Origin of the sequence: Streptomyces sp. NPDC046727 (assembly GCF_040645635.1) — a bacterium.
Taxonomy (GTDB): domain Bacteria; phylum Actinomycetota; class Actinomycetes; order Streptomycetales; family Streptomycetaceae; genus Streptomyces.
This window is the reverse complement of the sequence record NZ_JBEYYR010000032.1, coordinates 1-55,081: the sequence shown is the minus strand read 5'-3', so window position 1 is coordinate 55,081 and position 55,081 is coordinate 1. Positions and strand designations below refer to the sequence as shown.

Genomic DNA, 55,081 nt, shown 5'->3' with positions numbered 1-55,081 from the left:
GGGCCGCACGGGGCAGCGAACAGTCCCGCCGGGCCGCGCGGCCCGGCAGGACTCGTCGATCACACCGTCTGCGGCTAGCCGCGGCGCCCGGCGGGATCGTGGGCGGTGCTGTCGCGGTCCTCGTCGCCCAGGGCGGGGCCGGAGTTGCGCGTCGCTGCGCCGCCGGCCGGCGCCTTGGCCTGGTCGCCGTGGCCCGGCCACCAGGCAGCGTGGCCGATCAGGGCCGTGAGGCTCGGGGTGAAGAACATCGCCATGACGAACGCGGCCACCGCGATGCCGAAGGAGACCGCGAAGCCCATCTCCATGAGCAGCGAGTTGCCCGCCAGCATCATCGTGGCGAAGGTCGCCGCCAGGATGAAGCCCGCCGCGGCCACGGTCGGCCCGGCGTGCCGGAGCGCCATGCCGGCGGCCTCGCGCGGTTCCCGGCCCTCGCGGGCCTCCTCACGCAGCCGGGCGATCATGAGGATGTTGTAGTCGGTGCCGATCGCGACCACGAAGAGATACATGATCACCGGCAGCATGAACATCAGACCCGAGTGGCCCTGACCCTCCTGGAAGATCCACACGGTGGCACCGAGGGTGGCACCGAAACCGAGACCCACGGAGGCCATCAGGTACCAGGGCGCGACCACACTGCGCAGCAGCAGACCCAGGATGACCATGATCAGGATGGCGGCGACGGGGAACACGGTCCGGTAGTCGTGGTTGACCGCCGCGTTGATGTCCTTGTAGATCGAGGACATGCCGCCGACCACGGCTTCGGTGCCGCCCGGCGCCGCGGAGTGCGCGACGTCGCGGACCCGGCCCACGGCGTCGATCGCCTTGTCCGTCGACGCCTCGTACTTGAGCGTGACGGTGAAGTCCGCGGTGGTGCCTTCCTTGTTCACCTGGGTCATCCGGGCGCTCGCCACGCCGTCCACGGCGCCCAGCTTCCGCGCGTACGCGTCGAAGGCGGACTTGTCGAGCGGCTTGCCGTCGGCGGTGGACAGGTAGACGTCGGTGGGTGCCGCGGCGCCCGCCGAGTACGCCTTCTGCATCTCGTCCTGGACGACCATGGACTCCTTGGTCTTGGGCATGGAGCCGGACGCCAGGTCGAAGGTCGCCTTGTAGCCGAGGGTGCCGACCGACAGGACGAGCAGGACGAGGCCCGAGACGACCGCCGTGAGCGCCGGGCGGCGCTGGACACTCCGGCCGAGGGCGGCGAACCGGGCGTTCTCCGGCTCGTTCTGCCAGGACTTCGAGGGCCAGAAGACCTTCGGTCCGATGAGCGAGACCACGGCGGGGATCAGGGTCAGGCCCGCGATCAGGGTGGCGGCGACCGCGATGGCGAGCGCCGGGCCCATCTGCTTCAGGAAGCCCAGCGTGGACAGCACCAGGGCGAGGAACGCGATGATGACCGCGCCGGCCGCGGAGGCGATGGCCTCGCCCACCCGGTCGACGGCGTTGATCATGGCCTGCTTGGGTTCGTCGCCGGCCCGCAGGGCTTCTCGATAACGGAATATCAGGAACAGGAAGTAGTCCGTGCCCACGCCGAAGAGCACGACGATCAAGATGGACGAGATCGAGCTGTTGGCCTGGAGGTCGAACAGCTTGGTGGCGTAGGAGATCAGCCCGTTGGCGACGGCGGACACCAGGCCGATCAGCAACAGGGGCAGTACGGCGAGGATCGGCGCCCGGAAGATGATCAGCAGCGTCACCAAGATGATTACAAAGGTGCCGATGCCGATCAACGCCTGGCCGCGCTTGGACGAGTCCTCTTGGTCGAGCGCCTGCGCGGCGGAACCGCCGAGCTTGACGTCGAGATCCGTGCCCTTGGCCAGCTTCTTGGCCTCGTCACGCAACACCTTGGCGGCGTCGGCCTGTTTGGGCTGGCCCGCGTTCTTGCTGTCCATCTGCACCAGGGTCAGGGCGTATTTGCCGTCCTTGGACGGCTGGCCGGGGACGACCTTCTGCACCTGGTCGATGTGCTTCTTGCCCAGCTCCGTGCTGATCCGGGCGACATCCTTCTGGTCGGCGGCGGTGAGCTTGCCGCCGTCGGTGCGCTGGTAGAGCGCGATCGCGGACGGGGTGAAGGCGCTGGGGAACGCCTTCTCCTGCAACTCCGCCGCTTTGATGGACTCATAACTCTTGGGTAGAAAACTGCTCTCGTCACTGTTCGAGGGCAGGCTCGGGGCGGTGGCGACAATCGCCACCGCGGCGATCAGCCACGCCACAATCGTCCAAACGGGATGACGGACGACGGTGGCGCCTATTCGTCGGAACATGCGGAGGGTCCTCCTGAGAAGGAAGATCACCGCAGCCCGGGGAGCGGTCCCTGGCATCGGCGACCCCGACCGGCACGCATGGAACATGCCAGTCGCATGGTTGTCTTGACCTCACATCCTAGTGACAGGGCCCGCACTTCTTCGCATCAGTTATGCGTGCCCCGGACCGGACGGGCAAACCCCGCCATTTTTCCGGACAATTCCGATGTCGGACGGTGAACGACACGCAAACGGCCGGCACTTCACGGGCGGGCGACTGAAACATACGTGTAACCGGAATCCTCCGGGTGGGCGGGATGAACATGCCGTATGCGGTCGTTGGAAGAAATGCGGAACCCAACCGGCAGCGCGGCATCGAGGGAGCGGACATGACCGTCCAGAACATCGCCCGGGTCGACTTCGTCAAGGAGTGGGAGGAGTGGCACCGGGTCAAGGAGGAGACGCTGGCCGGGCCGCACGGCTTTCTCGCGATCACCGGCCTGCACTGGCTGAGCCCCGACCCCGCCCGCTTCGAGGACGCACCCGGCGCCTGGTCCGCCACCGCAGAAGGCGTCGTGGTCGAACTGGCCGAGGGCGAGGAACTGATCGTGGACGGCACGGTGGTACGCGGCCGGTACACGTTCGGGTCCATCCCCGAGCGGGACAGCCGGTACGCCGACTGGGGCGACGCCCGCCTCGAAGTCGCCCGGCGCGGCGGCCACGACATCCTGCGGCCCCGCCACCCCGGCAACGCGCTGCGCACCTCGTTCCGGTACACGCCCGCCTACGCCCCGGACCCGCGCTGGGTCGTCACCGGCCGTTTCCTGCCCTTCGAGGAGCCGCGGCCGGTCACGGTCGGCGCCGCCGTGGAGGGGCTGGAGCACGTCTACGACTCCCCCGGCCAGGTCGAGTTCGAGCTGGCCGGGGCCCGGCACCGCCTGACCGCGTTCAACGGCAAGGCACCCGGCGGGCTCATGGTGCTGTTCACCGACAGCACCTCGGGTGTGACGACGTACGCCGCGAACCGTTCCCTGCAGGTCGCCGCGCCCGGTCCCGACGGGACGGTCACGCTCGACTTCAACCGTGCCGTCAACCTGCCGTGCGCCTACACCGACCTGGCGACCTGCCCGCTGCCGCCCGTCGAGAACCGGCTGCCGGTCCCGATCGAGGCGGGCGAGCGGATCCCGCTGGAGCGCGGCGGGCAACCCTGACCCCGGGCCGACACTGGCTGCCCGGCCCGCTTGCCCCGTCCTTGTCCGGCTGGTCTGTCGTGACCGGGGCGGGCGGCCGTCGTCGAGCAGTTGGGGCTGCACCGGCCCGTCCTGGCCGGCCAGTCGCCGGGCGGCCATACGGCGATGCTCACGGCCGCCGCCCACCCCGGGCTGGTCCGCGCGCCCGTCCTCGTCGAGGCCGCGCCCGGCGATCCTGATCCTCGAACAGCCCGATGTGCTTCACGGTCTGCTGGAGGCGTTCCTCACGGATCTCGCCTGGCCCCGCCCCAGGCGCCGGTCGTGGCTAGGCCCTGCCCGCGAAGAGGGTCTCGTCCCGCTCCCGGTCGGTCATCGTGGGCTGCGTCTTTCCGGTGGGAGGGGTCGTACGGACGACGGTGATGATGCCTCGCTCAGCAAGGTGCATGACCGCCTCGGCGGTCGCGTCGTAAACCGTCCCAGCGGTTTGATACGGGCCGACACGTGTGCCTGTCGTGCCGCGTGGGAAGCGGCTGTGCGGGGGAATCGGACGCGGCGGTCGGTGTCAGCCGGCGACGCCGGCGAGGGCCGCCGAGTTCTGCTGGACCTCGGCGATCACGCGCGCGCCGCGGTCCGGAGCGGTGTCGAGCCGGACCAGGACGGCCGGGGCCGCGATCGCGGGGAGGAGGTGGTCGTACAGCTCCGCCATGCGGTCGTCCAGGTCGGCCCAGCCGGCCACGGCCTGGGAGACGAACTGCACGCCGATCCAGGCGCCGAGGAAGACCTGGGCGGTCTCCTCGGGCACGACGTGCGGGAGCACCTCGCCGCGTGCCTTGGCCTCCGTCAGGACGCACGAGGTCAGCCGGGCCCAGGCCGGCCAGGCGCTGCCGAGGACGTCGTGGCCCTGGAGGTCGGCCGAGAGGCGGACACCGGCGAGGAGTATGGGTTCCTGGGGCAGCCGCTTGGCCAGGGTCATGCCCGCGTCCACCCATTCCTGCAGCTTCAGTTCCCGGGGCAGGTGGTACTCGGTCCGCATCTGTTCCTGGAGCACGCCGCGGGCGAGGGCTTCCTTCGAGTCGAAGTGGAAGTACAGGGCGCCCTTGGTCACCCCGGCCCGCTTGAGGATCTCGGCGATGGTGGCGGCGGCGTATCCGCGCTCCGCGAAGACGGCGGCGGCGGCTTCCAGAACAGCGCGTCGGGTCCGGACAGCTCGCTCCTGCTGAGCCACGGACCCTCCCCCAGCTGAAAATTAAACCAAACAGCTCGTACCATACCGCACGGAAGGTCAGCGAGACGGGGAGGAAGCCGCCGGGGCGGTGTTCCGGTCGCCCGACGCGGCGGTTCGGCCGTGGTGAGGTAGCCGTGGAGGGCCCGGCGGGAGCGCTGGGGGGTGTCGATGCGCTCGTCCAGGCCGCCGAGGCGGGTGCGCAGCAGGTCGAGGAGTTCCGGGCAGGGTTCGAGATCGGGTCCCGTGCCGGTCGCGCAGGGCAGGGCGTAGGCGATCTCCTCGGTGGAGAGCCCGGCGTGCAGCAGCTTCCTGATCTGGGTCACGACGAGCACGGCGTCCTCGGCGTACTCGCGGTAGCCGCTGCGGCCACGCGCCGGTTGCAGCAGTCCCTGGGACTCGTAGTAGCGCAGCAGATGCGCGGCGACCCCGGTCCGTCGGCTCAACTCCCCGATCAGCACGTCCGGTCCTCCTTGACCTTCATACCGGTGTGAATGTTGATGATGCTGCCATGACCGTTGCACCGTTCGATCCCCGTGCCCTGCTCGCCGAGAGCCGTCTCGGTGTCCTCGCCACCCTCAAGGCGGACGGGCGCCCGCAGCTCTCCCCCGTCATGCCGTACTACGACCGCGACGCGAACGTCATCTACGTCTCGACCAACGACGGCACGGCCAAGACGGCCAACCTGCACCGGGACCCGCGCGCCACGCTGGAGGTGACCGGCCCGGACGGCATGACCTGGGCCACCGCCGAGGGCATCGCCAGGCTCACCGGTCCGGGCACCGACCCGTACGGCCCCGAGGCCGAGGCGCTGGTGGAGTACTACCGGATCGCCGCCGGGGAGCACCCCGACTGGGACGAGTACCGGTCGGTCATGGTCTCGGACCGCCGGGTCCTCATCACGATGTCGGTCGACCACGTGTACGGCGCCGACATCCGCTGACCGGTCTCCCGCCCTCGGCAAACCCCCGTCCCGGGGGCGGGACACCGCCGTTCGGGGACGGCTCAGCCGTGCAGGAGCGTCTCGCCGTCGTGGTCGGCCAGGACGGTGATGAGCGCGCGCAGGGCCTTCTCCGTGCGGTCGATCTCGGTGTCGGTGAGCCGGACTGGTCGTGGAACTCCAGGCCCGCCATCAGACCCCGGCCGCGGACGTCCTTGACGACCGTGCCGTACTCCTTGCGCAGGCCCTCCAGCATGGCGAGCAGCCGGTTGCCGCGCTCCTCGGCGAGCCGGTACGCCCGGCCGCCGTCCGCCTCCAGCAGCGCCACGGTACGGCCGGCGATCAGCGTGGAGAAGCTGTCCTTGGCGTAGGTGGAGCTGTGCACCAGCTCGAACTCCTTGCGGTACCGCGAGGTGCGCACCAGCGTCATCGCGGCCTTGGCGACCCCGCCGCCCAGGCTCTTGGCCAGGGTGAAGTAGTCGCCCTGGAGGCCGGGATGAGAGGCGGCGAAGAACGCGCCGGACCGGCCCATGCCGCTCTGCACCTCGTCCACGACGATGGGGCAGTCCGCCCGGGCGCACTCCTCCTGTACCCGGCGCACGGCCTCCCGGTCGAGGACCCTGATGCCGGCCTCGCCCTGGATGGGCTCCAGCACGAAGGCCGAAGACCGGCATGGTGCGCTCGACGATCCGGAGGCGGCCGTTCTCGACGGCGAGGTCGAGCAGGGTCCGCCGCTCCCGCTCGAACACCTCGCGCAGTTCCTCCGGCCGGTCCAGCGGGACGAACCGGCACTGGGCGGCCGGCGCGCTGAACGGCGTGCGGTAGCCGACGTTGTGGGTGAACTGCACGCTGCCCATCAGCTTGCCGTGGAACGAGCCCTCGGGCGCCAGGAACACCGGGGGCGTGGCCCTGCGTTCGTCGTTGGCGTGGCGCAGGGCCGCCACCAGCCGCTCGAAGCCGGCCTCGTCCAGGGCGCCGGCGCCCGCCTCGAAGCCCGGCACGGCCGAGGTGCCGTCGACGGCGGCGGCGCCGGCAGCCCGCCGACCCGCCAGTCGGGCCCGGAGCCGGCGCGGTGGTAGGTGATGGCCGGCTCGGTGATACGGCGCGTGCTGTCGCAGACCCGGATCTCGCCGGCCGGAGTCAGGGAGAGCAGTGTGTGGCAGTCGTCCACCAAGGTGCCGTTGACCGACGGGGGTATGCCGCCGGGGCCGGGCTGGTAGCGCACCAGCGCCTCGCCGGTGACGACCGCGACCTGCACGTCCGCCCCGCGCCCCGGCAGGCAGGGGTCGGCCGGGCCGGGCACCATGCTCAGCCGGTCGCGGATGGACAGGGCGGCGTGCACCGCCCGTTCGGCGTCGTCCTCGGCGGCCCGGGGTACGCCGAACAGCGCCAGCCACACCGACCCGATCGAGGCGGCCACGGTGCCGCCGAGGCATTTGACGTCCTCGCGGATCGTCGCGGCCATGCTCTCGACCGCCTCGTCGATCGTCTCGGGGTCGATGTCCGCGCGGTCGGGGCTGAGTTGGGCCCGGACGATGAGCACGCTGACGTTCTTGCGCTCGGCGACCATGGTGCGCAGGCCGGCACCCGGCGGGACGGCCGGCGCCGCCTCGGGCCGACGGGTTTCGACGCCGGGGCCTTCAGGAGACCCGGTACGGCGGTCGGGCCGCTCCTCGGGAACGGCGACCGGCTCGGCCGGACGCGTCCTGGCGTCAGGGGCGGGACGCCCGGCCCGGTCGGCGCTGTCCCGGGGGGAGTTGTCGCCGGGTGTCGCGGTGGTGTTCCTGGTGCTGATGGGCGGCGCGCTCGGGCCGGTGTTCATGGCCGCCCAGCACGCGATGCTGCACTGCGCCCCGGGCCGCACGGACATCGCCCTCGCGGCCGACTCCGGTTCCTACAACGCCGGTATCGCGGCGGGCGCCGCGCTCGGCGGGCTGCTCCTGCCGCTCTCCGGAGCGCGGGGCGTGTTCCTCGCCGGCGGACTGCTGACCGTCGGGGCGTGTGCGGTGCTGCTGCTCGGCGGGCGCCTGCCGCGTCCTCGGCCGGTGTCCGCGGATTCCGTCACCGGCCCCGCCGCCGCAGCCGTCCGCCGGAGTCCGCCCGGTACGAGGGCCGCCGTACCGCTCCCCGCACCCGGTCACCGCCCGGATCGCTCCGAGCGGTGACCAGGTGCGGGTGGTGTGCCTCAGGCCGCCAGCTCCGCGCTCGGCCGCTCCGCCGCGTCGAGCAGGCCGATCAGGGTCGCCCGGGCGCGGGCCACGCGGGAGCGGACCGTGCCGATGGGGCAGTCGCTGACCTCGGCCGCCTCGGCGTACGGCAGGCCGAGCAGTTGGGTGAGGACGAACGCCTCCCGGCGCTCGTCCGGCAGAACGGCCAGCAGGTCCAGCAGGGCGATGCCGTCGTCGAATCCGGGCAGGCCCTGCGGCTGGGCCGACTCGACCGCCAGCTGCCAGTCCGCGGTGTCGGACAGCCGGGGGCGGGCGGCCGCGTGCCGGTAGCTGTCGATCACCGCGCGGCGGGCGATGGACAGCAGCCAGGCGCGCGCCGAGGAGCGGCCCTCGAAGCGGTGCAGGCTGCCGAGGGCGCGCAGGAAGGTGTCCTGGGCGAGGTCGTCGACGGCCTGGGGGTCGGTGCAGAGGTGGGCGACATAGCGCTGGACGTCGCGGTGCAGGGCACGGACGAAGTGCTCGACCGCGTCCGCGTCGCCGCCCCGGGCGGCCAGCGCCCACGCGGTTATCGACTCGTCGGCGGTGACCGCCTGGTCGGATGCGGTCCGTGCTGCGGGCAGGACAGGAGTGATCACCTGGTGTCCTTCTCGGGTCAACCGTGACCGGACCGGGGCGCGCCTGGGCGCGGACGGTCCGGTGAGAGTGAGGAGACGGCCCTACGACGCACGGACGGGCAGCGCGACGGCACACCGGTAGAGGGGTGAGACGGCGCCCTGGCATGGGGGTGCCACGCCATGACGACGCCTCGGTACAGGAGTGCTATGGCATGGCTGCGCTGCGGCACGTGCGTGGACGTACGGCCGTGGACCGAGGCGCACAGGGGCGGCCTCGGTGTACCGGCTGTCTTCAGACGACAGCGGTCCCCACGGGCGGCCCGCGCGAGGTGATCGCGTGGATGAGGAGGGCGAGCCCCGGCGCCCGGTCCGAGCGGGGCCGGGGCGGGCGGAGGTCCGGGCGGTCGGCGGCGACGGGCAGGGCCAGCAGCAGCCGCAGCGGCGCGGCCAGCCATCCGGCCACGGCCCGCAGGATGCGGAAGGCGGCGCGCTCGCCGTACGCCAGCCACAGCCCGGTGAGGAGCGCGGCCAGCAGGTGGGCGGCGAGCATCCCGGACGACGACCAGCCGCCGCCGTCCATGGAGTGCCCCATGTGCCCCATGTCCATGGCGTCCATGGGCATCGATCCCCTGCCCATGCCGCCCATGTCCATCCCGCTCATGTCCATCGACATGCCCGTGTGCCGTGTCGGCGGGGGCGCGGGGTGGGCGGAGGCGGACTGGGCGAGGGAGAACGCCGAGTGCAGTGCGGCCTGGGTGGCGACCACGAGCGGGACGATCAGTGCCGGCCCCCGCTCCCGGGCGGTCAGGCACCAGCCGACGCCGCCGGTCGCGGCCAGTCCGGTGACCAGCGCCCACGCGGGGACGTCGCTGCCGGACATCAGGACGTGGCCCAGGGCGGCGAGTACGACACAGACGGCCGCGAACACCGCGGCCCGTACTGTGCGCACACCCCACCCTGCTGTCATGGCGTCCCATCCTCGCATCCCGGCCCCGGCCGCCGTGAGGAGGTACGGAAGTCACCCTCGCGGCACTCAACGGTCCCGCAGCCGTGACGTTCTGGCGAGCAGGCTCCGCTCCCACCCGCTCGCGGGCCGGGTCCGGGCCGGGGCGCTGGACGGTGCCGACGCCGTCGTGCACCTGGCCGGTGCCGGCGTCGGGGACAGACGCTGGACCGCGGCCTACCGGCGGGAGATCCGCGAGAGCCGGGTGCGGGGCACCGAGGACCTCACGCGGGCCTGCGCCGAGTCCTCCGGCGGGCCGCGCGACCTGGTGTCCGCCTCCGCGACCGGCTACTACGGCGAACGGACGAGAGCGCGGCGCCCGGGGACGGCTTCCTCGCCTCGGTCTGCGCCGACTGGAGGCCGCGGCCGAGCCGGCGCGGCAGGCGGGCGTCCGGGTGGTGCATCCGCGCACGGGTCTGGTGGTGTCGGCCGCAGGCGGTGCCTTCGGGCGCCTGCTCCCGCTGTTCCGCCTCGGCCTGGGCGGCCGTCGGCTCGGGCACCAGTTACTGGCCCTGACCTCTACAGCCCGTCGACCCGGGCCGGCTCACTCGTCGGAGTCGGGCTTGCTCCGTGCCGCCGCGTACGCCTGGGCCGGTGTCATGGAGACGCCGTCGAGCATGACCGTCTCGTAGGGGCTCACCTTGGCGCAGGTCTTGGCCTCGTCGGCGGTGGTGGCGTGGGCACCTCCGACGGCGGCCTTGGTGTCGGCGGGCGCGGGCGAGGCCGTGGGGGTGCGATAGCTGCTGCCGCTGGGCCAATCGCCGCCGATCACCAGGGTCAGGCCGCTGCCGGTGCCCCGCTTCAGGCGTGAGGCGGGCAGGCCGAGCGCCTTGGCGACCGTCCGGGCCGCGGCCTTCCGTCCGGTGCCGTAGGTGAGGGTCGTGGTGCCGGCGAGGCTCGGGGCGTTGGCCGTGGTCGTGGCGGAGCTGAAGCCCTGGCCGGTGAGGGCGGTCGCGACGGCGGAGGCGCGGCCGGTGATGCCGGTGCCGTTCTCCACCGTCACGGCGATCTCGGAGGCGGGCACGGCGGGGGCGGTGGCCGTGGCCTTGGCGGTCGCGGAGGCCGCCGCGGACTTCTTGCCGGAACCGGTGGTCAGCGGCTGGTCGTCGGCGATGGTGGAGAACAGGGCCTTCGCGCCCGTACCCACCACCACACGGTCCTTGTCGGCCGGGTCGGGGGCGGTCTGCATCGTCGTGAAGGTGATCCGCTTGGTGGGCACCTTGTTCACGTCGTCCGCGAGCGAGATGAGCTTGTTGACGCTGCCGAGGCCGTCGTCCACGGTGAGTGCCTTGGTGGCGGCGTCGGCGAGCTTGTAGACCGCGGTGGGGTCGGTGAGCGTGCCCGCGCTCTTGAACTTGCGGATCATCGCGCTGAGGAAGATGTGCTGCGAGATCGTACGGCCGAGGTCGCTGCCGTCGCCGAAGCCGTGCCGGGACCGCACGAACTCCAGGGCGGCGACTCCCTTGAGGGTGTGGGTGCCCTTGGAGAGTTTCAGATGCGAGTAGGTGTCGTAGACGTCGTCGCTGACGCACACGGAGACGCCGCCGACCGCGTCGGACATCTTCACCACGCCGGAGAAGTCGAGCTTGACGAAGTGGTCGATGGGTATGCCGGTGAGCTGGTGGACGGTGGCCACCTGGCATGCGGGGCCGTACTGGAGCGCGCTGTTGATCTGGCCGTAGTAGCCGGACGTGGACTGGCCGCTCTTACTGTCCTCGCAGGCCGGGACCTTGGTCATGGTGTCGCGGGGGATGCTCATCACGGTGGCGTTGGAGCGGTCCGCGGATATGTGCAGCACCATCTGCACGTCCGCGTTGCTGCCGGTCTGCACGCCGGTCGTCGAGCAGCCGCCGCCGAGCTTGCAGTCCGTCTTGCTGGTACGGCCGTCCGAGCCCATGACCAGGATGTTGATGGGGGTGCGGCCGAAGGCGTCGGCCTTCTCCGTGCCCCCCTTGCCGTCCAGCGCGACGCTGTGGATGTTGCCGTTCAGGTGCTCGTAGAACCACCAGCCCGCGCCGGCGGTGACCACGACGATGGCGGACAGGCAGATTCCGGTGATCTTCAGCAGCCGCCTGCCGCGCCGCGCCGGACGGGCCCGGCGGAGCCGGTTGCCGCCGCGCGCCCGCGACGCCGCGCGGGCCGCGCCCCGGCCGCCCGGGCGAGGCGTCTCGTCCGGCTCGGCCGTGCGCTGAACGGGCATCCGCGTGCCGCGGCTGCGCGTGGCCTGACCGGCCGGCCCGTCCCACGGGTCGCTCATCTCCCACTCCCCTGAACGGTCGGGCCTGCGCCACGTCGGTTGCGTGGTTGCGCAATCTAACAAACACCTGGCCCGAAGAGCGCGGATGCATACCCGATTCACAGGTGGGGCCGGGGGTGCGCTTGTCGCCGCCTAGGCGGCCGGCGCCGGGGCGCCGGACCGGTGTGCAGGGCCTTCGCCGGTCAGCCGGGGGAAGGAGCGGGCGGCGGTCAGGAAGCCGAGGGTCGTCAGCACGAACGGCCAGGTGAACGCGTGTCCGCCGGACGGGGCGAGCAGATGGGCGACGGCCGGGGTCACGGCGGTCGCCGTCGCCGCGCCGAGCAGGGCGTACAGCAGCGTGGCCGGGGCCGCCGCCAGGAACACACCGCACAGGGCGAGGGCGACGAGTACCGCGTTGTAGCCCAGCGTGCCGTCGGCGATCCGGGCCGACGGCGCACCGAGCGCCCAGGCGGTGAGGATGCCGGTCGCACTGCCGGCGACGGCCACCAGCCCCGCCGTCCGGCTCGCCAGGAACAGCCCCACGAGCAGCAGCGCGCCGACGTACCACTCGTCCAGGAAGAAGACCTGGGACACATTGCGGAAGAACGCCCGCCACAGGTCGCCGGGGCGCAGGGCGGTCGAGCCGGTGGCGGCGCGGGGCAGCGCGGCGAGGCTGTCGCCGTACGGCCAGATCCGCCGGAAGGCGGGCGCGGCGACCGTGACCGCGCTCGCCAGCAGGCAGTACGGCAGGGTCAGCGGCGGCAGCCGCCACACACGCAGCAGCCGGACCACGGCGGCGGTGGCGACCGCCGTCACGACGCAGCCCGCGGCGGCGAGCAGCGCCGTGGACAGCCGGCCCGCGTCCAGGAACACCGCGAAACACAGAGCCAGGAGGCAGGAGTTGAAGCCCTCAAGGCCCGCCTCCACCCGGTCCCCGGCCACGTGCAGCAGCCGTGCGGTACCGGTGCCGAGGGCGGCGCCGCCCAGGGCGTAGGCGCCGTACCGCCAGTCGGCCGTGGCGAGGGCGAGACAGAAGACGGCGCCCGTCCGCGCGTCGGCCAGGAACATCACCTGGGCCGGGCCGCGCAACAGACACGGCACCAGGCCCGCACCGCGCCCCCGACGCCACCACCGGACACCGTCCGACCGCCGCACGTCCCGCCCCCTTCGCCCGATGCCCCTGCCGATTTCCACATTGCGGCACGCATCTTCCGGCATACGATACTGCCTGCCGAAGTCAGGATCCGGGGGTGGCTCCCGGCACTGCCGGGAGCGCGGTCACTTCCCGGTGCCCCGGCGGCGTACGGCCACCAGCACCAGTCCGCCGAGCACCGTGGCGCCCGCCGCGGCGGCGGCCATGAGCGGCATGCCGTCGCTACCGGTTCTCGCGAGGGTGCCGCCGGTCGCGGTGCCCGAAGCGGACGTCGTCGATGCGGTGTCCGCCGATCCGGACGTGCCCGTCGCACCGGACGTACCCGTGGTGCCGGTGCCGCCGGTCGTGCCCGTCGTGCCGGTGCCGCCGGTCGACTGGCCGTGCGGGTCGTTGCCCTGGCCCTCCGTGCCGGAGCCGCCGCTGCCCGAGTCCCCGCCGGTGGTGGTCGAGCCGGTCGTCGTGCCCCCGGAAGTGCTCGTGCCCGGCTCGTCGCCGCCGGTCACGTCGACGGCGAGGTAGGCCGTGTCGTTCGCCGGGTTCTTGTCGAACTCGGGGTGGATGCCGTACACCGAGCTGGCCTTCACCTCGCCCTTGGTGCTCTTCGCCGTCTTCCCGATCTCCAGGACGAAGGTGTAGTCGAGGTACTGGTCCACGTCGATGGTGTGGTTGCCGGGCCAGCAGACGTACCGCGCATGGCCCGGCTCCGACGGCCCGGTCGGCCCGTCGATCCCGAACGGCTCGCAGTCCTCGGGCACCTCCTTGGCGACGGTTCCGGCCGGGATCCGCACCAGCAGGGCCGGCTGGTCGTCGCTCTCCTGGTTCTGGATCCAGCCGGGGCCGTCGTTGCGCAGCGTCGCGGTGACGGTCACCCGGCTGCCGGGCGCGCCCTCCGCCAGGTCGCCCTCCGCCGCCAGGTCCGCCGTGCTGTCCGCGGTCAGGGCGAGCCGCCGGTAGCTGTCGTCGAACCCCTCCCCCGGCGCATCGCCGGTGCGGCTCGTGCCGTACTCGACGGCCTCCATCAGGGCCTGGGGCAGGGCCTTGAACCGTACCGGCGTGGTGATCGAGGCGCCGGGCTGGATGACCGTGTCCAGCTCGCACAGCGCCTGCCGGACGTGGTCGGCGATGGTCGAGTAGGTGCAGCCGGCGACCTGCTGAGGGAAGTCGAGGCCGCGGGTCAGCCGGACCCGGAAGGTGAGGCCGTCGGCGGGTGCCGTGCCCTTGTTGGTGACGGTGACGGAGTTGTCGTAGACCTCGCCCGGCTTCGGGGAGGCGGCCGGCAGAGCGGAGATCACCAGGTCGGGAGCGAGATCGTCGGCGTGCGCCACGGGAACGGCGAAGGCGGGAATGCCGATGCCGATCGCTGCGGCGGCCACGGCTGCCGCCGTGGAACGGAGGGGTGCGCGCACGGTGGATCTCCTCGTCGTCATGCACATCTGATGGCACATCGGTGGACAGAAAGTGCGACGACCAGGCCGTGTCGGCCTGGTCGTCATGTGCTTGACACGCGAGGGGACCCAGAGGTTGTAGGGGTCTCAAACCCAACGGCGGCCGAACCGGCGTCAGGACTGTGGGCGGCGGCCGTGGTTCGCGGCGTGCTTGCGGCGCGACTTCTTCTTCCGGCGTCGCTTCGAGGACATGGGACCTCCACGGGGACACAGACGGAGCGCAACCGGCTCCGTGGACGATGAAGAAATGGACATAAGAACCCTATCTCTGCATTTCCGTCCACTCCACCGCAGGCCATGAGAGTATCCAGTCCCCTTATGTTGCGAATTGCCGGACTCTCAGAGGAGTACACACCATGACCGGTGATCCGGAGCCGATCAGCACCCAGGCCCGTCGAGCGCTGGAGCAGGAGCTGGCCGACCTGCGGGACGAACGCCGGCTGGTCGCCGGAACGCTCCGGGACGCCACCTCGGTGGGCGACCAGGCCGACCAGGCGGACGAGTTGCGGCGCGCCGATCAGCTGGAACGCCTGGACCGTCGTATCGAGGACATCACCGTACGGCTGCGCCAGGCGGACGAGGCCGGCCCCGCCCCCACCGACGTCGCCGGGGTGGGTAGCACGGTCACCGTCCGCTTCTCGGACGGCGAGACGGAGACCCTGCAGATCGGCGAGGTCACCGAGGCGCTGGACGAGACGCTCGTCACCGCCGACAGCCCGCTCGGGCGCGCGCTGCTGGGCCGCCGGTCCGGGGACACCGTCCACTACAACACCCCGGACGGGCCGGAGACGGCGGTCGTGGTGTCGATCGGCGCGCCTCAGTCGCAGTGACGGGTCGGCTCCATACTGACGGCGTCCTCACGGCAGGGTCGGCTCAGGCGCCGGAGGCGGACGGGGCTCCGGAGCCGTTCTTGCGTACGACGCAGTGCAGCGAGTCGTGCTGCACATCGGCGACGATGGTGTCGCCGGGGCCGGCCTCGCCGCTGAGCAGCAGGGTGGCGATGCGGTTGTCGAGTTCCGCCTGGATGGTGCGGCGCAGCGGCCGGGCGCCGAACTCCGGCTGGTGACCGTGGGCGATGAGCAGCTTCTTGGCCGCTTCCGTGACCTCCAGGCTCATCCCCTGGGCGTGCACCCGGCGCTTGCTCTGGTCCAGCAGATGGTCCACGATCCGGCTCAGGTCGTCCTCGGACAGGCCGTGGAAGATGATGATGTCGTCGATCCGGTTGAGGAACTCCGGCAGGAACCGGCCGCGCAGGTCGTCCATCAACGCGTCCTTGAGCTCGGACACATCACCCTTGTGGTCCAGGATGCGGTGGGCGCCGATGTTGGACGTCATGATGACGACGCAGTGCCGGAAGTCGACGGTGCGGCCCTGGGAGTCGGTGAGCCGTCCGTCGTCCAGGATCTGCAGCAGCGTGTTGAAGACGTCCGGGTGGGCCTTCTCCACCTCGTCGAAGAGGACCACGCTGTAGGGCTGGCGGCGGACCTTCTCGGTGAGCTGGCCCGCCTCCTCGTAGCCGACGTATCCGGGAGGCGCGCCGACCAGCCGGGCGACGGTGTGCTTCTCCTGGAACTCGCTCATGTCGAAGCGGATCATGCGGTCCTCCTCGCCGAACAGCAACGCGGCGAGGGTCTTGGCGAGTTCGGTCTTGCCGACACCCGTCGGGCCGAGGAAGAGGAAGGATCCCACGGGACGGTTCGGGTCGCCCATGCCGGCGCGGTTGCGGCGTACGGCCTGGGAGACCGCGGTGACCGCCTCGTCCTGGCCGACGATTCTCGCGTGCATCTCCTCTTCGAGCCGAAGCAGCTTCTCCTTCTCGCCGGCGGTGAGCCGGGAGACCGGGATGCCGGTGCGGCGGGAGACGACGTCGGCGATGTCGGAGGCCGTGACGGAGACGACGCCCTCGCGGCGCTCCTCGATACCGGCGAGTTCGCCCTCCGCTTCGGCGATCTCCCGCTTCAGCTCCGAGGCCTTCTCGAAGTCCTCGGCGGACACGGCCTGTTCGAGTTCCCGCCGGAGTTTGGCGATACGGTCCTCGCGGCTGACGACCTCGGTGGAACGACCGGCGCTGCGCAGCCTCACCCGGGCGCCGGCCTGGTCCATCACGTCGATCGCCTTGTCGGGCAGGAAGCGGTCGCTGATGTAGCGGTCGGACAGCTCGGCGGCAGCCGCCAACGCCCCGTCCTCGAAGCGGACCTGATGGTGTGCCTCGTAGGCGTCGCGCAGCCCTTCGAGGATCTGCACCGTCTCCTCGACCGTGGGTTCCGGGACCATGACGGGCTGGAACCGGCGTTCCAGGGCGGCGTCCTTCTCGACGTACTTGCGGTACTCGTCGATGGTCGTGGCGCCCACGACACGGAGTTCTCCGCGCGCGAGGGCGGGCTTGAGGATGTTGCCCGCGTCCATCGAGCCCTCGCCGGTGGCGCCGGCGCCGACGACCGTGTGCAGTTCGTCGATGAAGAGGACGATGTCACCGCCGGCTGCCTGGACGTCCTCGATGACCTTCTTCAGCCGCTCCTCGAACTGCCCGCGGTACTGGGCGCCCGCCACCATGCCCGACAGGTCCAGCGAGACGACCCGCTTGTCCTTCAGGGTGTCCGGGACCTCGCCCGCCACGATGCGCTGGGCCAGTCCCTCCACGATGGCGGTCTTGCCGACTCCGGGTTCGCCGATCAGCACGGGGTTGTTCTTGGAGCGCCGCGAGAGGATCTCGACGGTCTGCTCGATCTCCTCGGCCCGCCCGACCACCGGGTCGAGCTTGCCGGCCTTCGCCTCCTCCGTGAGGTCGCGGCCGTACTCGTCCAGGGTCGTGGTCGGCTTCTTCCGCTCGGCGGGGGCCGCCTCGGCGCGCGGCGCCGTCTGTTCGGTGAGGCCCGCGAGGCGCCCGGTGTCCAGGCCTTCGGCCCGCAGCAGCCGGGCGGCACCCGTGTCGCTGTCGCCGATCAGGGCGCCGAGAATGTGCTCCGGGCCGATGTAGGACACGCCCGCCGCCTGGGACCGGACGTAGGCGGCGCCGAGCGTGCGCTTGGCCGCCGGGGTGAGTCCCGGCTGCGCGGAGGGCTCGCCGGACTCGCGGGGCAGGACCTTGCCCAGCTCGGCGGCGAGCCTGTCGGGGTCGACGCCCACCTGCGAGAGCAGCCGGCGCGACGGGTCGACCTGGGTGGCCGCCCAGAGCAGGTGTTCGGTGTCGAGGTCGGAGGTGCCGTCCTCGGCGGCTCGCCGGGCGGCCAGATGGAGCAGTCGCTGTGACGATTCCGTCAGCAGCCGTCCGATGGGTACGCGCTGCACCGCGGGCGGCGATGACGCCGGTGACATTCCGAAGAAACGATTCAGCAACTCACTGAAAGGGTCCGACGAACCGAACGGTGCACCGAACGACATCGACATGGCAGCTCCAGGCGCGCGAGGGGGCAGCGAAGGGTATCCGCGAGGGGGTGAGTAATCACCCATCACTCAACCCCGGTGGGGACGGCACCGCAAGCGGAAGGAGAGGGCGGGAGATCGTCGAGAAAGGTCACGGTCGGCACATGGAAGAGACAGCCCGTGACCGCGACGGAGAAGTCCAGAATCCGGTCGTGCTGCCCTGGTTCCCGGCCCAGGAACATGTTCCGCAGCATCTCCTCGATGACGTCCGGAGTACGGGCGTAACCGATGAAGTAGGTGCCGAACTCGCCTTTTCCGATGCTGCCGAACGGCATGTTCTCCCGTACGATCTTGCGCTCGTTCCCGTTCTCGTCGGTGACGGTGTTCAGCGCGACATGGGAATCCGCGGGCTTCACCTCGTCGGCGAGTTCGATATTCGCCAGCTTGGAACGCCCGATGACCCTTTCCTGCTCCTCGGACGGCAGAGCGTTCCAGGCCGCCATGTCGTGCAGGTACTTCTGGACGATGACATAGCTGCCGCCGGCGAATTCCGGGTCCTCGTCCCCGATGAACACCGCGTCGGCCGCCGGCTGCCCCTCGGGATTCTCGCTGCCGTCCACGAAGCCGAGCAGATCGCGTTCGTCGAAGAATTTGAAGCCATGTACTTCGTCGACCACCGTGGCCGCTCCGTCGAGCCGCTCGACCAGCAGCCGGGCCAGTTCGAAGCAGAGGTCCATGCGGCAGGAACGGACGTGGAAGAGGAGGTCCCCGGGGGTGCCGGGGGCCCGGTGGCGCGGGCCCGCCAGCTCCACGAACGGGTGCAGCTCCCGAGGCTCGGGCCCGCTGAACAGCCGGCCCCAGGCCGCCGAACCGATACCGACGACACAGCTCAGCTCCTCGGCGGGCGCGCGGAAGGCGACCGAGCGGCGCAGGCCGGAGACGTCCTCCAGCAGGTCCCGGACCTGGTCCTCGCCCCCGGCGGCGATCGTGACGACGAGGAACACGGCGGCCCTGGCCGGCGGGACGATGACGGGCTGCGGCTCGGACACGGGCATCTGCCTCCAGCGGGGCGGCTTCCGCACCAGCATCGCGCGGCTCCGCCGGTCCGGCAGGTCGTACGAGCCATACGGCGGCACGCCCGGCGGTCGTGAGCGCTTCGAGTGGCATTTCGCCCGCGCCGCCCAGGCCTGCCACGCATCGCAGCCCGCGCTGTCGGAGGCGCTGCGCAAGCTGAAGGAGGAGCTGGACGTGCCCCTGGTCCGGCGGGGACGCACGTACGAGGGCTCACCGTGGAGGGCGAACGCATCGTCGTCCGGGCGCAGCGGATCCTGGCCGACCGGGACGCGCTGAAGGACGAGGTCGGGGCGCTGCGCGACGGGCGCAGCGGCCGGATGCGGAACGGGTGCGTGCCGACCGCGACCGGTGCGGTGTCCCTGCCGACCGGTCGCCGCCTCCGCGATGGACGGGTGGGCCGTGGCCGGGGCGGGGCCCTGGCGCCTGGGCGGCACCGGCGTGCCGGCCGGCGAGGAACCCGTACCGCTCGCGCCGCACATGGCCGTGCCCATCACCACCGGCGCCCCGCCACCGCCGTACTGCGCCGGGAGCACGGCACGGCCGACGACCGGCGGGGCATGCTGTACGACCGCTCGCCCGAGCGACTCGCCGAGGGCCGCGACATCCGGCCGCGCGGCCAGGAGTGCCGCCGCGTCCGGGTACGACCGGCTGGCCGTACACCGCCGCCCGAGCGTCGAACTGCTCGTCCTGTGCGACGAGTTGCTGACCTCCGGCAGGCCACGCAGTGGACGGGTCCGGGACGCCCTCGGACCGTTGCCGGCGCCGTGGCTGCGCCGCTGCGGCGCCGAACTGATCGGGCATCAACTGCTCGCGGACGGCCTGGAGTCGCTCCGGGAGGCCGTGCGCCGCTCCCCCGCCGACGTCGTGGCCACCACCGGGAGCACCACCGAGTCGACCAGCAGGCGGGCGCCCAGTGTCCCGAGCGGTCCGCCCCGGACATCCAGTCATCCTCGCCGAACCGCTGCTGCGCCACCTCGGCGGGCACTCCGGTCCCGACCCGCAGCGTCTCACCGTCGCCACCACGCTGCCCGGACACCCCTCGGACACGAGGCTGCTGCCGGTGTGCTGCGCACGCTCTCGCCCCCGGGCACGCTGCCCGTCCTGCGGTGGTTCACACAGGCGTGTGGCCCTGGAGGTACTCGCGCACGGTGCGCGGCAACGGCGTGCCGGCGGTTTCCGCTATCGATGCCCAGCGCAGTTGCTCCGGCGTGAAGCGGCCTCCGTCCGACGGGGACTCGCTCAGCAGCTGGCACACCACGGCGGTCTCTCCCGCGGTTTCGCGCGGCGCCAGCGGCTCAGTGCCGTCGACGAGGTAGCCGGTGACCTCGTAGACGATCCGCGCCGCGGTGGCCTGGGCCGTCTCGGCGGGTTCCGGGGTGCCCGAGGGCAACCCCCAGCCGTCCGCCTCCGGCACCAGCAGCAGCCGCCCGTCGTACACGACGACCGCCCGCACCACGCCCTCCGCCTGCTCCAGCGTCATATGGCCCCTCACCCCTCCCCAGGCAACCTCTTGCCTACCCAGGGTCGAACAGGTGATGCACCGCACGGCCATGCCGGATCAGTACAGCACCGGGAGGTCTCCGGGCCGCACCCGGAGCGTGACCGGGAGGGTGGCCTCCACCTCGCCGTCGGCGCCGTAGGGGACCGGACGGGTGGCCTCGATGCGCAGCTCCCGGCCGCGCAGGACGCGCACTTCGGGGCGGCGGACGTGGGCGCCGGTCCTCAGTTCGTTCATCAGGGTGAAGAACAGCCGGCGCGGGGCCTCGCGGATCATCACGATGTCCAGCAGCCCGTCGTCGACGCGGGCGCCGGGAGCGATGAGCCGGCCGGAGCCGTAGTAGGGGGAGTTGGCCGCTACGACGGTGTAGCCGCGGTGGGTGTGTTCCTCGCCGTCGACGGTGACGCGGTAGTCGGCCGCTCGCCAGGAGGTGACGGCGCGCAGGCCGCCCGCGTAGTAGGAGGCGGCGCCGCGCAGCAGACGGGCGTTGTTGGCGTGCCGGTTGGCCTCCGCGTCGACACCGGCGTACACGCTGCCCAGGACCACCGTGCGCGGGTGGACGGCCGACTCGACCTCGATGGTGTCGACGGGCCGGGGCTCGGCGTGCAGCAGGATGCCGGCGAGCGCCTCGGGGTCCGCGGGCAGGTGCAGCGCGCGGGCGAAGTCGTTGCCGCGCCCGGCCGGTACGAGGCCCAGGACGGTGCCGGTGCCGCTGAGCGCGCCGCCGATGCCGCCCGCGATGCCGTCGCCGCCCACGGCCAGGACGATCCGGCCGCGCCGGCCGGCCTTGCGGGCGATGTCCTGGGCGTGGGCGAGGCTGTGGCTGTACTCCGTCTCCAGCTCGGCGCCGGCCGCGCGGAGCAGCCGGGCCAGGTGGAGCAGGGTCGCCGCCCCGGTCGAGCCGCCCGCGGTGGGGTTGACGACGGCGGTGAACTGGCGCATCGGTGTGCCTCCGAGGCAGGCGGTCGGATCGGGTGGGTCAGTCGGTGGGCAGCAGGACGCCGGGGTTGAGGAGCCCCTCGGGGTCCAGGCGGCGCTTGACCGCGCGCAGGGCCGAGATGCCGAGCGGGCCGGCTTCGCGGACGTACCAGTCGCGGTGGTCGGTGCCGACCCCGTGGTGGTGGGAGATGGTGCCGCCGGCGGCCAGCACGGCTTCGTTGGCGGCGTGCTTGGCGGGCGTCCAGTGGGCCACCGGGTCCTCGCCCTGGGCGCTGACGACGGTGAAGTACAGCGAGGCGCCGTTCTCGTACACGTGGGAGATGTGGCACATCACGAGGGGTGGGGTGCCGGACTGGGCGAGGGTGTCGGTCAGGGCCGTGCGGACGGCCGTGTACAGCTCGGGGATCCGGGACCAGAAGGCGGCGGTCTCCAGGGTCTCGGCGAAGGCGCCGACGTCGAGCAGGGCGTCGCGCAGGTAGGGCGCGGAGTAGCGGCCGTGCGCCCAGCGTTCGCCGGGTTCGGTGCCGACGAGGGTGCCACCGCAGGCCGTCAGGACGGCCGCCGCCCGCTCGCGGCGGTGCGCGGTGTCCTCGGCCGTCCCCTCGTAGCCGGCGATCGCCTGGCAGCCCGCGCCGCCCTGCGCCAGGTCGGCGCCGATCGCGTCGGGCTGGGCGAGGCCGATGAGTGTCTCGGTCTCGTCGGACAGGCGCAGCACGGTCGGCCGGGGTCCGTCCTGGGCGAGCCGGCGCAGTGCGGCGGTGCCCTCCTCGAAGGAGGCGAACCGCCAGCCCTCGTACACCCGCACCTCGGGCAGGGGCCGGATCCGTACGGTGACGGAGGTGATCACGCCGAAGGCGCCCTCGGAGCCGAGGATCAGCTGGCGCAGGTCGGGTCCGGCGGCGGAGCGGGGGGCGCGGCCGGTCTCGATGGTGCCCTCGGGGGTGGCGAGGGTGAGGCCGAGGACCATCTCGTCGAAGCGGCCGTAGCCGGCGGACGCCTGCCCGCTGGAGCGGGCCGCGGCGAAGCCGCCGATGGTGGCCCATTCGAAGGACTGCGGGAAGTGGCCGAGGGTGAAGCCCTGTTCGGCGAGCAGGGTCTCGGCCTCGGGGGCGCGCAGGCCGGGCTGGAGCACGGCGGTGCGGGAGACGGGGTCCAGGTCGAGCAGGCCGTTCATGCGGCGCAGGTCGAGGGCGACGAACGCGCTGCGCTGCGGGGCGAGTCCGCCCACGACCGAGGTGCCGCCGCCGAAGGGGACGAGTGCCAGGCCGTGCGCGGCGCACGCGCGCAGTACGGCGAGGACCTCGTCGTGGGTGGCGGGCAGGACGACGGCCTGCGGGACGTCCGAGAAGTCACCGGCGCGGATGCGCAGCAGGTCGGGGGTGGACTTGCCGCGGGTGTGCCGGACGCGGCTCTCGGTGTCCGTGCGGACGTGTTCGTCGCCGCCGACGGCCTCGGCGAGCGCCTTCAGGGTGGTGACGTCGGCCGTGGTGGCGGGCAGGCGGATGTCGTCCAGGCCGAGCGCGGGGGTGGTGCGCGGCTTGACGCCGAGCAGGTCGCGCAGCAGCCCGGTCACCGTGTCGGGCAGCGGTGCCGCCTTGGCCGGGTCGCCCCAGCCGTTCCACAGCATGTCCATTGAACGGTCGTCCTCACAGGTCGGTGTGCTCGCTTCGCGCGGCTCGGCTGCCGTCTCCGCGGCCGGAACGCTTCCGTCCCGGCCTCGGGGCGTTACACTGTGACACATGACGCCCATTCGTCACAACGGTTCGGACAGTGATTCCGTGCTCGACGCGGCCCGCGACTGTGTGCTCGCCGTCGGAGTACGGCGCACCACGTTCGCCGACGTCGCCCGCCGCGCCGGCGTCTCCCGGATGACGCTGTACCGGCGCTGGCCGGACCTGCGGACCCTGGTGGGCGATCTGATGACCCGGGAGTGGATCGAGGTGGCCACCCGGGCCATACCGGAGCCGGTGCCCGGCATCAGCACGCGCACCCGGATCGTGGACGGGCTGGTGGCCGGTGTCGAGGCGTTCCGGGCGCACCCCCTCTTCCGCAAGATCGTCGACGTCGATCCGGAACTGCTCCTGCCGTACGTGCTCGACCGGCGCGGCGCGAGCCAGGAGGCGCTGCTGGCGCTTCTGGGCGACGCGCTGCGCGAGGGCCACACGGACGGGTCCGTACGGCCCGGCCACACCGAACGGCAGGCCCGCGCCCTGCTGTTGACCGTGCAGTCCTTCACCCTGTCCCTGCGCACGATGACCGAGGAGGACGATCCGGAGCTGGACTCCGCCGCGTTCCTCGGTGAGCTGCGCACCCTTCTGGAGAGGACCCTGACGCCATGAGTCACACCGAGGCCGCGCGCGGCTCGTCCCTCAGCGCACACCGGCGCGGCCGGGAACTGGCCGAGGCCACGGACGGCCGGGTGGCCGACGTCCTGGTCGTCGGGCTGGGCGCCACCGGTGCCGGAGCCGCGCTGGACGCGGCGGCCCGCGGACTGGACGTCGTCGCGGTGGACGCCCACGACCTGGCCTTCGGCACCTCCCGCTGGAGTTCGAAGCTGATCCACGGCGGGCTGCGCTATCTGGCCTCCGCGCAGTTCGACGTCGCCCACGAGAGCGCGGTCGAACGCGGAGTCCTGATGACCCGTACGGCCCCGCACCTGGTGGCCGCGCAGCCGTTCGTGCTGCCGCTGACCCCGCTGGTGTCCCGGGCCCAGGCGTCGCTGGCGTGGGCCGGGTTCCGGGCCGGTGACGTGCTGCGCCTCGCCGCCCGCACCCCGCGACAGGTCCTGCCCGCACCGCGCCGGCTGTCCGCGACGGAGGCCCGGCACCTCGCGCCCTCCGTCCGCGCGTCCGGGCTGCGCGGCGGGCTGCTGTCCTGGGACGGCAAGGTGACCGACGACGCCCGTCTGGTGACCGCCCTGGCCCGGACCGCCGCCGCGCACGGCGCCCGGGTGCTGACCCGGGTCCGGGCCCTGCGGCTGACCGGGACCGGCGCCCGGATCCGCGACGAACTCACCGGCGAGGAGGGTGAGATCAGGGCCCGCGCCGTCATCAACGCCACCGGCGTATGGGCGGGCGCCCTCGCCGACGGCATCCGGATCCGCCCGTCCCGCGGCACCCACCTGGTCCTGCGCTCGGAGCGGCTCGGCACCCTGCCGGCCGGGCTGCACATCCCGATCCCCGGGGAGACCAACCGCTTCGTCCTGGTCCTGCCCCAGGGCGACGGCCGCGTCTACGTCGGCCTCACCGACGAGCCGGTCGACGGCGGCATCCCGGACGTACCGGAGGTACCCGAGACCGACATCGGCTTCCTCCTGGACGTGCTCGGATCGGTCCTCGACATCCCCGTGGCCCGGGACGAGGTCGTCGGCGCCTTCGCCGGGCTGCGCCCGCTGCTGGACACCTCCGGGGACGGCGCACCGGCGCGCACCTCCGACATCTCACGCCGGCACGCCGTACTGACCTCGCCCGACGGTGTCACCACGGTCGTCGGCGGCAAGCTCACCACCTACCGGCGGATGGCACAGGACGCCGTGGACGCGGCGGCCGAGGCCCGGGGCCTGCGCACGGGTCCCTCCCCCACCGCCGCGCTCCCCCTGGTCGGCGCCGCCGCCCCCGAACGCCTCCGCGCCCTGCCCGCGCCCCGCCGCCTGATCCGCCGCTACGGCACCGAGGCCCTGGCGGTCCACGCCCTCGCGGCCGAGGACCCGGCCCTCGGCGAGCCGGTGCTGCCCGGCCACCCCGTCACCCGGGCCGAACTCCTCTGGGCGGTCCGGCACGAGGGCGCCCTGGACGAGTCCGACCTCCTGGACCGCCGCACCCGCATCGGCCTGGTCCCCGCGGACCGCGCCGAGGTCCTCTCCGCGGCCCGGGAGATGCTGACGAGGCCGGCGCCCACCCACGCCTGACAGAGCGGGCACGAGACGGGCGGGACGCCGGTTCGCCGACCATTCGATTGCGCCGGGGCTCCGCCCCCGGCGTCGTTCGCCCCACGGTGTGCTTCCTGCCCACGGCGAGCGGCGACGCCCCGGGCTTCGTCGACCGGCGGCAACACCGCGAACCTGCTGGCGGTCTGGCGGGTGCACGGGGTGGACCGGCCCTGCTGCGGGAGGCGTCCGGCCGGGGGACGCTGCTCTGCGGAATCAGTGCCGGTGCCAACTGCTGGGCGGACGACAGCGAGCCGGGCCGTCGCCCCTCGTACCGGCAGGCCGTGGCCACCGGTGCGCTGCCGGCCGGCTGGGCGGTGGAGGACGGCGTGGGCGTGCTGTTCACGGACGGGCGTCTCGAAGAGGCGGTGAGCCGGCGGCCGGGGGCCGGGCTGTACCGGGTGGAGCCGGACGGCCGGGGCGCCGTCGCCGAGCGGGCGGCCCCTTGTTCCCCGCTCGGTGCGGTCGCCTGAGCCGTCGTCAGAGCAGGCGCCTGATGTCGCCCCGGACGCGGTAGAAGCCGCCCGCCGCCGGGTGCAGGGCGTCGACGACGTACCGCGCGCCGGGCTCGCGTATCGCGCGCGGGAACTGCACGTTCCAGGAGGAGTCGTAGCCGTCGGAGACCACGTGCACCCGCAGTCGGCCGTGCTCCTGGACGCACTCGACCACCACCGCTCCGGCGGGCGCATGGGCGACCGTGGTCACCGCCGCGACGGCCGTGGCCGGAGCGTAGGTCGGCAGGGCGGCGGCGAGCTTGACGTCCCGCACCACCGGCACCGAGCCCTGCTGGGCCGCGGAAATGGCCGCCTCGCCGGCATCGACGCACACCAGCGAACCGTCGGTGGTGACCAGGTACAGCCGCTCGTCGCGGTACTGCATCGACAGCGCCGAGCCGCTGCCCGTGCCGAGCTTCCACAGCCGGGTGCCGTCCTGGTCGAAGCAGTACACGGACGAGGCCGCGTCACCGGCGAAGACGAACCGCCCGCCGGGTGAGGTGGCGCAGGAGTACACCGCGCTGTCGCACGCGTACGTCGCCTCGATGGCGCCGGTGGCCTTCGACAGCCGCTGGACCACGCGGTGCGCGGTGCCCGCGTACACCGCGTCCTGCTCCTGCCAGCCGAAGAGCACGCCGCCCTTGGTGGGGGTGTGCCACAGCTCGCCGCCGCCGTCGGGCGCGTAGGCGGTGACGCCCCGGTGGTGGCCGTGGTAGACGGCCCGGTCGTCGGCGCGGACCATCCAGGCGTGTTCGCCCTGGCTGCGGCGGGACCACTGGTGTTCGTCCTCGTGGTCGATGACGGTGAGCCGACCGTCGCGGTCCGAGACGTCCAGGACGCCTTCGTGGATGTCCAGCCAGAAGATGTCGACGTCGGCCGCGATGTCGTAGGCGGCGAAGGGGAGCTTGGAGGAGAGGTCGTAGACCTTCCCGTCGTCGCAGCCGGCGTAGATCCAGAAGTCGTCGGCGACCAGGCACTTCACCCCGTCCGGGAGGCTGAAGCGGGCCAGGGCGGCGCCGTCGTGGTCCAGGGTGTAGACGTCACCGGCCTGGTTGCCCACCCAGCAGCAGTCGTCGTCGACATGGATGCCGAAGGCGGCCGAGCCGGTGCGGAACCGCCACAGCACGGGTGCCACGGCACGGGCGGTGGAGGGAGCCGAGCTGACCTGACGGCGGGTCACCGAGCGGGGTGCGCGCTGCCCCTGGACGGCCGGGGCGTATCCCTTGCGGACCTTCTCCCCCACCTTCTTCGCGGCTGCGGCCCGGGCCTTCTCCACGGTCGGGAACGTCGACGTCTGCGTCTGCCCGGCGGCGCCGATCCTGCCGTACCGCACCGTCACCACCTGGCCGTCGACGGTCACTTCATAGAACTTGTGGGCGCCGCCGCCCTCCTGCGACAGCTCCAGATACGTCGTCGACACCGTGGACGCCGTGGACATGGCAGACCCCTCCCCAGGCAGACCTGCGGCCGTTCCAGCAGGTCCTCAACTGCTCTTCACCGTAGGGGCACCCACTGACAACGGCCCCGGGAGCGGACGGGAAGATCATCGCTCGGCGCAACCACGACTGCTACGACCGCTTCGGCGCTGTCACCGATCGAGGTACTGATCGAGGGTCGCCAGGATGTCGGTGACGGGGCCGAGGGTGATCAGGGCGGTCGTGCCACCCGCGATCTCACCGCGCAGGGGGGAAAGGGCGTCGTGTGCCTGCGCCGCGAGCGATGCGTCGTCAAGCAGGATCGCGGTATGCGCGTTGACGGCCCAGAGTGAGTCGTACAGGTGATCGGCAGCGGGTTCGGGCAGCGCGGCGGCGGCGTGGCGGGCCGCCGCGACCCTGCCGCGGGCGAGGTCGAGGAGGGGCTGGACCCAGGGACGGTAGGGGCCCCAGTCGAGATCGGGGTCCGTCGGCGCGGGCCGTTGGTGGCGCACGCGGAGCGCGAGGAGCGCGAGCGGGAACATGCCGGCTTCCACCCCGGGCATGCCGGCGCCGGCGAGGTCGGCGGCCACGGCGCGATAGGCGTGAGCGACCTCCGCGGGGTCGTCCGATCGTTCTGCCAGGCACATCGCCCGGAAAGCGGCGGTGAGGACGTGCACGACGGGGGTCTCGTGGATGGTGGCGAGTCGCTCGGCCGCCGCGACGTGGCGTTGCGCGGTCTCGGTGTCGCCGCGGGCCGTGCAGACCTGGATCTTGATCAGATGGCCGAGGATCTCGAACGTCGGGAAGTCGTGTCGCGTCGACAGATCGATGAGTTCGTCGGCGATGGTGGCTCGTTCGCCGGTGCGGCCGGGGTGCTGGAAGGACTGCACGAATCGGGCGTTGAGCGCGAGGACCAGCACGTTGGGGTCGTGCAGGTCCCGGGCGAGTCGTTCGGCCTCGGCCGCCGCCTCGGCGGCCCAGCGGTCCCGGGTTCCGCGATGCTCCAGCCCGATGGTGGCAAGGAGGCGTGCCCGGAGCGCGGGTGGAGCCCCTGGTCCCAGTCGGTGCAGGGTGCGTCGGGTGGTCGCGACCAGGGCCTCGGAGCGTCCCGGATCGTCGGCGCGGGTCCAGACGGTGGGGACGTCGTACGCCGCGATCACGCGCGCGGTGAGACCGGGGTCTCCGGCCTGCTCCGCTTCCGCGACCGCCGCAGCGCGTTGCTCCTGGGCAAGGACCAGGTTCGTACCGCCTGTGACCGCGGCTGCCCCGGCCACCGTGCTCATCGAGCGCAGCCGGGTGTATGTCCCCGTCGCTTCCGTGCGCGTGAGCAGGCGCAGTCCGGCCTCGTCCCGGGGCGCGGGCGTGAGGTGCGCGGCGTGCCGGAGGATGTCGCGTTCGAGATGGTCGAGACTGTCCACCGATTCCAGTCCGAACCGATCCAGCAGCCTGGCTCGCGCGGCACGCAGCGAGGCCAGCGCGTCGACCTGGCGTCCGGCTTGGTAGAGAGCGTGGGAGAGCAGGACCCAGGCGTGCTCCCGCCATGGGTGTGCGGCGGCGAACGCCTCCAGTTCCGGGACGAGGGGCGCGCCGCGTCCGAGGTCGAGCACCGCCCGGGCGCGCAGCTCGACGGCTTGACGGTGCAGTTCTGTCAGTCGGGCGCGCTCCGATGCCAGCCAGGGTGAGGCGTCGAGGTCCGCGTACGGCTCGCCCCGCCACCACGAGAGTGCTTCGTCCAGCGCACCGGCGACCTGGCCGCTGGGTCCGTCGCGCAGGGCCCGAAGGGTGTCCTCGAAACGGTGGGCGTCGACATGGGCCCGTGGAATCAGCAGGGCGTATCCGGTACCGACGGTCTCGATGACGTGTGACCGGGTGCGCGGGAGACGATCCGGTTCAAGGGCACGGCGCAGCTCGGCGACGAAGGTGCGGATGGTTCCGGCCGCTGTCGGCGGGGGGTCCTCCCAGAGATCATCGACCAGCACCGACAGCGGTACGGCCCGGCCGCCGGCCGCGACCAGCCGTCCCAGCAGCTCACGGCGGCGCCGGCTGCCGACCGCTACAGGGCGGCCCTCGGTACCCCTGACCTCCATCGGTCCGAGCACCTCGACGACGATCTCCATGTCCTCATTGTCGTCGGACCCCGGCTGCCGCCGCTGATCCGCTGCTGATCCGGCTCTCCGATCCTCCCTGTCGTACACGCATCACGTGCGAGCGCCGACAGCTCGCACGTTCGAGAGAGAGGGCGTAACGATGGGCGTCACCATTGCGGGGTTCGAGACCAGGTCGATCGGTGTGGCCGAGGGCGTCGAGCTGAACGCCGCGGTCGGCGGGGAGGGACCGGCCCTCGTGCTGCTCCACGGCTTTCCCCAGACCCACCTGATGTGGAGGCATGTCGCCCCCGTCCTGGCCGAGCACCACACCGTGGTCTGCCCCGACCTGCGCGGCTACGGCGCCAGCGGCAAGCCGGAAGCGGTCACCGAGGACACGTACGCGAAGCGGACGATGGCCGCGGACATCGTCGGCCTGGCCGACGCGCTCGGGTTCGATCGATTCACGCTGGTCGGACACGACCGCGGCGCGCACGTCGCTTTCCGGGCCGGCCTGGATCACCCGGATCGGATCAGCCACCTGGGAATCCTGGACATCGTTCCCACGCTGGACACCTGGAACGTGCTCCACGGAGCCGGGGCGGCGGTGGCCTTCCACCTGTATCTGATGGCCCAGCCGCCCGGCCTGCCCGAGCAGATGATCGCCGGCAGCGCCGACGCGTTCTTCGGCCACTTCCTCGACATCTGGTCCACGAGCTCCGACGCGATCCCGGCGGACGTGCGCGCCGAGTACCTTCGCGCGTGCCGGGACGCGATTCCGTCGATCGTCGCCGACTACCGCGCCACCGCGACCGTCGACATCGCGCACGACCAGGCGGACCTCGACGCCGGCAACCGGCTCACCATGCCGGTGACGGTCGTCCAGCAGGACTGGGGCCGGCAGTTGGGGTTCGACGCCACCGCGATCTGGCGGCCGTGGGCCACCGACCTCCAGCACTTCACCACCCGGGCGGGCCACTTCATGGCCGAGGAGGCTCCGGAGGACGTCGCCACGCTGATCCTGGACCTGGCGAGGCGATGATCAGCCACGCGTCATGGGAGTCGTTCCCCTGGTCGGTGCCGGTCGCGCTCCCCGCAGCAGCCACGAGCGTGCCCGGCGGGTGATCCTCGGCTGGATCACCCAGGTGAGAAGGGCGGTGAGAACAAGGGAGTTGATGGCCAGGGCCGCGGCCTGCGGCATGCCCGGGAACAGCAGCTTCAGGAGCGTGGCGATCGTCAGCAGGCAGGGGTAGGCGGCTGTCCAGGTGGTCAGGAAGCTCTTCCACTTGGGTGGGACACCGCGGTCCTGCAGCGTGAACCAGGGAGCGAGGTCGGCGCTGCGGCTGCGGCGCTGGCGCGAGATCCGGTTTCCGCGCCGGATCAGATCGCGCCGCACGTCCGACCGCTCCCAGGCGTCCAGGTGCTCGGCGGAGTCGAAGCGATAGATGAGATGGTGCAGCCCCTGGCTGTCGTGCAGCCGTACGGCACCGAGGTGGCCGGGGAAGCCGGCCGCGGCCCGGTCGACCTCGTCGGCCCAGCGGGCGAACGCGTCCTCCTTGCCCGGGGCGACCACCCTGGTCACCACGACGGTCACCGCACGGTCGGTTCCCGGTTCACTGCTCATGATCGCCACGCGTGCCGTACCGCTCGGGCCCCGGGGGCGGCAGGAACTCCAGGAGCCGTTCGAGGACGAACCCGGGATTCTCCTCGGGACTCCAGTGACCGCCGCCCGGGACGATCGCACCCCGCACGTCGGAGGCGACCTCGCGTGCCATGTCGGGGATCATGGCTCCGCTGTCCAGCTCCCCGCCGAAGGCCAGCACGGGCATCGGCAGCTTGCGCCCCATCAGTACGGCGAAGCGTTCCTCGTCCTCGTCGAAGGCGCGATACAGCTCGAATCCGGCACGGAGGGCTCCCGGTGCCCCATACGCACGGGCGTAGACGGCCAGGTCGTCATCCGTGACGGCGCCGGCGACCCGAGTACGTGCCCGGTAGAAGGCGGAGATGTAGTCGTACTCCCTGCCGGTGACGAGCATCTCGGCGATGTCGCGCTGCCGGTGCAGGCCGAAGTGCCAGGTCTGCGGTTCTCGTTTGGCCTGTTCCCAGGCGCTGGTGCCGGGGATCGGCACGTCCAGCATGGTCATCGAGGCGACCCGCTCCGGCCACTGGGCGGCCAGGGCGTATCCGACCATCAGCCCGATGTCCCGGGCCACGATGTGCACTCGCCGCGCGCCCACGGCATCGAGCAGGCCGCGGATGTCACCGGCCATCGTGGCCTTGTCGTAGCCGTGGGCCGGGCGGGACGAGTCACCCGCTCCTCGGTACTCGACCGCAATGACCCGGTGCCCGGCCTCGGCGAGGCCGGGCATCACCTTGCGCCACGCGTACCACGTCTGCGGCCAGCCGTGCAGCAGAACCACCGGTTCCCACGCCTGCGGACCGCCGGTCACGTGATGCAACCTGACCGGGCCGACCTCGGTGAAGCGATGTCCGAAGGTGTCGTGGAACCCCGCCGGCAGGCTGCGTCCGGAACCGATCATGGCAGCCTCCTTCCACCAGCCCGGCTGGCGCGCCGGTCGCCCGAGTACCCCGGGGCCCGACCGGGACACGACCCGCCTCCGCGTCCGCGTCCTGGCCGTCACTCGTCAGCCGCGACGCGTCCCTCCATCCCGCCCAGGAGTTGACGCAGGCACCGGAGTGCGAGCGTGGACGGCGAGCCGTCGCCCGTGACGTCGGCGTCGGTGCCGGCCCAGGTCTCCAGTGCGATGCGGATCGCGTCCGTGGCCGCCGCCGCGATCAGGCGCACCTGCAGCGCTTCGAGCCGCCCGTCGGCGAGCCGGGCGACGACCGGGACGAGACGCTCCTCGGACTCCTGGTTCACGCGGTACCACACCGCGCGCAGGGCGGGATCGTCCTCGGCCGCCCGCAGCAGCCCCCGGGTCCGCAGCAGCGCACCGGCGGCCTCCTCGTCCGGTGCCGCCAGCGACTGCTCCACCGCCGCCTCCAGCGCCCGGAGCAGGCCGGTGCCCGGTTCGGCCGCCGCCAGCAGGGCGCGCCACCGGTCGGCTCCGGCCGCGAGCAGGGGGCTCACCGCGTCCTGCTTGGAACGGAAGTAGCGGTAGAAGGTCCGCAGCGCCACGCCCGCGCGCCGGGCGATCTCCTCGGCGGTGGTCGCGTCGGGGCCCCGCACGGCGAACAGCTCGGCCGCCGCGTGGGCGATGTCCAGCTGGGTCGCGGCCTTGCGGCGCTCGGTCAGGGAGGAGGGCGGCTGCTGGGTGCTCACCCCAGAAGGGTACGGGCCGGGGAGACCGATCGGCACACAATGCCTAAGTGGCATATCATGTCACCTAGGCGTAACGTGAAGTGCATCAGGCGTTGGACGGCAAGAGAACCGGCGTCGCACAGGCCCCGCCGTGTCCCGGCGGGCCGGGCAGGAGAACGACACATGAACCGCTACGAAGGCCGCCGCGTGCTGATCACCGGAGGCGGCTCCGGCATCGGCCAGGCCACCGTGCTGCGCGTCCTCGCCGAGGGCGGCAGCGTGGTGGCCGCGGACGTGAGCGAACGGGGTCTGCGGGACACGGCGGAGAAGGCCGCCGCGTACGCCGGCCGTCTCACGACCCTCGTCGTCGACGTCGCCGACGAGACCTCCGTACGCGACGGGGTCGCCGCCGCGACGGCCTCGCTCGGCGGTCTGGACGTGCTGGTCAACGCGGCCGGGATCCTGCGTTCCTCGCACACCCACCGGACGAGCCTCGCGGAGTTCACCCATGTCCTGCAGGTGAACCTCGTCGGCACCTTCCTCGTCATCCGCGAGGCGATACCGGCCCTGCTGGCCGGCCAGGACGCGGCGGTGGTCAACTTCAGCTCCACCTCGGCCGCGTTCGCGCACCCGTACATGGCGGCGTACGCGGCGAGCAAGGGCGGCATCCAGTCGATGACGCACGCGCTCGCCGCCGAGTACGCCGGCCGGGGCATCCGCTTCACCGCCGTCCAGCCCGGTTCCATCTCCAGCGGTATGACCGACGGCAGTGGCGTCAGCGGGCAGAGCAGCGGGCCGGGGCTGCCGGCCGATGCCGACATGAGCCTGTTCGCGAAGCTCTCCCCCGCCCTCGGCCAGGGCTTCGCCGGCCCCGAGACGGTGGCGTCCGTGGTCGCGATGCTCGGCTCGCGCGACGGCGGGTTCATCACCGGCACCGAGATCCGGGTCGACGGCGGCACTCACTTCTGAGCACCGCCGCCGGGCCGGAGGGACGGCTTCAGGCGAGGGCGACCAGGTCGCGGTAGTCGTCGCTCCACAGGTCCTCGTCCGCGTCCGGCAGGAGCAGGACCCGGTCCGGGCGCAGCGCGTCGATGGCGCCCTCGTCGTGGGTGACCATCACGATCGCGCCGGGATACGAGCCGACCGCGGCCAGGACCTCGTCGCGTGAGGCCGGGTCGAGGTTGTTGGTCGGCTCGTCCAGCAGCAGCACGTTCGCGCCGGAGTGGACCAGGCCGGCCAGCGCCAGCCGGGTCTTCTCCCCGCCGGAGAGCACGCCGGCGGGCTTGTCGGCGTCGTCGCCGGTGAACAGGAAGGCGCCCAGCGCGCTCCGTGCCTCGCCCCGGCTCAGGTGCGGCGCGGCCAGGGCCAGGTTCTCCAGGACCGTACGCCCGGTGTCGAGCGTGTCGTGCTCCTGGGCGAAGTAGCCCAGGCGCAGTCCGTGCCCGTGCACCACGCCCCCGCTGTCGGGCCGCTCGGCGCCGGCGAGGACGCGCAGCAGGGTGGTCTTGCCCGCGCCGTTGAGGCCGAGCACGACCAGCCGGCTGCCCCGGTCGACCGCCAGGTCCACCCCGTCGAGGACGCGGTGGCCGCCGTAGGACTTGGCGAGGCTGATCGCGCCGAGCGGGGTCCGGCCGCAGGGGGCGGGCTCGGGCAGCCGGATCCGCGCGGTCTTCTCGGTGCGCCGGGCCGGCTCCAGCCTGGCCAGCATCCGGTCGGCGCGCCGGGCCATGCTCCGGGCCGTCGTGGCGGTGGCGGAGCGGGACTTCATCCGGTCGGCCTGCGTGTGCAGGGCGGCGGCCTTGCGTTCGGCGCTCGCCCGTTCCCGGGTGCGGCGCCGCTCGTCCGCGTCGCGCCGGGTCAGGTACGTGCGCCAGCCCGTGTTGTGGATGTCGATCGCCGCCCGGGTGGCGTCCAGGTGGAAGACACGGTTGACGACGTCGCCGAGCAGGGCGGTGTCGTGGCTGATCATCACCAGGCCGCCGTGGTGGGCCTGGAGGAAGGCGCGCAGCCAGGCGAGCGAGTCGGCGTCGAGATGGTTGGTCGGCTCGTCGAGCAGCAGGGTGCGGTCGGTTCCGGCGAACAGGATGCGGGCGAGTTCCACCCGGCGCCTCTGCCCGCCGGAGAGGGTTCCGACCGGCTCGCCCAGCACCCGTTCGGGCAGGCCGAGTCCGACCGCGACGCGGGCCGCCTCGGCTTCCGCGGCGTATCCGCCGCCGGCCTGGAAGGCGGCCTCGGCGCGGGCGTAGGCGCGCATCGCGCGCTCCAGCGCCACCCTGTCGGCGTCGGCCATCGCCGCCTCGGCCTTCCGCAGGGCGCGCAGTGCGCTGTCGAGACCGCGGGCGGACAGGATCCGGTCGGTGACGGTGGCGGCCGGGTCGGCGGCGCGCGAGTCCTGCGCGAGGAAGCCGACCGGCCCGGTGCGGGTGATGTGGCCGGCGGCGGGCCGGGACTGTCCGGCGAGGGCCGTCATCAGGGTGGTCTTGCCGGCGCCGTTGCGGCCTACGAGGCCGATCCGGTCGCCGGGTGACACGGTGAAGGAGACACCGGAGAGGAGGAGGCGGGCGCCGGCGCGCAGCTCGGCGTCACGAACGGTGATCATGGGAAAACGCTCCGAACAGGCAAGAGGACACACTTCTGGCGTGGAAGCGGGTCCTCAGCTAGGAAATCCGGGGCGTCGACATGCGGTCACGGTAACGCGGGCGCCCGCCCCGACGCATACCGTTTTTCCGGCAGCGCGGTGCGGGCGCCCTGTCCCGCCGCCTCCGTGACGGCGTCGCGTACGGCCCGGGGTCAGACCGCCAACTGCGGGTACAGCGCCGCCAGGTCTCCGGAGAGCCCCGCCTTGACCTGTCGGCTGATGTCGTCCGCCAGGACCTCGTACGCCCCGGTCTCGACGCCGTCGAGCGCGAGCGCGGCGACGCCCTGGGGGCTGGACTTGGGTGCGTCCACGTCCGCGGCCATGTCGGTGTCGATGTAGCCGACGTGCAGTCCGGTCACCCCGATCCCCCGCGGACGCAGCTCCAGGCGCAGCGAGTTGGTCTGGGCCCACAGGGCCGCCTTGGTGGCGCTGTAGGAGCCGGCGATGCCGATCCAGGACAGCACGGAGTGGACGTTGAGGAGGTGCCCGCCGCCGTTGCGCTCGATGACCGGCGCGAAGGCCCGGGTGACCAGCAGCGGCCCGTAGAAGTTCGTCTCGAACTCCCGGCGTACGTCGTCGACCGGGGCGTCCAGGAAGGAGTGCGCGCCGAGGGAGATGCCGGCGTTGTTGACCAGGACCGTGACGTCCTGGGCCTGCGCCGCCGCGGCCTCGACGGACCCGGGGTCGGTGACCTCCAGCGCGAGGGGCACGGCGTCGGGATGCGTGACGGTGCGCGGGTCGCGGGCCGTGGCGTACACCTTGGCGGCGCCCCGGGCGTACAGCTCCTCCACCAGCGCCTTGCCGAGTCCTCGGCTGCCGCCGGTGACCAGCGCGACAGAGTTCTTGATCGACGTCATGACCATCTCCAGAAGGTGAAACCGATCGGTTTCCCACCACCGTAAACCGATCGGTTTCCCGCGGCAAGCGCGCCACCCCCGCGATCAAGCCACCCCTTGCCCGGACGGCCTCGCGCCCGGCATAGTGAGTTTGAAATTCCAACCCAGCTGGAAGGGGCAGGATGAGCGAGCAGGACACCACCGAGGGGGCGGGGGCCCGGAAGCTCCCTGCCCCACTCGCCGCCCACCCGTCCGTGCGGGCCGTACTGGCCCGACGGGCGGAGCGGCCGGCGGGCCCGCCCCCGGTGATCGACGCGGACTGGCTGCGCGCGCTGTGCCTGGAGGCCGGCGCGGACGACGCCGCCGCCGTGAGCCTGGACCACCCCGACCTCGCCGGGGAGCGTGACCACGTCCTGGCCGCGCTGCCCGGAACCCGGTCGCTGATCTCGCTCATGGTCCGCATGAACCGCGACAACACGCGCTCGCCCGCCCGCAGCGTGGCCAACCAGGAGTTCCACCAGACCGACGAACAGGTCAACGCCGCCGCGCGCACGGTCGCCAGGGCCCTTCAGGACGCCGGCCATCACGCGCTCAACCCGTCGGCGGGCTTCCCCCAGGAGATGGAGAACTTCCCGGGCCGGATCTGGGTGGTGGCCCACAAGACCGTGGCCGTGGCCGCCGGACTGGGCGTGATGGGCCTGCACCGCAACGTCATCCACCCCAGGTTCGGCAGCTTCGTCCTGCTCGCCACGGTCCTGGTGGACGCTCCCGTGAGCGCGTACGGGCAGGCGCTGGACTACAACCCGTGCGTCGACTGCAAGTTGTGCGTCGCAGCCTGTCCGGTGGGCGCCATCGGCAAGGACGGCGCGTTCGACCCCCTGGCCTGCACCACCCACAACTACCGGGAGTTCATGAGCGGGTTCACCGACTGGGTGCAGACCGTGGCCGACAGCGAGGACGCCGCCGACTTCCGCGAGCGGGTCACCGACCCGGAGAACGCCTCCATGTGGCAGAGCCTCGCCTTCAAGCCCAGCTACAAGTCCGGGTACTGCCTGGCCGTCTGCCCCGCCGGCGAGGACGTCCTCGGACCGTACCTCGACGACCGCAAGCACTACCTGGACACGGTCCTGCGGCCCCTGCGGGACAAGACGGAGACCCTCTACGTGCTGCCCGGCTCCGCGGCCCAGCGGTACGCCGAGCGCCGCTTCCCGCACAAGCCCACCAAGGAGGTCACCGGCGGCTGGCGCCCGCCCGCGAAGCGCGGCCCGGACCAGGACCCGGACCCCGGCTCCACCGCCCCGCGCGAGGAGTGACAGCGCCGGGCGGGCCTGTCGCCCTGCGACGGTCCGACGGGGCGGGGAACGGCCCGAGCGCATGGATTGACCGTTCCCCGCCCCTGCCGGTCGGCCCGCCGGCCGCCCGGGGGCGGCCGAGGCGGCGTGCCGGTCCAGGGGGCCACGGCCTCGGCGGACGTGCCCGCCGCGCCGACCCTCTTCCGACCCTGCGACGCCGGGCCCGCACGGGCCATCCGAAGGGGTCCGGCCGGGTGAGGCCCCACCGGCGGCCCCTGCCCCTCCCCCCGGACCACCGCCGGTCCGGCCGACGGCCGACGGGTTCGCTCGACGGCCCGCGAGCCCGGCGGCCTGCGGGAACTCCCGGCGCGGGCTCCGAAGTTGATGTGGGAAGCTGTGCCCGGCCGGTGCGGACCGAAGCCGTGACGGTCAGGGAGAGGAGTTCAGCGTGACAGACGACGGCGTCGAGGCCGTGAACATCGACACCAGCAGACCGCATCCCGCGCGGATCTACGACTACCTCCTGGGCGGCAAGGACAACTACGAGGTGGACCAGCGGGCCGGCGAAGAGCTGGCCGCCGCGGCACCCGAGGCGCGGGCCGGCGTACGGGCGAACCGCGCCTTCCTGCGGCGTGCCGTCCGGTACGCCGTGGGCAGCGGGGTCCGGCAGATCCTCGACATCGGCACCGGGCTGCCCACGTCGCCGAACGTGCACGAGGTCGCCCAGTCGGTGGCGCCGGACGTCCGCGTGGCCTACGTCGACAACGACCCGATCGTCGCCGCGCACGGCAACGCCCTGCTCAGCCGGTCCGGCACGACCCGCATCATCCTCGGCGACCTGCGCGACCCGCGGTCCGTCCTGGACCACCCCGACGTCCGTCAGCTCATCGACTTCGACCAGCCGGTCGCCCTGCTCCTCGTCGCCATCCTGCACTTCCTCACGGACGCGGACCGGCCCGCCGAGGTCGTCGCCACACTGCGCGACGCGCTGCCGGCCGGCAGCTTCCTGGTGCTCTCGCACGCCACCGGCGACTTCGCCGACCGCAGCGCCGCCCAGGCCGTCTACACCAAGGCGACCGCCTCCCTGAACCTGCGTACCCGCGCCGAGGTGGAACGGTTCTTCGAGGGCTTCGACCTCGTCGAACCAGGCCTGGCCCAGGTCCCGTTCTGGCGCCCGGACTCCCCGCCACCGCCCGGCTCCGAAGAGATCGGCTTCTACGGCGGCGTGGCCCGCAAGACCGTCTGACCGCCCGGACCGCCGCACCGCCGCATCACGCCGGCGGCACGGCGGTCCGACGGCGTCCGCCGGGCGCCGGGCGACAGAAGCAGCGGGGTCGGCGCAGGCGGTGTTCGTGCGGGGCGCAGGCGGGCCGGGCTCCGCGCCGGTCGCGGGACCCGCCGGGGCGCGGGGCGCCTGGCCGGGCCGCGGGTCCCGTCACCGGTCGGCCGAGGGCGTGGCGCGTCAGTGGCCGCAGCGGTGACGGCGGGCCGGTGACGGCGAGCCGTGTCCGGGCACGGATCGCCGCTGATGAGCGGGTCCGGTGTCGGCGTGGTGCCCTTCGCCTGCCGGTGCGACGCTGGAGACAGAGGTGTCCGACCAGGGGACCTTGGAGGGCCGATGGGGCGTGATGTCCCGGCGCTCGTCTTCACCCGCGAGGACCGCCGCCGGTACCGGATCAAGATGCAGGAGTGCCTGGACGCGTTCGCGCAGATGCTCCGCGAGGCGCGGTTCGAGTCGGAGCGGCCCCAGGTCGGCCTGGAGATAGAGCTGAACCTGGTGGACGACGACGCCGAGCCGGCGATGCGCAACACCGACGTGCTGGAGGCGATCTCCGACCCCGCCTGGTCGACCGAGCTGGGCCGGTTCAACCTGGAGATCAACGTTCCGCCGCGGCGGCTGACGGCGGGCGGCCCCGACTCATGGGCGCAGGAGATCCGCGCCGCGCTGAACCACGCCGACGAGCGGGCCCGGTCGGTCGGCACCCGGCTGATCATGATCGGGATCCTGCCCACGCTGCGCCAGGAGGAGATCGGCGAAGGGGCGCTGTCGGAGAACCCCCGCTACCGCCTGCTCAACGACCAGGTCTTCGCGGCCCGCGGCGAGGACCTGCGCATCGAGATCGACGCGACCGACCGGCTGCGGACCTACGCGGACACGATCACCCCGGAGGCCGCGTGCACCAGCACGCAGTTCCATCTCCAGGTGTCGCCGGAGGAGTTCGCCGGCTACTGGAACGCGGCGCAGGCCATCGCCGGGGTCCAGGTCGCGCTCGCGGCCAACTCCCCGTTCCTGTTCGGCAAGGAGCTGTGGCACGAGACCCGGATCCCGCTGTTCGAGCAGGCCACCGACACCCGCCCGCAGGAGATCAAGGTCCAGGGCGTACGGCCCCGGGTGTGGTTCGGGGAGCGGTGGATCAACAGCGTCTTCGATCTGTTCGAGGAGAACCTCCGCTACTTCCCGGCCCTCCTGCCCCTGTGCGACGAGCAGGACCCGGCCGAGACGCTGGACCGCGGCGACGTCCCCGAGCTGGCCGAACTCACCCTGCACAACGGCACGATCTACCGCTGGAACCGGCCGGTGTACGCCGTCTCCGGCGACCGGCCGCACATCCGGGTGGAGAACCGGGTGCTGCCCGCCGGCCCGACCGTCGCCGACACCCTCGCCAACGGCGCCTTCTACTACGGGCTCACCCGGGCCCTGGTGGAGGAGGACCGGCCGGTGTGGTCACGGATGTCCTTCGCGGCCGCGGAGGACAATCTGCACGCCGCCGCCCGGCACGGCATCGACGCGCTGATGTACTGGCCCGGGATGGGCGAGGTTCCGGTGCCGGAGCTGGTGCTGCGACGGCTGCTGCCGCTCGCGCACCGGGGCCTGGAGCACTCCGGCATGGACGAGGCGTGGCGGGAGCCGCTGCTCGGCGTGATCGAGCAGCGCTGTGTGACGGCACGCAACGGAGCGGTGTGGCAGAAGGAGATGTTCCACCACATCGAGGCCACCGCGCACACCGGCCGGCACGAGGCGCTGCGCCGGATGACCCAGATGTACATCGACTACATGCACCTCAACGCGCCGGCGCACACCTGGCCGGTCGACTGACCGGTATCAGCCGAGCGGACGCGAGGATCACTCGCGCGCACGCAGGAGGGTCACCGCGCGGTCGAACGCGGAGTCCCGCTTCTCGGCGAACTCCTCCTTGGTGAAGACCGGTTCGGTCAGCTGCGGCGGGATGCCGGTCCCGTCGAAGGTGCGGCCGGTACGGGTCAGGTACTCCTCGTTCGGCAGCATGAAGGACATGCCGTTAGGGAGGCGCCGCGTCATCGGGTCCGAGAAGACGCCCTGGGTGGGCTGTCCGATCCGCACGGTGCGGCCGGGCCGGTCGAGCAGGGCCTGGGTGAAGGTCTCGCCGGCGCTGACCGTGGATCCGCCGGTGAGGACGGCGACCGGGCCGGTGTAGCGGGGCGCGTCGGCCGGGACGACGGGCACGGGTTCGGGCCGGGTGTGCCGGGCGGCGTCGGCCGGGTCGTTGCGGGCGCGCTTGGCGTAGGCGGTGTAGGGGGTGTCGGTCAGCCGTTCGGCGATCCCGATACCGAGGGCGTCGGAGCCGCCCTCGTTCACCCGCAGGTCGATGATCAGTCCGTGCAGGCGCCGGGTGCGGCTCGGGGTCAGGACGGTGTCGAGCGCCCGGTCGAGTGCCCTGCGGTCTGCGGCGTACGGCGCGTTGTCGCCGGCGTAGTCCTCGAAGGAGGAGATCCGCAGGTAGCCGAGGTCCCCGGGCAGGTCGGCGTAGGTGATCCGCCCGTCGGCGAAGTCCTGCCGCCCGGTGGCGTCCTTGAGGTCGTGGGCCTCGACGAATGCCTTGACCTCGCCGTCCAGTTCGTCGCTCGGCGGCTCGGTGCCGGGCCGGACCTCGGAGAAGTCGCGGTCGCCGGCGTCGACCTCGACATGGATGTCGTAGAGGGGCTGCAGCATGCGGCCGAAGAGGTCGAGGAGTTCGGCGTCGGTGGTGTTCCGGTGCACCTGTGGCCGGTACTGGTCGCGGACGGCGTGCCAGTCGACGCCCTTCCGGGCGAAGAAGGGGTAGTTCTCCTCGAAGGTCTGCCAGAGCACGTCGAAGCTGGTCCGCGGGTCCTTGGACGCCGGGCGGCTGCAGTCGGCGGGCAGGGCCCGGATCCGGGTGAGCCGCCGGTGTCCGACCGCGCCGTCGACGGCGAGCCGGGCGTGGTCGCGGTCGTGGTCGGTCCGGACGGTGAGGACGGTGCCGTCCCGCGCGGTGTAGCCGCCGGGGCCGGTCCGCCGCGCGGTGTCGCCCTCGACGCAGCTGACGGATGTGGTCTGGTACTGCCGCAGGACATCCCCGCCGAGGACGAGCACGGTGCCGTAGCCGTCCGTGCGCCACACGCCGTCGGTGGCCGGCGGGCCGGGTGGCGCGGCGGATGCGGCCGGTAGGGCGGTGACGGCGAGAGCCATGGCGGCGATGGTGGCCGTGACGTTGCGCACGATGGGGTCCTCCCGGTGCGGGTCCGCAGACCACCACCGTGTCCGATGCCCGCGCCGCCCGCCATTTGGCGGACGGGTACGCCGGGACCGGGCGGGAGCCCTCAGGGCACCTCGCCGCCCTGCCGGGCCGGTGCCGTGGCCGGCCGTTCCAGGGAGGTCTCGGGGCACGCCGACGCCTCCGGCAGATGGGCCTTCGCCCACTCCGCCAGTTCGCGCAGGGCGGGCTCCAGGGCCGCGCCGGCGCTGGTCAGCCGGTAGGAGACGCGCAGCGGGGGACCTTCGTCGACCTCGCGCAGGACGAGGCCGGCCGCGCCGAGTTCGGCGAGCCGGTCGGACAGCATGCGTTCGCTGATGCCGGTGACGGCCCGCCGGAGGTCGGCGAAGTACGCGGGCTGCTCCACGAGCACGGCCACGATCGGGCCGCTCCACCGCTTGCCGAGCAGCTGGAAGACGCGGGTGATCCCTTCGTCCACCCGCTTGCACGCCGCGCTGTCGTGGTTCTGCTCCGCCATGACATCAGGGTACCTCCTCACCGTATGGGGCTGAAAAAAAGTAAGTCCATGTGCTAAACGTAGTCCAGTACGAAAGTTCAGCCAGCGTGCCGCGGCGTCCCGGCTGCACAGCCCTCGGTCCGGCCGCATAGCCCTATACGGAGACATTCATGGCCACCCTGCTGCACATCGACTCGTCCGTGTTCCCGACCGAGGCGTCGGCTTCCCGCGCCGTCACGGAGGCCTTCCGCAAGCACTGGGAGGAGCAGCATCCGCAGGGCACGGTCATCTACCGCGACCTGGCGGCCGAGCCCGTTCCGCACATCACCGCCGACGCGCACCTCGCCGGCTTCGTCCCCGCGGCCGCCCACACGCCCGAGCAGGCCGCCGTCTTCGCCGAGCGCGTCAAGCTCATCGAGGAGCTGGAGCAGGCGGACGCGATCCTGATCGGCGCCCCGATGTACAACTACACGATCCCGTCGACCCTCAAGGCCTGGCTGGACAACGTGATCCTCATGGGCCGCACCGCGGGCGAGACCCCGTCCGCCAAGGGCACCCCGGTGACCGTCATCGCCAGCCGCGGCGGCTCCTACGCGCCGGGCACCCCGCGCGAGGGTTACGAGTACGTCCAGACCTACCTCAAGGCCGTCCTCGCCGACGCCCTCGGCCTGGACCTGGAGTTCATCGTCCCCGAGCTGACCATGGCGTCGAAGAACCCGGCGATGGCCGAGCTGGTCCCGCTGGCCGAGGCCTCCCGTGACCGTGCCTTCGAGGCCGCGGCCGACAGGGCGCGGAAGCTGGCGGAGCGCCTCGCGGCCTGACCACCCGCTGCCGGGTACCGCAGGCTGGGCGGTACCCGGCACCCCGGACCCCGGGCCGGCTCACGGGCCGCCCGGGGTCACACCTTTGCCCATGGCGGCACGGGCGCCGACGGCCGCTCTCAGGCCAGGACGAGCACGAGGGGAACGCCCCGGCACGGCACCAGCCGCAGGCCGTCGTACGTGCCGGGCCGCCCGGCGGTGAGGACCTCGCCGAAGTCCGGGCCCCTGGTGAGGGAGCCGGCCAGGTGGGCGGGGTCGGCGGAGGCGGCGACCCGGCCGCGGGCGTTCACCAGGCGGGCCGGGCGGGGCAGCCGCCGCAGCAGCGGGAGGACGGCCGCCTCGAAGTGCCGCAGATACACGTCGGCCGCGGCCACCCCGGCGAACCGCCCCTGGATGTGGACCGGTTCGGACAGGGTGAGGCTGTACTCGTCGGAGCACAGGTAGTCCACGTACGGCCCGGCCACGGCCCGGCGCCCGGTGTCCCGGGGCAGCGCGAACCAGTCCCAGTGCGTGTAGTCGGAGTAGGCCGACTGCTCGGGGTCGAGATCGAGCAGGAGCGGCCGTACGGCGCCGTCGGCGCCCGACTGCCACCACTCCAGCCAGGCCGGTACGTCGGCCAGCAGTCCGGGGGCCGCGACGAAGCCGACGCCGGAGACGAGTCCCTCGCCGCGCAGCCGCTGATGGAGTCCGGGGCGCAGGGCGGCGAGGTCACGGCTGACGGGCCGGCGCCCCTCGGCGGCCACCCGGTGCAGCAGGCCCGCCGTGTCGGCACGGGTGGCGGCGACCGTCTCGAAGACCGCTTCCAGCGCGCCGCCCGCCTGAGCGGCCACCCCTGCCTCCGGCTCCGTGGCCGCGGCGGCGAGCCCGGGGCTGACGCCCATGGTGTCCTCCAGCGGACGGGAACCGGACGTGGCGCGGTCAGAGGGTGAGGCGTACGGCGACGAGCCGCGCCGTCGACTCCCTGACGCACCGCTCGGCCAGCGTGCCGGCCGTTGCGTGCGCCCCATCCTGCACGGCGGAGATCACGGAGCGGTGACAGTCCGCAACTTCTTCACGATATGCGTCGTCGGCCAGGACGAGACAGAGCAGCGCGCCCACCTCGCTCTGCAGCGCGACCTGTTCGCGGGTGAGCCGGGCGGACTGGGCGGCGGCGGCGAGTTCGACGTGGAAGCGGCCGTACAGCCGGCTGCGCGCCGCCGCGTCCTCGGCGTGCGCCAGCTCCTCGGCCGTGCGGCGCAGCTGCTGGAGGTCGGCGGGTTCGGTGCGCTGGGCGGCGAGCCGGGCGGCCGCGCCGGACAGGGCGGCCCAGTGGTCGCCGAGGTCGCGCAGCTCCTCGGTGCTCCAGCCGCGCAGCCGCGCCCTGAGCCGGTTGTCGGCGGGGACTTCGGGCAGGGAGACGAAGCTGCCGCCGCCGCGGCCCCGGCGGGTGGTGACCAGGCCCTGCTGCCGTAGCGCCATGAGGGCCTCGCGCAGGGTGACCGTGGAGACCCCGAGCTGTCCGGCCAGTTCGCTCTCGCCCGGCAGCTGCTCGCCATCGGCCAGGAGTCCCAGTTCGATGGCGTCGCCGATGCGGCGGACGACCGCGTCCACGCGGGCCCGGTTGTCCACCGGGCTGAAGACGGCCCTGCGGGCGCCTCCGTCGATCTCGTGCTGCCTCACGGTCACCCACCTCGTGCGTTGACTCAAGCTTTACCTTAAGGGCCTCTTGAGCTATGACCTATGACTTCATATGTTTACGCCCAACGTACAGCGCGCCAGAAAGGTTCCCGTATGGAGGGAATGGCGATCCGGCTGCAGGGCCTGCGGAAGTCGTTCGGCGAGACCACCGCCGTGGCCGGGGTCGATCTGGAGATCCGGGACGGCGAGTTCTTCTCGATGCTCGGCCCGTCCGGCTCCGGCAAGACGACGGTGCTGCGCCTCGTCGCGGGGTTCGAGACCCCTGACCAGGGCCGGATCGAACTCGCCGGACAGGAGGTCACCGACCTCGCCCCGTTCGAGCGGGACGTGCACACCGTCTTCCAGGACTACGCCCTGTTCCCGCACATGACGGTCGAGCAGAACGTCGCCTACGGGCTGCGGATCCGCAGGGTGCCGAAGGCCGAACGCCTGGTCCGCGCCCGCAAGGCGCTCGCCGAGGTCCGCCTCGAAGGCTACGGGCAGCGCAGGCCCGCCCAGCTGTCCGGCGGGCAGCGCCAGCGCGTCGCGCTCGCCCGCGCGCTCGTCGGCCGGCCCCGCGTCCTGCTGCTGGACGAACCGCTCGGCGCCCTCGACCTGAAGCTACGCGAACAGATGCAGGTCGAACTCAAGGCGCTCCAGCGGGAGGTGGGCATCACCTTCGTCTTCGTCACCCACGACCAGGAGGAGGCCCTGACGATGAGCGACCGGATCGCCGTCTTCGACCAGGGCCGCATCGCCCAGGTCGGCACCCCCGCGGAGATCTACGAACGCCCCGCGACCCCCTTCGTCGCCTCCTTCGTCGGCACCTCGAACCTCCTCGAAGGGGAGGCGGCGCACCGGATCACCGGCTCGCCGGGCATCTACAACATCCGTCCGGAGAAGATCCGCGTCCTCAAGGAGTCCGCCGAGGCGGACGAGCCCGAGCACGCCACCGTCACCGGCACCGTCGCCGAGGTCGTCTACCTCGGCGACGCCACCCGCTTCCTGGTCGACCTGGACGGCGGCGGGCGGCTGACCGCGCTCCAGCAGAACCTGGAGACCTCCTCGGCGGACGTCGCCGCCTACCGCGGCACCCGGGTCCGCCTCCAGTGGCACCGCCGGCACGCCGTCCGGCTGCCGTCCTGACACCGTCCCCCTCCCCTGGAGAACGCCGTGCGTCTCACCCGTACCCTGCGCGCCACAGCCGTCTGCGCCGCCGCCCTGCTGCTCGCCGCCGCCTGCGACTCCTCCGGCTCCGGCGATCCGTCCGCCACCGGCCTCAACCCGCCCGACCTCAAAGCCCCGACGAAGCTCGGCAGGACCGAGGGCCAGGTCAACCTGATCGCGTGGGCCGGCTATGTCGAGGACGGATCCGACGATCCCAAGGTCGACTGGGTCTCCGGTTTCGAGAAGCAGACGGGCTGCCAGGTCCGCTCCAAGGTCGCCGCCAGCTCGGACGAGATGGTCAAGCTGATGAAGACCGGCGCGTACGACGCCGTCTCCGCCTCCGGCGACGCCTCCCTGCGCCTGATCGCCTCCGGTGACGCGGCCCCCGTCAACACGGACCTGGTCCCCAACTACAGGGACGTCTTCAGCGGGTTGAAGAACGGCGCCTGGAACTCCGTGCGGGGGAAGATGTACGGCATCCCGCACGGCCGCGGCGCCAACCTGCTGATGTACGACACCGCGAAGGTGACGCCCGCGCCCACCTCCTGGTCCGCCGTCTTCGACGACGCCTCGCGGTACAAGGGGCACGTCACCGCGTACGACTCGCCGATCTACATCGCCGACGCGGCCCTGTACCTCAAGGCCACCCGGCCGGAGCTGAAGATCAAGGATCCGTACGCGCTCGACCAGAAGCAGTTCGACGCCGCCGTGGCACTGCTGAAGAAGCAGAACGCGAACGTCGGCGAGTACTGGAGCGACTACCTGAAGGAGGTCTCCGCCTTCAAGAGCGGTGACTCGGTGGTCGGCACGACCTGGCAGGTGATCGCCAACCTCGCCGCCTCCGAGGGCGCGAAGGTCAAGGCGCTGGTCCCCAAGGAGGGTTCGACCGGCTGGTCCGACACCTGGATGGTCTCCGCCAGGGCCAAGCACCCCAACTGCGCCTACAAGTGGCTCGACTGGATCGTCTCCCCCAAGGTGAACGCCCAGGTCGCCGAGTACTTCGGCGAGGCCCCCGCCAACTCCCGGGCGTGCGCCGAGACCAGTGACAAGAACTTCTGCACGGTCTACCACGCCGCCGACGAGAACTACTGGAAGCGGATCGCCTTCTGGAACACGCCCATCGAGCAGTGCCTCGACGGCCGCAAGGACGTGACATGCGTGCCGTACGCCAAGTGGGTGCAGGCCTGGACCGAGATCAAGGGCTGAACACATGGCCGTACCGACCCGGACCGCGGGGGCACTGCACCGCCGCCCCCGCCTCCGGCTGACCCTGCTGCTGACGGCGCCGCTGCTGTGGCTGGCGGTGCTCTATCTCGGCTCGCTGGCCGTGCTGTTCGTCTCCGCGTTCTGGACGACGAACTCCTTCACCTCCGAGGTGGTGAAGGTCTGGTCGACCGACAACTTCCGCGAGCTGTTCACCACGCCGGTCTACCGCCAAGTCATCGTGCGCAGTGTCGGCGTGGCCCTCGCGGTCACCGTCCTCTGCGCGGTGATCGCCTTCCCGGTGGCCTTCTACACCGCGCGCGTGGCCAGGCCCCGATGGCGTCCGCTGCTCGTCGTGGCCATCCTCACCCCGCTGTGGGCGAGTTACCTGGTCAAGGTGTACGCCTGGCGGCTGATCCTGTCCGAGGGCGGGCTCGCCGACTGGATGCTGAAGCCGTTCGGGCTGGGCGGGCCGGGGTACGGACTGGCCGCCACCGTGCTCACACTGACGTACCTGTGGCTGCCGTACATGATCCTGCCGGTCCACACGGCGTTGGAGCAGCTGCCCGCCAGCCTGCTCGACGCGTCAGCGGACCTGGGGGCGCGGCCCGGGCGGACCTTCCGCTCGGTGGTCCTGCCGATGGTGCTGCCCTCCGTGGCCGCCGGCTCCGTCTTCACCTTCTCGCTCAGCCTCGGCGACTACATCACCGTGCAGATCGTCGGCGGCAAGACCCAGCTGATCGGCAACCTGGTGTACTCCAACATCGAGCTCAACCTGCCCATGGCCGCCACGCTCGGCACCGTGCCCGTGGCCGTGATCGTCCTGTACCTGCTGGCGATCCGCCGTACGGGTGCCCTGAACAGCCTGTAGGACCTGGAGGAGAAGAGCGCCATGCACCTCAGCCGCACCGCGCGCATCGCCCTGCGCATCGGGGCCGGGCTCGGTTTCACGGTGATCTACGTCCCGCTGCTGCTCGTCCTCGTCAACTCCCTGAACCCCGACCGCAGCGCGAGCTGGCCGCCGCCGGGGCTCACCGTGCACTGGTGGTCGGTGGCCGCGGACAGCTCCGGCGCCCGCGAGGCCCTGTGGGTCTCGGTGAAGGCGGGGCTGGGGGCCACCGCCGTCGCGCTGGTGCTCGGCACGCTGATCGCGTTCGCCGTGGCCCGGCACCGCTTCTTCGGCCGGGACACGGTGTCCTTCATCGTGGTGCTGCCGATCGCACTGCCCGGCATCGTCACGGGCATCGCCCTGAACTCGGCCTTCAGCACGGTCCTGGAACCGCTCGGCGTGGGCCTCGGGCTGTTCACCGTGATCGTCGGGCACGCGACCTTCTGCATCGTTGTGGTCTTCAACAACGTGGTGGCCCGGCTGCGCCGTACGGCCCGCTCGTACGAGGAGGCGGCCGTGGACCTGGGCGCCACCACCTTCCGGGCCTTCGCGGACGTCACCTTCCCGCTCGTCCGCTCCGCGCTGCTGGCGGGCGGTCTGCTCGCCTTCGCCCTGTCCTTCGACGAGATCGTGGTCACCACGTTCACCGCGGGCCCGGGCATCCAGACCCTGCCCCTGTGGATCTTCGACAACATGACCCGGCCGCAGCAGGCCCCGGTGGTGAACGTCGTGGCCGCCGTCCTCGTCCTGCTGTCGGTCCTCCCGATCTACGTCGCCCAGCGGCTGTCCGCGGACACGGCGACGTCGAGCCGGGTGTGAACCGTCCGGCTGCCCGCACACGGCCGACACGGGGACACACCGGGGTGACACCGGTGCGCTGCGGGACCCGGGGCCCGCATCGATGGAAACCTGCGCCCATGACGAACCCTCCCGCCATCACCAGTTACGTCGACCGGGTCACCGCGGGCCCGGGCGGCGCCATGACCGACGAGGCCGGCGTCATCACCGGCGACCTCACCGTGGCGACCATCCTCCGGCCCGACGGCCACAGCGTGCGCGTCGCCATCCAGCACTCGGACGGCGACACCTGGTACACGCTCTCCGGCAGCCCCGCCCCCGTGCCCGCCGGGCAGCTCGCGGCCTACCACCGGGACCTCCTGGGCCGCATCCGCCGCGGCGGCGGCACCCGCGCCAGCTGAGCGCGACGGCACGTCCTCCACGACCCGCGGTGAGCCGGGTGCTTCCGTAGGCTGAGAGCGATCGCAGCTCCTCCGGGAGACCGGCCCGCAGGCAGGAGACGGTCGTGATCGAACTGGCCGCGGCGTTCGCCGTCGCGGGAGCGGCGAGCAACGCCGTGGGCACCGCCTTCCAGCGCAAGGTGGCGTCCGTGTCCCGCAGCAGCGGGATCCGGCTGGTCGCGGAGCTGGCCCGGCAACCGTTCTGGCTGATCGGCATGGCCGGGGTGATCTGCGCCGCGCTGTTCCAGAGCCTGGCCCTGGTCAACGGCCCGCTCGCCCTGGTCCAGCCGCTCTTCATCCTGGAGCTGCCCTTCGCCCTGCTCGTCGCCGCCCCGCTGATGCACCGGCGGCTGCCCTCCTGGGGCTGGTGGGGCGTGGGCGGCTGCGTGGCGGGGCTCGCCGTCCTGCTCATCGCCGCCGCCCCGCACGGCGCCACCGCCCAGGCGCGCCTCGTCCGCTGGATCCCGGCCCTGTGCCTGTGTCTGGGCGCGATGGCCGCGGCCGTCCTGCTGGCCGGCCGGGGGCGTCCGCCGGCCCGGCGCGCCGCGCTGCTGGCAGCAGCCTCCGCCACGGGCAACGCCCTGACCGCCGCCCTGCTGAAGTCGGCCACCGGCACCTTCGCCGACCACGGCTTCGCGGCCTTCCTGCGGTCGTGGCAGACGTACGGCTTCGCGCTGGCCGGGGTGAGCGCCGTGATCCTGCTGGAGAACGCGCTCCAGGCGGGCCCGCTGGCCGCGGCGCAGCCCGCGCTGACCATCGGCGACGCGGTGGTGAGCCTGGCCCTCGGGATCACCCTGTTCGACGAGCGGATCCGCACGGGCTGGTGGCTCGTACCGGAGGCGTGCGGGGCGCTGCTGATCGTCGCGGGGGTGATGGTCCTCAGCCGGGCGGTGCAGCGCATCATCGTGCTGCCGGCCGCCGCCGAGGGGGCCCGGGCGGAATCGTGAGCGGCCTCTCGTACGGCTCTCCCGCTAGCGCGACCTCGTCAGCCGTACCTCCTCCACGCCCAGCAGCCCGAGCAGCGGGACCCTGCCGACCCGCTGGTCCGGGTCGACCACCAGACCGGAGCGGCGGATCAGGTCCAGCAGCAGCTCGGCCAGCGGCATGACCATGTGCCGGCCCCAGCAGCGTTCCGACGCGTGACCGAAGGGCAGGTAGCCGGGGGTGTTGTCGGGGTCGAGGCCGTCCCAGCGCTCCGGGCGGAAGATGTGGGGGTCGTCCCAGAGAGCCGGGTCCCGGTGGGACAGCAGGGGCAGCAGCAGGACGTCGTCCCGCTCGCCGATCCGGCCGTCGACGGCCGGGTACTCGGGCGAGGCGTTGCGCAGGATGTTCCACGAGGGCGGCAGCAGCCGCAGCGACTCCAGGATGATGTTCCGGTGGGACATGCCGTCGTCGAACGGGGCGCCCAGCCAGAGCGCGTTGGCCACGAGCGTGGAGACGGTGAAGCACACGGGGGCCGCCGCCCTGCGGTACATGCCCATGGCGTACCGCCGTTCCTGGTAGCCCCGCGCCCGTGCCGCGCGGTCGGCGAGACCGGTGAGCCGGGCGTCCGGCCGGGGCCGGCCGGGCAGGGCGGCACCGACCGCGATCACCGACCAGGTGAGCTTGGGGGTGAGTTCGAGGTTGCGGCTCATCAGCACGCGCAGCCGGTACGGGTCCTGGCCGAGGATGAGGTCGCGCAGGAAGAGGTGCCCGGTCAGCGGCCAGGGTCCGGCGAGGTCGACGTCCTCGGGGAGCGGCCTGGCCAGGGCCTCGCGGACGTCGTTGCCGATGGTGCGGGTGACCGTGGAGGCCTCGGTGCGGGTGATGGAGCGTCCGTGCAGCGGCTTGAAGGTGGGCCGCTCGGTCTCGGTGGCCCGGCGCGCCGCCAGGATGCGGTCGGCGACCTCGTGTCCCGCGACCCCGATGGTGTCGGGTTCGAGCCGGAAGACGTCCTGGCCCAGGCGGTCGCCGATGAGCGCGGCGAGCCGTGGGGCGAACACGGTGGTGCGCGCACGCGCGAGGGATGACGGCGGCATGGCTCCTCCGATACGGGAACGGGGCGGGGGGAGGCCGCGATACGGCGGGACACCGCTGCCCGGCCGGACCGCACCGCGGCTCGGCCGGACAACGATGTCACCACGCCCGCACGCAGCGGTGCGGGATCAGTACCAGAGGTACCAGGCGTTGGCCTTGAGGCTCTTGGCGGCGGCGACCCGGTTGCGGATGGCGAAAAGGAGCTTCATCACTGCACCTCCCCTCGGGGACGGACGGGTGACACGCGTCGACTCCGGAAGGGGCCGGTGAAGATGACGTGTCGGCGACGCCCGGAGCCTTCCCGTGATCGTTCATCGGTTAATCACCGGGATGTCCAAAAGGCCTGCCACGTAGTCGATTTCGGACTTTCGCCGATCATCGGCGCTCCGGTTTGACGCGCCATCGCGGCACGCGGGCGCCGGGCCGAGGCCGGGACTTTCAGCCACAGGTGGCAGGCCCCGCCGACTGCCCGGATGCCGGACGGCCGGTCACCGAGAACGGACACCGCCACGCCTGCGTCTCACCGGCTCGACGGCCGCAGATTGGCCGGATGCGGACACCTGCGGGATCCCGCGCGCGGCGACGTGGCGGCGCCCCTGGGAGGGGTGGCCGGTGTCACTCCGCGGTGCGGCGGCGCGCGTAGACCTCGATCTCGATCTTCATCCGGGGGTCGGAGAGGCCGCACTCCAGCATCGTGGCGGCCGGCCGGACGTCGCCGAAACAGCGGCGCAGCACCGGCCAGCAGGGCTCGAAGTCCTTGCGGTCCGGCAGGAGGTAGCGCACCCGCACCACGTCGGCGATGGCGCACCCCGCCTCGGCCAGCGCGGCCCCGATGTTGCGCAGGCACTGTTCGGCCTGCTCCACCACATCGTCGGAGATCGTCATGGCGGTGTAGTCGAACCCGGTGGTCCCGGAGACATGCACCCAGTCCCCGTCGACCACGGCACGGGCATAACCGATCTGCTCCTCGAAGGTGGAGCCGCTGAGAATCGCGCGTCGTTCCGTCATGCGGCGAACGCTAGGTGGCCAGGGGTGATACGTCTAATACACGCGACGCCATGACCTGATATCTCTGGGGATATGGAGCGCCCCGATCTTCCCCTCCCCCAGCTGCATGCCTTCGTCGTGCTCGCCGAGGAACTGCACTTCGGTCACGCGGCGGCCCGGCTGGGCATCGCCCAGCCGCCCCTCAGCCAGCAGATCCGGCGGCTGGAGGACCGGGTCGGCCATCCGCTGTTCCGCCGTGCGCCGGGCCGCGTCACGCTCACCCCGGCCGGCCAGGCCCTGCTGCCGGCCGCCCGGCAGGCCCTGGCGGGGCTCGCGGACGGCCTGGCCGCGGCACGCGCCGTCGGCGGCGGCCGGGCCGGGCGCCTGCGAATCGGCTTCGCCGCCTCGCTCGCGCTGACCGTCCTGCCGGGCCTGCTGCGTGACTTCCGCCGGCGGTTCCCGGATGTGCACCTGGACATCGCCGAGATGACCACGGCGCCGCAGCTCGGCGCCCTGCGGGAGCGGACGATCGACATCGGCCTGCTGCGCGAGCCTCCGTCCGAGGACCCGGAGCTGGCGTTCAGGACCCTGCTGAACGAGCCGTTCGTGGCCGTGCTGCCGTCCGCGCATCCGCTGGCCGCCCAGCGCACCGTGCGGCCGGACCAACTGGCCGGGGAACCGTTCGTCCTGCTGCCGCGCGCGGTCGGGCCGCAGCTGTACGACCGGATCATCGGCCTGTGCGAGGCGGCGGGCCACACCCCGCACATCGCCCAGCACGCGGTGGAGTGGCAGACGGTGTGCGCCCTCGTGGAGGCGGGTCTCGGCGTGTCGGTGGCGCCGGCGAGCATCCGCCGCATCCGCCTCAAGGGCGTCGCCTTCCGCCGGATCGGCCCCGGCACCTCCCGCACCCGGGTCGCCGTCGCCTGGCGCCGCGACGACGACAACCCCCTGGTGGACCGGCTGCTGGCGACGGTCGGCCAGGCGTCCTAGCCGGTCCGCTCGGCCCGCACCGGATGCCTGCTCATGATCGAGACCCGGTTGAACGCGTTGATGGTGACGGCCACCCAGGTCACCGCCGAGATCTGGTCCTCGGTGAGGACGTCCCGCGCCGCCGCGTAGGCGGTGTCCTGGGCGGCGGTGTCGGATGCCGCGGTGGTCGCCTCGGCCAGGGCCAGGGCGGCCCGCTCGGCGGGCGTGAACACCTCGGTGTCGCGCCAGGCGGCGAGCACACCGAGGCGCTGCGGGGTGTCCCCCGCCCGCAGCGCGGCCCGGGTGTGCACGTGGAGGCAGTAGGCGCAGCCGTTCAGCTGTGACACCCGGAGGTTGACCAGCTCCACGAGGACGCGGTCCAGACCGGCCTCGGCGGCGACCCCGCGGACCGCCTCGGACGTCTGCACCAGCGCGTGGTACGCCTTCGGGCTCTGCTTGTCGATGTAGATCCGCCGGGCGTCGCCGGACGGGACGGGACTGGTCAACCTGGACTCCCCCAAGCGCGAGTTTGTTGAACTTAAAACTATCACGGGGTGGGCCGGGGACAGCTGACGTCGCCGGCCGGCAGGCGTCCGGTCGCGAGGTAGGCGTTGACCGTGGTGTCCACGCACGCGCTGCCGAAGGCGCCGTAGACCCCGTGCTGGTCCGCGCCCCGCAGGGTCACCAGGCGGGAACTGGGCCAGTTGCGGTGCACCGCCCGGGCGTTGCGGTAGGTGGTGCGGGGGTCGCCGGTGGCGTTGACGAGCAGGGCCCGCTGGTCGTCGCGGATCGTGGTCGGGCGTTCACGCGGCGGGTCCCAGAACGCGCACGGGCTGATGTTGTTCGTGACGGGCGCGAACAGCCGGTCCCGTGTCCCGGCGCGCCGCAGATCACGCCAGTAGGTCTCCGGGTCGCGGGGCGCGGGCACGTCCCCGCACAGGATGGCCGTCTGCGCGCTGCCGTAGGCGGACTCGTGTCCGGTCAGCATGAACTCCAGGACCGAGGCGAGCCACGGCGACGGGGTGACCGTCCGGCCCTCGGCCGCGCGCCGCAGGTCCCGCACGCCCTGGGCGAAGTCGCCGTAGGCCGTGGGGTTGTCCTGCGAGAGGCCGTTGAAGACGACGACGGGCAGGGCGTGTTCGTCCACCCGGTAGCCGCCGACGCGCAGCGGCGTGCGGGCGGCGGCCGACCGGGCCGCTTCGACGCCGGCCAGTACGGCGCTCCGGGTGCGTCCCAGCCCGTAGGTCGCGTGGTGCGCGGCGGTCCAGTCGGCCCAGTCGCGCAGGGCGTGCCGGTTGGCCTCCTCGCTGCCCCGCAGCAGCCGGGGACCGTAGACGGCGGGGTTGGCCACGCCGTCCAGGACGACCCGGTCGGTGCGCCCCGGGAACATCGTCGCGTACACCTGGCCGAGGTAACTGCCGTAGGAGTAGCCCAGGTAGGAGATCCTGCGCTCGCCCAGCGCGGCGCGGATCACGTCCATGTCGCGCGCGGTGTTCCGGGTGGTCGCGTACGGCAGCAGGTCACCGGCGTGGGTACGGCAGCGGCGGGCCAGGTCCGCGGAGAAGGCGACCATGCGGTCGAAGCCGGCGCGGCCGGTGCCGGCTCCGCGGATCATGCTGCCGGTGGGCCACGCGCAGTCCAGCGGGGTGCTGCGGCCGACGAAGCGGGGGTCCACGCCGATCACGTCGTAGCGTGCGGCGACGTCCTTCATGGCGCTGCGCACCCAGGGCGGGTCGCCGATCGTCGGTCCGCCGGGGCCGCCGCTGTTGAGCAGCAGCGCGCCGACGCGGTGGGCGGTGTCGGTGCCCCGGATCCGGGAGAGCGCGACGGTGATCGTACGGCCCTCGGGGCGGGCGTAGTCCAACGGGACCGTGACGTCGGCGCACTGGGCGCCGGCCTGTTCGAGTTCCTTGCCGACGGCGTCGTCGGGGCCGAGCAGACAGCTCTTCCAGTGGAGTTGCTGGTGGTGGTAGCGGGCGAGGGGGTCGCCGGCCGGGCGGGCCGCGGCGGGCGAGGCGGGGGCGACGCCCAGGGCCAGCGCGCCCGCCAGGGACAGGGCAGCCCTGGGAAGGCTTCCTCGACGAGGTCGCCGAGGCCGGCTACGACTGGATC

Annotated in this window: 49 protein-coding genes and 6 pseudogenes; 24 read left to right on the top strand and 31 right to left on the bottom strand. The window is 72.6% G+C overall.

Annotated elements, in window-relative coordinates; genetic code table 11:
• Positions 1-74 precede the first annotated feature (74 nt).
• The gene (locus ABZ937_RS31420) at positions 75-2,264 is read right to left on the bottom strand and encodes an MMPL family transporter (protein ID WP_361696731.1); all 2,190 of its coding nucleotides are present in this window, start codon (positions 2,262-2,264) and stop codon (positions 75-77) included.
• A gap of 368 nt (positions 2,265-2,632) precedes the next feature.
• Between ABZ937_RS31420 and ABZ937_RS31415 the strand changes: the two genes are divergently transcribed.
• Positions 2,633-3,454, top strand: a complete 822-nt coding sequence (locus ABZ937_RS31415) for a DUF1684 domain-containing protein (RefSeq protein ID WP_361696730.1) — start codon at positions 2,633-2,635, stop codon at positions 3,452-3,454.
• Positions 3,455-3,529: 75 nt separating this feature from the next.
• Positions 3,530-3,676, top strand: a pseudogene (locus ABZ937_RS31410) (alpha/beta hydrolase); the annotation flags it as partial.
• 319 nt (positions 3,677-3,995) lie between these two features.
• On the opposite strand, the gene ABZ937_RS31405 reads toward ABZ937_RS31410, so the two are convergent.
• Positions 3,996-4,658, bottom strand: a complete 663-nt coding sequence (locus tag ABZ937_RS31405; protein WP_361696729.1) for a ScbR family autoregulator-binding transcription factor — start codon at positions 4,656-4,658, stop codon at positions 3,996-3,998.
• A gap of 113 nt (positions 4,659-4,771) precedes the next feature.
• Positions 4,772-5,116, bottom strand: a pseudogene (locus tag ABZ937_RS31400) (MerR family transcriptional regulator); the annotation flags it as partial.
• A 50-nt stretch (positions 5,117-5,166) separates the two neighbouring features.
• Between ABZ937_RS31400 and ABZ937_RS31395 the strand changes: the two are divergent.
• On the top strand, positions 5,167-5,598 hold the full coding sequence (locus ABZ937_RS31395; protein ID WP_361696728.1) for a PPOX class F420-dependent oxidoreductase: 432 nt from the start codon (positions 5,167-5,169) through the stop codon (positions 5,596-5,598).
• Here the strand turns inward: ABZ937_RS31395 and ABZ937_RS31390 are convergent.
• Positions 5,555-6,250: an aminotransferase class III-fold pyridoxal phosphate-dependent enzyme gene (locus tag ABZ937_RS31390; protein WP_361696727.1), complete on the bottom strand. Its 696-nt coding sequence runs from the start codon at positions 6,248-6,250 to the stop codon at positions 5,555-5,557. The genes ABZ937_RS31395 and ABZ937_RS31390 overlap by 44 nt on opposite strands.
• 201 nt (positions 6,251-6,451) lie before the next feature.
• Positions 6,452-7,417 carry a hypothetical protein gene (locus ABZ937_RS31385; RefSeq protein ID WP_361696800.1) on the bottom strand — a complete coding sequence of 322 codons (966 nt, stop codon included), beginning with the start codon at positions 7,415-7,417 and terminating at the stop codon, positions 6,452-6,454.
• Between ABZ937_RS31385 and ABZ937_RS31380 the strand changes: the two are divergent.
• A pseudogene (locus ABZ937_RS31380) lies at positions 7,368-7,760 on the top strand (hypothetical protein); the annotation flags it as partial. The gene ABZ937_RS31385 and the pseudogene ABZ937_RS31380 sit on opposite strands and share 50 nt — an antisense overlap.
• 20 nt (positions 7,761-7,780) lie before the next feature.
• Here the strand turns inward: ABZ937_RS31380 and ABZ937_RS31375 are convergent.
• The gene (locus tag ABZ937_RS31375) at positions 7,781-8,398 is read right to left on the bottom strand and encodes a sigma-70 family RNA polymerase sigma factor (protein ID WP_361696726.1); all 618 of its coding nucleotides are present in this window, start codon (positions 8,396-8,398) and stop codon (positions 7,781-7,783) included.
• A 271-nt stretch (positions 8,399-8,669) separates the two neighbouring features.
• Positions 8,670-9,344: a hypothetical protein gene (locus ABZ937_RS31370; protein ID WP_361696725.1), complete on the bottom strand. Its 675-nt coding sequence runs from the start codon at positions 9,342-9,344 to the stop codon at positions 8,670-8,672.
• Positions 9,345-9,489: 145 nt separating this feature from the next.
• On the opposite strand from ABZ937_RS31370, the pseudogene ABZ937_RS31365 reads away from it, so the two are divergent.
• Positions 9,490-9,868, top strand: a pseudogene (locus ABZ937_RS31365) (NAD-dependent epimerase/dehydratase family protein); the annotation flags it as partial.
• Between the two features lie 56 nt (positions 9,869-9,924).
• Here the strand turns inward: ABZ937_RS31365 and ABZ937_RS31360 are convergent.
• The 3 genes from ABZ937_RS31360 to ABZ937_RS31350 all read right to left on the bottom strand — a co-directional run bounded on the left by ABZ937_RS31360 (position 9,925) and on the right by ABZ937_RS31350 (position 14,175).
• Positions 9,925-11,637, bottom strand: a complete 1,713-nt coding sequence (locus ABZ937_RS31360; RefSeq protein ID WP_361696724.1) for an LCP family protein — start codon at positions 11,635-11,637, stop codon at positions 9,925-9,927.
• A 132-nt stretch (positions 11,638-11,769) separates the two neighbouring features.
• Positions 11,770-12,717 (bottom strand): urea transporter, encoded by a 948-nt coding sequence (locus ABZ937_RS31355; RefSeq protein WP_361696723.1) that lies wholly within the window; start codon positions 12,715-12,717, stop codon positions 11,770-11,772.
• 177 nt (positions 12,718-12,894) lie between these two features.
• On the bottom strand, positions 12,895-14,175 hold the full coding sequence (locus ABZ937_RS31350; RefSeq protein ID WP_361696722.1) for a hypothetical protein: 1,281 nt from the start codon (positions 14,173-14,175) through the stop codon (positions 12,895-12,897).
• Positions 14,176-14,570: 395 nt separating this feature from the next.
• Here ABZ937_RS31350 and ABZ937_RS31345 point away from each other — a divergent pair, with 395 nt between their 5' ends.
• The gene (locus ABZ937_RS31345) at positions 14,571-15,044 is read left to right on the top strand and encodes a GreA/GreB family elongation factor (RefSeq protein WP_361696721.1); all 474 of its coding nucleotides are present in this window, start codon (positions 14,571-14,573) and stop codon (positions 15,042-15,044) included.
• A 43-nt stretch (positions 15,045-15,087) separates the two neighbouring features.
• Here ABZ937_RS31345 and ABZ937_RS31340 read toward each other — a convergent pair whose 3' ends face one another.
• A complete protein-coding gene (locus ABZ937_RS31340; RefSeq protein ID WP_361696720.1) occupies positions 15,088-17,601 on the bottom strand; it encodes an ATP-dependent Clp protease ATP-binding subunit in 2,514 nt (837 codons plus the stop codon).
• A 62-nt stretch (positions 17,602-17,663) separates the two neighbouring features.
• Positions 17,664-18,626 carry a Dyp-type peroxidase gene (locus tag ABZ937_RS31335; protein WP_361696718.1) on the bottom strand — a complete coding sequence of 321 codons (963 nt, stop codon included), beginning with the start codon at positions 18,624-18,626 and terminating at the stop codon, positions 17,664-17,666.
• Between the two features lie 37 nt (positions 18,627-18,663).
• Between ABZ937_RS31335 and ABZ937_RS31330 the strand changes: the two are divergent.
• Both ABZ937_RS31330 and ABZ937_RS31325 read left to right on the top strand, forming a co-directional pair.
• A pseudogene (locus tag ABZ937_RS31330) lies at positions 18,664-19,019 on the top strand (LysR family transcriptional regulator); the annotation flags it as partial.
• A 16-nt stretch (positions 19,020-19,035) separates the two neighbouring features.
• Positions 19,036-19,863, top strand: a complete 828-nt coding sequence (locus tag ABZ937_RS31325) for a molybdopterin-binding protein (RefSeq protein ID WP_361696717.1) — start codon at positions 19,036-19,038, stop codon at positions 19,861-19,863.
• Here the strand turns inward: ABZ937_RS31325 and ABZ937_RS31320 are convergent.
• The 3 genes from ABZ937_RS31320 to ABZ937_RS31310 form a co-directional block, all read right to left on the bottom strand.
• Positions 19,763-20,131 (bottom strand): NUDIX domain-containing protein, encoded by a 369-nt coding sequence (locus ABZ937_RS31320; RefSeq protein ID WP_361696716.1) that lies wholly within the window; start codon positions 20,129-20,131, stop codon positions 19,763-19,765. The genes ABZ937_RS31325 and ABZ937_RS31320 overlap by 101 nt on opposite strands.
• A 78-nt stretch (positions 20,132-20,209) precedes the next feature.
• Positions 20,210-21,091: a diacylglycerol kinase family protein gene (locus ABZ937_RS31315; RefSeq protein WP_361696715.1), complete on the bottom strand. Its 882-nt coding sequence runs from the start codon at positions 21,089-21,091 to the stop codon at positions 20,210-20,212.
• Between the two features lie 37 nt (positions 21,092-21,128).
• On the bottom strand, positions 21,129-22,721 hold the full coding sequence (locus ABZ937_RS31310) for an FAD-binding oxidoreductase (RefSeq protein ID WP_361696714.1): 1,593 nt from the start codon (positions 22,719-22,721) through the stop codon (positions 21,129-21,131).
• 106 nt (positions 22,722-22,827) lie between these two features.
• Here ABZ937_RS31310 and ABZ937_RS31305 point away from each other — a divergent pair, with 106 nt between their 5' ends.
• The 3 genes and pseudogenes from ABZ937_RS31305 to ABZ937_RS31295 form a co-directional block, all read left to right on the top strand.
• Positions 22,828-23,427, top strand: a complete 600-nt coding sequence (locus tag ABZ937_RS31305) for a TetR/AcrR family transcriptional regulator (RefSeq protein WP_361696713.1) — start codon at positions 22,828-22,830, stop codon at positions 23,425-23,427.
• On the top strand, positions 23,424-24,995 hold the full coding sequence (locus ABZ937_RS31300; protein ID WP_361696712.1) for a glycerol-3-phosphate dehydrogenase/oxidase: 1,572 nt from the start codon (positions 23,424-23,426) through the stop codon (positions 24,993-24,995). Before ABZ937_RS31305 ends, ABZ937_RS31300 begins: the two co-directional genes overlap by 4 nt.
• A 77-nt stretch (positions 24,996-25,072) precedes the next feature.
• Positions 25,073-25,486: pseudogene (locus ABZ937_RS31295) on the top strand (Type 1 glutamine amidotransferase-like domain-containing protein); the annotation flags it as partial.
• A gap of 7 nt (positions 25,487-25,493) precedes the next feature.
• Here the strand turns inward: ABZ937_RS31295 and ABZ937_RS31290 are convergent.
• Both ABZ937_RS31290 and ABZ937_RS31285 read right to left on the bottom strand, forming a co-directional pair.
• On the bottom strand, positions 25,494-26,945 hold the full coding sequence (locus tag ABZ937_RS31290) for a WGR domain-containing protein (protein ID WP_361696711.1): 1,452 nt from the start codon (positions 26,943-26,945) through the stop codon (positions 25,494-25,496).
• A 150-nt stretch (positions 26,946-27,095) separates the two neighbouring features.
• Positions 27,096-29,039 (bottom strand): AfsR/SARP family transcriptional regulator, encoded by a 1,944-nt coding sequence (locus ABZ937_RS31285; RefSeq protein ID WP_361696709.1) that lies wholly within the window; start codon positions 29,037-29,039, stop codon positions 27,096-27,098.
• 130 nt (positions 29,040-29,169) lie between these two features.
• Between ABZ937_RS31285 and ABZ937_RS31280 the strand changes: the two genes are divergently transcribed.
• Entirely contained in the window at positions 29,170-30,048 is an 879-nt protein-coding gene (locus ABZ937_RS31280) for an alpha/beta hydrolase (RefSeq protein ID WP_361696708.1), read from the top strand.
• On the opposite strand, the gene ABZ937_RS31275 is transcribed toward ABZ937_RS31280, so the two are convergent.
• From ABZ937_RS31275 to ABZ937_RS31265, 3 genes are all read right to left on the bottom strand, one after another.
• Positions 30,049-30,630: an antibiotic biosynthesis monooxygenase gene (locus tag ABZ937_RS31275; RefSeq protein WP_361696706.1), complete on the bottom strand. Its 582-nt coding sequence runs from the start codon at positions 30,628-30,630 to the stop codon at positions 30,049-30,051.
• Entirely contained in the window at positions 30,620-31,546 is a 927-nt protein-coding gene (locus ABZ937_RS31270) for an alpha/beta hydrolase (RefSeq protein ID WP_361696705.1), read from the bottom strand. Before ABZ937_RS31270 ends, ABZ937_RS31275 begins: the two co-directional genes overlap by 11 nt.
• 98 nt (positions 31,547-31,644) lie before the next feature.
• A complete protein-coding gene (locus ABZ937_RS31265; protein ID WP_361696704.1) occupies positions 31,645-32,289 on the bottom strand; it encodes a TetR family transcriptional regulator in 645 nt (214 codons plus the stop codon).
• A gap of 162 nt (positions 32,290-32,451) precedes the next feature.
• On the opposite strand from ABZ937_RS31265, the gene ABZ937_RS31260 reads away from it, so the two are divergent.
• Positions 32,452-33,237: an SDR family NAD(P)-dependent oxidoreductase gene (locus ABZ937_RS31260; RefSeq protein ID WP_361696703.1), complete on the top strand. Its 786-nt coding sequence runs from the start codon at positions 32,452-32,454 to the stop codon at positions 33,235-33,237.
• Between the two features lie 28 nt (positions 33,238-33,265).
• On the opposite strand, the gene ABZ937_RS31255 is transcribed toward ABZ937_RS31260, so the two are convergent.
• Complete coding sequence (locus tag ABZ937_RS31255; protein WP_361696702.1) at positions 33,266-34,867, bottom strand: ABC-F family ATP-binding cassette domain-containing protein; 1,602 nt, start codon at positions 34,865-34,867, stop codon at positions 33,266-33,268.
• Between the two features lie 191 nt (positions 34,868-35,058).
• The gene (locus ABZ937_RS31250) at positions 35,059-35,763 is read right to left on the bottom strand and encodes an SDR family oxidoreductase (protein ID WP_361696701.1); all 705 of its coding nucleotides are present in this window, start codon (positions 35,761-35,763) and stop codon (positions 35,059-35,061) included.
• Between the two features lie 161 nt (positions 35,764-35,924).
• On the opposite strand from ABZ937_RS31250, the gene ABZ937_RS31245 reads away from it, so the two are divergent.
• The 3 genes from ABZ937_RS31245 to ABZ937_RS31235 all read left to right on the top strand — a co-directional run bounded on the left by ABZ937_RS31245 (position 35,925) and on the right by ABZ937_RS31235 (position 40,131).
• Complete coding sequence (locus tag ABZ937_RS31245) at positions 35,925-37,055, top strand: 4Fe-4S binding protein (protein ID WP_361696700.1); 1,131 nt, start codon at positions 35,925-35,927, stop codon at positions 37,053-37,055.
• A gap of 427 nt (positions 37,056-37,482) precedes the next feature.
• On the top strand, positions 37,483-38,280 hold the full coding sequence (locus ABZ937_RS31240; RefSeq protein ID WP_361696699.1) for an SAM-dependent methyltransferase: 798 nt from the start codon (positions 37,483-37,485) through the stop codon (positions 38,278-38,280).
• 372 nt (positions 38,281-38,652) lie between these two features.
• Positions 38,653-40,131, top strand: coding sequence for a glutamate--cysteine ligase (locus tag ABZ937_RS31235; protein ID WP_361696698.1), 1,479 nt, complete (start codon positions 38,653-38,655; stop codon positions 40,129-40,131).
• 27 nt (positions 40,132-40,158) lie between these two features.
• Here the strand turns inward: ABZ937_RS31235 and ABZ937_RS31230 are convergent, their stop codons facing one another.
• Both ABZ937_RS31230 and ABZ937_RS31225 read right to left on the bottom strand, forming a co-directional pair.
• Complete coding sequence (locus ABZ937_RS31230; protein WP_361696697.1) at positions 40,159-41,532, bottom strand: S41 family peptidase; 1,374 nt, start codon at positions 41,530-41,532, stop codon at positions 40,159-40,161.
• Between the two features lie 101 nt (positions 41,533-41,633).
• A complete protein-coding gene (locus ABZ937_RS31225; protein ID WP_361696696.1) occupies positions 41,634-42,044 on the bottom strand; it encodes a helix-turn-helix domain-containing protein in 411 nt (136 codons plus the stop codon).
• A gap of 149 nt (positions 42,045-42,193) precedes the next feature.
• Here ABZ937_RS31225 and ABZ937_RS31220 point away from each other — a divergent pair, with 149 nt between their 5' ends.
• Positions 42,194-42,844: an NAD(P)H-dependent oxidoreductase gene (locus tag ABZ937_RS31220; RefSeq protein ID WP_361696695.1), complete on the top strand. Its 651-nt coding sequence runs from the start codon at positions 42,194-42,196 to the stop codon at positions 42,842-42,844.
• Positions 42,845-42,963: 119 nt separating this feature from the next.
• On the opposite strand, the gene ABZ937_RS31215 is transcribed toward ABZ937_RS31220, so the two are convergent.
• Together ABZ937_RS31215 and ABZ937_RS31210 are read right to left on the bottom strand one after the other, a co-directional pair.
• A complete protein-coding gene (locus tag ABZ937_RS31215) occupies positions 42,964-43,725 on the bottom strand; it encodes a hypothetical protein (RefSeq protein WP_361696694.1) in 762 nt (253 codons plus the stop codon).
• A gap of 37 nt (positions 43,726-43,762) precedes the next feature.
• A complete protein-coding gene (locus ABZ937_RS31210; RefSeq protein WP_361696693.1) occupies positions 43,763-44,503 on the bottom strand; it encodes a GntR family transcriptional regulator in 741 nt (246 codons plus the stop codon).
• Positions 44,504-44,614: 111 nt separating this feature from the next.
• On the opposite strand from ABZ937_RS31210, the gene ABZ937_RS31205 reads away from it, so the two are divergent.
• The 6 genes from ABZ937_RS31205 (at position 44,615) to ABZ937_RS31180 (ending at position 49,944) form a co-directional block, all read left to right on the top strand.
• Positions 44,615-45,646 carry an ABC transporter ATP-binding protein gene (locus ABZ937_RS31205; protein ID WP_361696692.1) on the top strand — a complete coding sequence of 344 codons (1,032 nt, stop codon included), beginning with the start codon at positions 44,615-44,617 and terminating at the stop codon, positions 45,644-45,646.
• A gap of 27 nt (positions 45,647-45,673) precedes the next feature.
• Entirely contained in the window at positions 45,674-46,873 is a 1,200-nt protein-coding gene (locus ABZ937_RS31200) for an ABC transporter substrate-binding protein (RefSeq protein WP_361696691.1), read from the top strand.
• A 4-nt stretch (positions 46,874-46,877) separates the two neighbouring features.
• Positions 46,878-47,741 (top strand): ABC transporter permease, encoded by an 864-nt coding sequence (locus tag ABZ937_RS31195; protein ID WP_361696690.1) that lies wholly within the window; start codon positions 46,878-46,880, stop codon positions 47,739-47,741.
• A gap of 21 nt (positions 47,742-47,762) precedes the next feature.
• Positions 47,763-48,578 (top strand): ABC transporter permease, encoded by an 816-nt coding sequence (locus tag ABZ937_RS31190; protein ID WP_361696689.1) that lies wholly within the window; start codon positions 47,763-47,765, stop codon positions 48,576-48,578.
• A 98-nt stretch (positions 48,579-48,676) separates the two neighbouring features.
• The gene (locus tag ABZ937_RS31185) at positions 48,677-48,958 is read left to right on the top strand and encodes a hypothetical protein (RefSeq protein ID WP_361696688.1); all 282 of its coding nucleotides are present in this window, start codon (positions 48,677-48,679) and stop codon (positions 48,956-48,958) included.
• Between the two features lie 104 nt (positions 48,959-49,062).
• Positions 49,063-49,944: a DMT family transporter gene (locus ABZ937_RS31180; RefSeq protein WP_361696687.1), complete on the top strand. Its 882-nt coding sequence runs from the start codon at positions 49,063-49,065 to the stop codon at positions 49,942-49,944.
• A gap of 24 nt (positions 49,945-49,968) precedes the next feature.
• Here the strand turns inward: ABZ937_RS31180 and ABZ937_RS31175 are convergent, their stop codons facing one another.
• From ABZ937_RS31175 to ABZ937_RS31165, 3 genes are all read right to left on the bottom strand, one after another.
• Positions 49,969-51,015, bottom strand: a complete 1,047-nt coding sequence (locus ABZ937_RS31175) for a cytochrome P450 (RefSeq protein ID WP_361696686.1) — start codon at positions 51,013-51,015, stop codon at positions 49,969-49,971.
• Between the two features lie 126 nt (positions 51,016-51,141).
• Complete coding sequence (locus ABZ937_RS31170; protein ID WP_359481243.1) at positions 51,142-51,222, bottom strand: tryptorubin family RiPP precursor; 81 nt, start codon at positions 51,220-51,222, stop codon at positions 51,142-51,144.
• Positions 51,223-51,628: 406 nt separating this feature from the next.
• Entirely contained in the window at positions 51,629-52,021 is a 393-nt protein-coding gene (locus ABZ937_RS31165; RefSeq protein WP_361696685.1) for a RidA family protein, read from the bottom strand.
• 72 nt (positions 52,022-52,093) lie between these two features.
• Here ABZ937_RS31165 and ABZ937_RS31160 point away from each other — a divergent pair, with 72 nt between their 5' ends.
• A complete protein-coding gene (locus ABZ937_RS31160; protein ID WP_361696684.1) occupies positions 52,094-52,990 on the top strand; it encodes a LysR family transcriptional regulator in 897 nt (298 codons plus the stop codon).
• Here ABZ937_RS31160 and ABZ937_RS31155 read toward each other — a convergent pair.
• Both ABZ937_RS31155 and ABZ937_RS31150 read right to left on the bottom strand, forming a co-directional pair.
• Positions 52,987-53,475: a carboxymuconolactone decarboxylase family protein gene (locus ABZ937_RS31155; protein WP_361696683.1), complete on the bottom strand. Its 489-nt coding sequence runs from the start codon at positions 53,473-53,475 to the stop codon at positions 52,987-52,989. The genes ABZ937_RS31160 and ABZ937_RS31155 overlap by 4 nt on opposite strands.
• 41 nt (positions 53,476-53,516) lie before the next feature.
• A complete protein-coding gene (locus tag ABZ937_RS31150; protein WP_361696798.1) occupies positions 53,517-55,025 on the bottom strand; it encodes an alpha/beta hydrolase in 1,509 nt (502 codons plus the stop codon).
• Between the last annotated feature and the right edge of the window lie 56 nt (positions 55,026-55,081).

Excerpts from the sequence above, each read along its gene's own strand:
- ABZ937_RS31420 (WP_361696731.1), bottom strand. The coding sequence starts at position 2,264 with ATGTTCCGACGAATAGGCGCCACCGTCGTCCGTCATCCCGTTTGGACG.
- ABZ937_RS31415 (WP_361696730.1), top strand. The coding sequence starts at position 2,633 with ATGACCGTCCAGAACATCGCCCGGGTCGACTTCGTCAAGGAGTGGGAG.
- ABZ937_RS31395 (WP_361696728.1), top strand. The coding sequence starts at position 5,167 with ATGACCGTTGCACCGTTCGATCCCCGTGCCCTGCTCGCCGAGAGCCGT.
- ABZ937_RS31385 (WP_361696800.1), bottom strand. The coding sequence starts at position 7,417 with ATGAACACCGGCCCGAGCGCGCCGCCCATCAGCACCAGGAACACCACC.
- ABZ937_RS31370 (WP_361696725.1), bottom strand. The coding sequence starts at position 9,344 with ATGACAGCAGGGTGGGGTGTGCGCACAGTACGGGCCGCGGTGTTCGCG.
- ABZ937_RS31360 (WP_361696724.1), bottom strand. The coding sequence starts at position 11,637 with ATGAGCGACCCGTGGGACGGGCCGGCCGGTCAGGCCACGCGCAGCCGC.
- ABZ937_RS31345 (WP_361696721.1), top strand. The coding sequence starts at position 14,571 with ATGACCGGTGATCCGGAGCCGATCAGCACCCAGGCCCGTCGAGCGCTG.
- ABZ937_RS31340 (WP_361696720.1), bottom strand. The coding sequence starts at position 17,601 with ATGTCGATGTCGTTCGGTGCACCGTTCGGTTCGTCGGACCCTTTCAGT.
- ABZ937_RS31325 (WP_361696717.1), top strand. The coding sequence starts at position 19,036 with ATGGACGGGTGGGCCGTGGCCGGGGCGGGGCCCTGGCGCCTGGGCGGC.
- ABZ937_RS31320 (WP_361696716.1), bottom strand. The coding sequence starts at position 20,131 with ATGACGCTGGAGCAGGCGGAGGGCGTGGTGCGGGCGGTCGTCGTGTAC.
- ABZ937_RS31315 (WP_361696715.1), bottom strand. The coding sequence starts at position 21,091 with ATGCGCCAGTTCACCGCCGTCGTCAACCCCACCGCGGGCGGCTCGACC.
- ABZ937_RS31310 (WP_361696714.1), bottom strand. The coding sequence starts at position 22,721 with ATGGACATGCTGTGGAACGGCTGGGGCGACCCGGCCAAGGCGGCACCG.
- ABZ937_RS31305 (WP_361696713.1), top strand. The coding sequence starts at position 22,828 with ATGACGCCCATTCGTCACAACGGTTCGGACAGTGATTCCGTGCTCGAC.
- ABZ937_RS31300 (WP_361696712.1), top strand. The coding sequence starts at position 23,424 with ATGAGTCACACCGAGGCCGCGCGCGGCTCGTCCCTCAGCGCACACCGG.
- ABZ937_RS31290 (WP_361696711.1), bottom strand. The coding sequence starts at position 26,945 with ATGTCCACGGCGTCCACGGTGTCGACGACGTATCTGGAGCTGTCGCAG.
- ABZ937_RS31285 (WP_361696709.1), bottom strand. The coding sequence starts at position 29,039 with ATGGAGATCGTCGTCGAGGTGCTCGGACCGATGGAGGTCAGGGGTACC.
- ABZ937_RS31280 (WP_361696708.1), top strand. The coding sequence starts at position 29,170 with ATGGGCGTCACCATTGCGGGGTTCGAGACCAGGTCGATCGGTGTGGCC.
- ABZ937_RS31275 (WP_361696706.1), bottom strand. The coding sequence starts at position 30,630 with ATGAGCAGTGAACCGGGAACCGACCGTGCGGTGACCGTCGTGGTGACC.
- ABZ937_RS31270 (WP_361696705.1), bottom strand. The coding sequence starts at position 31,546 with ATGATCGGTTCCGGACGCAGCCTGCCGGCGGGGTTCCACGACACCTTC.
- ABZ937_RS31260 (WP_361696703.1), top strand. The coding sequence starts at position 32,452 with ATGAACCGCTACGAAGGCCGCCGCGTGCTGATCACCGGAGGCGGCTCC.
- ABZ937_RS31255 (WP_361696702.1), bottom strand. The coding sequence starts at position 34,867 with ATGATCACCGTTCGTGACGCCGAGCTGCGCGCCGGCGCCCGCCTCCTC.
- ABZ937_RS31250 (WP_361696701.1), bottom strand. The coding sequence starts at position 35,763 with ATGACGTCGATCAAGAACTCTGTCGCGCTGGTCACCGGCGGCAGCCGA.
- ABZ937_RS31245 (WP_361696700.1), top strand. The coding sequence starts at position 35,925 with ATGAGCGAGCAGGACACCACCGAGGGGGCGGGGGCCCGGAAGCTCCCT.
- ABZ937_RS31235 (WP_361696698.1), top strand. The coding sequence starts at position 38,653 with ATGGGGCGTGATGTCCCGGCGCTCGTCTTCACCCGCGAGGACCGCCGC.
- ABZ937_RS31225 (WP_361696696.1), bottom strand. The coding sequence starts at position 42,044 with ATGGCGGAGCAGAACCACGACAGCGCGGCGTGCAAGCGGGTGGACGAA.
- ABZ937_RS31220 (WP_361696695.1), top strand. The coding sequence starts at position 42,194 with ATGGCCACCCTGCTGCACATCGACTCGTCCGTGTTCCCGACCGAGGCG.
- ABZ937_RS31215 (WP_361696694.1), bottom strand. The coding sequence starts at position 43,725 with ATGGGCGTCAGCCCCGGGCTCGCCGCCGCGGCCACGGAGCCGGAGGCA.
- ABZ937_RS31205 (WP_361696692.1), top strand. The coding sequence starts at position 44,615 with ATGGAGGGAATGGCGATCCGGCTGCAGGGCCTGCGGAAGTCGTTCGGC.
- ABZ937_RS31195 (WP_361696690.1), top strand. The coding sequence starts at position 46,878 with ATGGCCGTACCGACCCGGACCGCGGGGGCACTGCACCGCCGCCCCCGC.
- ABZ937_RS31190 (WP_361696689.1), top strand. The coding sequence starts at position 47,763 with ATGCACCTCAGCCGCACCGCGCGCATCGCCCTGCGCATCGGGGCCGGG.
- ABZ937_RS31185 (WP_361696688.1), top strand. The coding sequence starts at position 48,677 with ATGACGAACCCTCCCGCCATCACCAGTTACGTCGACCGGGTCACCGCG.
- ABZ937_RS31175 (WP_361696686.1), bottom strand. The coding sequence starts at position 51,015 with ATGCCGCCGTCATCCCTCGCGCGTGCGCGCACCACCGTGTTCGCCCCA.
- ABZ937_RS31170 (WP_359481243.1), bottom strand. The coding sequence starts at position 51,222 with ATGAAGCTCCTTTTCGCCATCCGCAACCGGGTCGCCGCCGCCAAGAGC.
- ABZ937_RS31165 (WP_361696685.1), bottom strand. The coding sequence starts at position 52,021 with ATGACGGAACGACGCGCGATTCTCAGCGGCTCCACCTTCGAGGAGCAG.
- ABZ937_RS31160 (WP_361696684.1), top strand. The coding sequence starts at position 52,094 with ATGGAGCGCCCCGATCTTCCCCTCCCCCAGCTGCATGCCTTCGTCGTG.